Source organism: Sphingosinicella sp. BN140058 (assembly GCF_004135585.1).
Taxonomy (GTDB): domain Bacteria; phylum Pseudomonadota; class Alphaproteobacteria; order Sphingomonadales; family Sphingomonadaceae; genus Allosphingosinicella.
This window is the reverse complement of record NZ_CP035501.1, coordinates 2,400,527-2,454,764: the sequence shown is the minus strand read 5'-3', so window position 1 is coordinate 2,454,764 and position 54,238 is coordinate 2,400,527. Positions and strand designations below refer to the sequence as shown.

Below are 54,238 nucleotides of genomic sequence, written 5' to 3'. Positions count from 1 at the left end.
AGTCCAGCCAGTCGTCGATCGTCTCGGCAAGCTCGCGCAGCAGGCCTGGGCGATAGTGGCTGACGTCGGCCATCTCCGTGCAGTCGGCCTGCGAAAGATCGACGATGTCGATCCCGTTCCACTCCGCCGCCGCTGACCGCCATTCGCCGTTGAAGCGCTGCGTCCGCTCGCGCGTGTGATTCATTTGCGGCCGGTACATTGCCTCCGGAGCATTGTCGGGCGGCAGCACGATCAGAGCGCGAATGCCCTGCTCGACGAAGAAGCCGCACAGCCGCCGCACGCAGTCGCGATAGAGGCCATGGTCGATCCACTGCGCCAAACCCGGCCAGCGCGGATCGGAATAGTCGATGCCTGCGCCGTAGACGACGACTGGCGGAAAGCTCTGCTCCAGATGGCTCTGGTCGTGCACCGAACGGAGTGCGAACAATCGGGGGTTGTTGTCGAACTCTATGCGGCGGCGATGGCGGCTGAAGTGGGCGATCCCGCCAGACTGGCAGTCGAACATGACGCGCAGAACCGGGCTTTGGGCGAGACCGTCGACCTGAGCGGCGACAAGTCGGGTCCGGACCTCCGAATCATGGAATGAGCAATCCTCGATCCAGACCGGATCGGTGGCGCTGAACCGTCCCTCCCAGCGGGAGATGTCGATTTCGGGCCATTTCTCGCGCACCTTGTTCAGCGCATAGGCTTCTAGCCCCATGTGCATCGCGCGGCAGGAGAATACGAAGTGACCGAATTCCTGGGTTCGGCGATCGACCATGACGAAGCCGACCAGCCCGTAATCGCCGTAGCGGTCCCAGGCGAAGATCGACCAGCTGTCATAGCCGACGACATCGATGATACAGGCTTCGAGCTCGGCCGGGTCCACCCGGGAACGAGTATAGTTGAGCTGGTTCGAGCGGTTGATCAGCTCGGCAATTCGGCCGGCGAAATCGAGATTGTCCATCAGGAATGGCGCACACGCCTTGATCTCACACGAATGCAGGAAGTGCTCGGTCCCCCCTGTCGTCAGCGCACGATCCTGCTTCTTGCGCTCCAGGATCCGGTATTCGGCAATTCGGTTGCGGGACGCCGGCTGCGCCTGCAGGATCCCGGCCAAACGGCTGTCGGCAGCGGGCTCACGAATGTCAACGACTTCGACTTCGGGTAGTTCGAAGCGCACCTCGTTCAAGTTGATCGGATTGTCGTCCACGAACAGCACGTCGCAGGCGCGCAGCTGCATATCACCGATGATCGCTGCGACGGCCGCCGCTTTCGGCGTGAACGCGATATGGGGAAAGACGAACTCGTCCCACAGGCCGTGTTCGACGAGTTTGGCCTTGGCCTTGCCGTAATCGTTCTTCGAGCAGATCGAGGACAGCACGCCGTGTGCGTTTAGAGCGCGGACCAGGCCGGCACGATACGCGTCAACGGCGATCTCATCGCCGTCGGCCAGTGTTCCCGACCACAAGGTGTCGTCGAGATCCCAGATTACCAGCTTGACCATCTTGCTCGGCCTCAACGGATCAGGTGACGAAAGAAGGCACGATTTTCATCGATCGCCGGGCGCAAGCGCTCCGGGACGTCGGCAAGTGCGAATCTGTGGATCGAAGGAGTCCGGTGTGAGGGTGAAAGCGAGACCAGCAGAGTGAGGATCGCCCTCCGCCGTTGCGGCGGCGTGCCCCGGTGAAGCGCGAATGTATTGACGAAATAGACGTCACCGGGTTCGGCGTAGACCTTCCCGGCCCCCCGCTCGATCTTGACCTGCTCAAGTTCCGGATCGGAGAAGCGGCGGACGTCGTAGAATTCGCGCAGCCCCGAGGTGCCCGGTATGAGCTCGGTCGGGCCATCATCCGGCGTCTCGATCGGCTGCAGAGGGACGAATACGCGGATGAAGTTCAGTGGTTCGGCGCAGTCGCGGTGCCAATTCTGGTTCTGATAGGCATCCGTGGTAGGCTGGCTGATCCAGGACCATGCCCAGCTCAAGGCCGCACGCGGGCCGAGGACTTCGCGGCAGAAATGGATCAACCGTCGCGACGAACAGATTTCGAGGAAGTTGGCATTCTCGAACAAGGCTTGCGAGCCCATGTACAGAAATGGATGACGGCTGTCATCGGGACTGCCGACGTGGCGGAACGTATCGACATAGGGATCGTGGTATACGCCGTGATTGAACAGATCGGCGGCGAAGCCCTGAACCAGGTCCGGCTTCAGCATCTGTGTTTCGAAGTGGAAGTCGGAGGCGAGGAACTGCTCTGCGCGCTCACTGAGTGGCCCAAGGGAGGCGAGCGGCTGGCGCAGCTTGCGTTCCCACCTGCCGAGGCGACGGACATAGGCCGGATCGTTGGACCGCGTGCGGAGCCACCAGATGTAATTGTAGGCGACGTTGGCATCGGCCAGGTAGCGCATGCGCGTGAGCGGGCCGTCGCGTCGAGTTCCTTCCGCGACCTGGGTGCGGTAGGACTTGATACCGGCTTCTGGCGTGTCGCTGAGCCCGATGAAGCGGGCACGGCCGAATTGCGACATGAGCGACTCCTCTGCACGATTAACCATTCCATTCTAGAACGGCTTTGCCGAGAGGGAGCGGAAGGCGCGATTTTTACATCCTGCCGAGGAGCACTTGTTACCGCGGCATGGCCGGGATGCCGAGGTGACCGGGCCAGCGACTCGGATCATGCGGGCGATCGACCCGGGCGAGCAGACCGTCCAGTCCGGTCTCGGCCGGGGTGAAGGCGTTGTTGGCATAATGATAGGCGTACCAGAGCCTCGCCTCCGCTGGGTCCGCAGCGGCGGCGTCTCCGGATCGCAAAGCGTCGCCGAACTTCGCCGCCTCTCGGTAGGCGTTCACCCACTCAGCGGTTTCAAAGCGCGCTATGCGAAGGATGGGCTTGCCGTGCAGCGCCCCGATCGAAATCGATTTCGATTCTTCGACAACGAGGCCGGCACAATGGCGGATCAACAATTCGGTCGTCTCACCGCGATGACGTTCGCCGGACGAGTCGACGATCCGAACCCGGCGGGGATCCATAGCCCGGATACGCGCGATTGCGGCTTCCGTGCCCTGTCGGACATCCATCGGATGAACGGTAATCGCGAGAGGATAATCGTCGCCGAGCACCGCGGCAAGGTGAGCGACCTGTTCGTCGGCCGGAAGCGAATTGCCATGGACCCGTCCGAAGAAATTGTTCTCTCCTTGATATTGAAGCGGGAAAACCACGAACGGGCGGCCCGGCGGGAGACCTTGCGCGGCGAGACGCCCGTGCTCCGCTTCGGCGTCGAAACCGCTGGTGAAAGCCGACCATGCCGTGTCGGCGCCATCCCGAAGCCACGATCTTTGATCATCGGTTAAAGGAGGAACGGAGCCGAAGGCGAAATAATCGGGACCGCTGACGACGATCCGTCCACCTTTCGGCACCGGTCCGAACAAGGTGGGCGCGAACTCACCTTCCATCAGAAAGGTCACCTTGCCCGAAAAGCGCTGAGGCGTGACAACGTCAGCGGAACGGCAGAACACATAATCCGGGTCGATCTGGCGAACGAATGCGACAAGCTCGTCCACGGAGCCGGGTGAAATCCGGTAGGTCGGATGATCGTCGCCGCTTAAGATGTGCCAGTTTACGTTGGGCAGATCGGCGAGAGGCGCCAGTTGGGCCTCGGTGACGCCGGTTCCGCGCCAAAGAACCGGGACGATGACGTGGACTTCGGCCTGCGCCGCAGAGACACGGATCAGAGGTGCGATCGCATCGTCGAACCAACTGAGCGTAACAGCGGGAAGATAGAATAGGATTCGCAACATGGTTCTCCCGGCGGTGGCCCTCTCCTCTTATAGAGCGGCCCCGCTCCGGTGCGCCCCAATGGTTGAGTATCCGAGCTTTTCGTGATTCGGAAACGAACGCCGCTTCCGCATCGGCCTAGAATGACAAAGGCCGGCGCGAAATTCCCGTAGCAAGGCCCGACAGGAGCGAACATGACCGACACCAAGGATATTCTGAGCGCGTTGTCGGTGCAGATCGAACCCGGCGTAAGGATCGGCTATCCCGATCCGCGCGAAGCCTTGATCGAGCCGCCGGTGCTAATCCGCCCGGGCACGTATGATATCGATTTCATCGGCGCTTTCACGTTCATGGGAGGGCGGCAGACGGAGCTGCGCCATGTTTGGATGATCGGCCGCTTCTGCTCGATCGCGTACAATATCATGGCGGGCGTGGAGGAGCATCCGACCGATTTCCTGTCGCCGAGTCCAATGTTCCAGGGCGCATTCGATTGGAAGCAGGCGGAGCGATTTCGCACCGACAACCGCGACATCCTCTCGCACTCCTCGCATAAATGGTGGAGCCGCCGGGATACGGAATTCGGCAAGATCCGCATCGGCAGCGACGTCTGGATCGGCGAGGGCGCGTTGATCCGTCGTGGCATCACGATCGGGGACGGCGCGGTGATCGCGTCACGCGCGGTGGTCACGAAGGACGTACCGCCTTACGCAATCGTCGGCGGGACCCCGGCCCGGATCCTGCGCTATCGTTTCGAGCCAGCGGTCATCGATGCCCTACTTCGGCTGAGCTGGTGGAGCTACGGCTTGAGCGCTCTCGCCGGCGTTGACATGTCGGACATCCACCAGGCGATCGATCGCATCGATCAGAACATCGCGACGGGCAATGCCAAGGTCTATCAAACGCCGCTCGTGCAGATCGATGCAGCAGGCGGCGTGGGCCTGCTCCGCCATGATGCCGCAGGCTTCGTCCCGATTACGCTCGAACAGTGGCTTGATGATCCGGCCAGCCGTTGACCTTTGCCCTGCTCGGAACTCTGATCTAGATCAGTACGTTGTGACCCGCCGTACCCAAGCGCAATGGCGAGGTGACGCGTGTCCCGTTTCTTCTTCCATCTCCGCGGCGGAGGGTTGTCGCTGAAGGACGAGATCGGCACCGAGTGCCGTGACGCCGAAGAAGCGCGCAGCTTTGCCTTGCAGGTGGTGGAGGATCTGCGCAGCGACGAGAGCACGTGCCTGACCTATCCGATCAGCGCGCGGCTCGATGTCGAGGACGAGGCGGAACAGCCGATCTTCATCCTTCCGGTGCGGCCGACCGTCTCGGAGCGCTGATCAGGGCTCGACCTGGTCGGGTGCCGCCTCCGCTGGGGCGACGCAGGCAGCCCATCGTGCATCGAAGTCTTCGGCCAGCGCCGCGAGCGTGACCGCCTGAAGGCGGTTCAGCAACAGCGCTTCCGCAGCGCGCAGGCTTTCGGCAAGGGCCGCGTTGACGCTTTGTTCGACCAGGCATTGCGGATTGTCGCTCTCGTTGCCGATCGCGAACAGGGTCGGGCCGCCGACCGCGCGATGGACATCGAGCAGCGTGACCGCCTCCGGGTCGCAGGCCAGCGACCAGCCGCCGCCATGGCCGCGCTCGGAACGGACATAGCCGGCCTGCCGGAGGCCGGCCATCGTCCGGCGCACGACGACCGGGTTGGTCCGCAGCATCGTGCCGATCATCTCGGAGGTCAGCGGCGCCGTCGTGCGGGCCATGTGCAACAGCACGTGCAGCATCCGGGACAATCGACTGTCGGGTCTCATTCGCGCAGCATTCTGCTCAACATCGATCCTGCACAAGCGTCAGCAGATTCGACACACCATAAGTTACATGATATCGGCGCATCGGAAAGGAAATCCCAATGCGCCATGACGAGATGAACGACCCCGACCGGTGGGACCGGATGATCGCCAATTACGAGGAACAGGCGGATCCGTTCACCCGGCGGTTTGCCGAAGCCGCGGTTGCCCGCCTTCCGATCGGCCCCGACACGCGGGTGCTGGATATCGCCACGGGCGTCGGCGCTGCGGCATTCGCGGCTGCCGCGCGCGGTGCCCAGGTGCTCGCGACGGATTTCGCGCCCGGGCTGATCGCCCGCCTCGCCGCCAAGGCGGGCGGTACGATCGAGACGCGCGTGATGGACGGCCAGGCCCTCGCGCTTCCCGATGCCGCATTCGACGTCACCATGTCGATGTTCGGGATCATGCTCTTTCCCGACTGGCGCAAGGGCTTGCTGGAAATGGCGCGGGTCACGCGCCCGGGTGGTACGGGCGTGCTCGGCACCTGGAAGCACCCGGCGGGCGCCGCCACCAATCTGTTGCTCACCGAGATTCTCTGCGAACGCTTCCCCGAACTAGAACTTCCGGCGATGCCGGAGGGCATGGGAGCATTGCGCGACCCCGCGCGCCTCGCGCGCGCGATGGAGGCGGCGGGTTTCGAAACGCCCGACATCATCGAGGTCACCCACGATTTCGAGCTCCGCCTCAGCACGTTCGACGACCCGGACCGGATATTGGGTCTGATGCCGCACTGGACCATGCTCACCGCCGATCAAAAGCTGGAGGCGGTCGCGGAAATCAGGCGTCGGGCAGCAGTCTCGGCGGTTGGAGACGTTCTTCCGATCCCGTCCACCGCCCTGATCGCGATCGCACGCCGGTGAGCAACCGCACCCGACGCGTCTGGGGCCTTCTGCGCCTCAGCGTGGTCGGGCCGGGTTGCCGACCACCGTCGCGCCGGCAGCGACGTCGCGGGTGACGACGCTGCCGGCGCCGATCACGGCATCGTCCCCGATCATCACGCCGGGGAGGATGATAGCGCCGCCGCCGATCCAGACGTTGCGGCCGATCGCGATCGGCCTGCCCCATTCGGCGCCGGTGGCGCGCTCGGCCGGATCGCGGGGATGGTCAGCGGTCAGGATCTGGACTCCGGGTCCGATCTGGGTGCCGTCGCCGATCGTCACCGCGACGACGTCCAGGATCACGCAATTGTAGTTGAGGAAGACGTTGCGGCCGAGGTGGATGTTGTAGCCATAGTCGCAATGAAAGGGCGGGCGGATCACGGCCCCCTCGCCCACCGAGCCCAAACCCTCCGCAAGCAGTGCCGCGCGTTCCGCGCGCGGCAAGATCCGCGACGGGTTGAACCGCGCCATCCAGGCGGCGGCGCGGGCCTGATCGGCGACGAGCTCCGCGTCGCCGGCATGGTAGGGTTCACCGGCCAGCATCTTCTGCTTCTCGGAATATTCGGTCATCTTCGTCCTTCCTGGGTGCCGCCGATCGCACCCGCCGTTCGGCACGGCAAGAGGGGGCGCCGGACTGGCCGCCGGACCTCCGCCTCATTAAGGCTGCGCGCCTGGAACTTTTCCCTGGCCTGCGGCGGATTGCGACATGGATGGACTGACGATCGTTCGGCACCCGCTGGTGCAGCACAAATTGCGAATCCTGCGCGACCGCACCAGTTCGATCCAGCTGTTCCGCACCGTGATGCGCGAGACGGCGACCCTGCTCTGCTACGAAGTCACCAGGGATCTGCCAACCACGAGCGTCCGCATCGAGACTCCGGTGGCCGAGACCGAGGCGTTGGAGCTTGCCGGCAAGAAGCTGGTCTTCGCCCCGATTCTGCGCGCGGGGCTTGCCATGGCCGAGGGCATGCTCGATCTGGTCCCGTCCGCCCGCGTCGCTCATGTCGGCCTCTACCGCGATCCGGTGTCGCTCGACGCCGTCGAATATTATTTCAAGGCACCCGAGGACATTGCCGATCGGCTGGTCATCGTCGTCGATCCGATGCTGGCGACCGGTCATAGCGCGATCGCGGCGATCGACCGCCTGAAGGCGGCCGGCGTGGCCGATCTGCGCTTCGTCTGCCTGCTGGCGGCGCGCCCGGGTGCCGAAGCGCTTCACGCCGCCCACCCCGACGTCCCGATCTGGACTGCGGCCATGGACGAGCAGCTCAACGACCATGGCTACATCGTTCCCGGACTTGGCGATGCAGGCGACAGGACGTTCGGGACACGGTGAGGCTCCGCTTCGATTAACCATTTTGTGCCATTGGCGGGTCGGAGACACCGAATTGGAGCAGGCCAAGGTGACAGGTTCGGACATCGAGGGAGACACGGAAGCTGGCGACAAGGCACTGCGCCGCGCCTGCCTTTCGATCGCCGCCGCCCTGCTCACTGCGTCGCTCCTGATCACGGTGGCCAGCCCGGGCGGGCTCGCCGCATTCCTGTACCAGAGCCAGGATAAGCCCGTTATCCTGGTCTATGCCCTGGTACTGGCCAGCCTGGCCCTGCTGTCTGCGCGCATTGCTGCTTTTCCCGCTGTTCGCCTGGGTCGGTGGAGCGTGGCAGTGCTGGCTCTTCTGCTCGCTCTGTGCCTCTGGGCGGGGACCTACCTGATCTTCGGAAACTATGCGCTCAGCCGGGATGAGCACATGGTGCTGTTCGATGGGCTCGTCTATCAAAACGGACGCCTTGCGCAGCCGGTATCGCAACTCTGGCGCCCCTTCACTGATGCGCTGACTCCGGATTTCCTCCTGCCCATTTCGGACAGTTCGGTCTGGATCTCTTCCTATCTACCCGGGCACGCCGCATTGCGCGCCTTCTGGGGGATGGTTCTGGATCCGGCATTGCTCAACCCCGTCCTGGCCGGAGCAGGCGCCTGTGCCTTGTGGGGGGTCACCGGGCGGCTGTTCGGTGTCGACGATCGCGGCACCCGCGCCGTCAGCGTGTTGCTCTATCTCACCTCGGTGCAGATGCTGGTAACAGCGATGACGCCCTATGCGATGACCGCGCATCTGGCGCTCAATCTCATGTGGCTGGCGCTGTTCCTCCGCGGCGACGTGCCCGGCTATGCCGGCGCGCTGCTCCTCGGCTTCGTCGGGACCGGCCTGCACCAGGTGGTATTCCACCCCTTGTTCGCGTTTCCGTTCATGATCCTGTTGTGGGCGCGCAACGAGCGGCGCACGGCGGCCCTCTTCATCTGCGCCTATGCAGCCTTCGGCCTGTTCTGGATTTCGTATCCGAAGCTCGTATCCTACGCCTTCGCTTTACCCGCAGCACCCGGCGGCGCAGGGCTCGTCGGCTTCGTCGAAGCGCGCGTGTTGCCGCTCCTGCACCAGTGGGACTGGAGCGGGCTTTCGGTCATGCTGCTTAACCTGCTCAGATTTGCGGCCTGGCAAAACCTCGCCCTGCTGCCGCTGGTACTGCTGGCATGGCGGGCAGTGCGACGGGGCGACGGGGTCGCCGCAGCGCTGATCGCCGGGATCGGGCTGACCCTTGCGACGATGCTGGTCATCCTTCCCTATCAGGGTCTCGGATGGGGGTATCGCTATCTCCACGGGCTCCTCGGGAGCTTCGCCATCCTCGGCGGCTACGGCTGGCGCGAATTGGCCGGCGACCGCATCCGCGCACGCTTCTTCCTGGCGGCTACCACGGCGATCACTGTGCTTCTCGCCATCCCATTGCAACTCTGGCACGCACGTGCCTTCGAACAACCGTACCGGAGGCTCGATGCCACGGTGCAGCGCATTGATGCTGAATTCGCGATCCTCGACGATTCGGCCAGCACCTTCGTCGTGGACGTCGTCCGCAATCGACCGGATCTTTCCAATCGCCCGCTTCGGTTCGCCAGTCGCGGCCTCGACCGTCTTGATGTGATCACCTTATGCAGCCGCGGCCGAATTGCCTTCGTCGGTCGCGAGGAGGTAGATCGCGCCGGAATCACGTTGGCGCCTCCGGCGGTTCACTTCGAAGCGCTTCGTCAGGCTGTCGCTGACAGGCCCTGCTCGCTCGAAATGCGCATAGACTGAAGCAAAGCCGCCCATTCCTCGATGGAGCCGGCTCTCGACTCGCTATCAGCTGCGTCAGCGACGCAACCGCGTCTAATGCGAGCAGGAGACTCGCGCGGAACGAGGCAGATGCGGCCGGCGAAGAATCAGCACCATGGCCACGGCACCGATCAGCAGCGAAACTTGCGTGTTCCAGAGTCGGTTGGCGAACGCCCAGGAAACGGCCTGTGGCAGCGGGGTACCAAAAGTGGTCATCGTCGTGACGTAGCTCCACTCGCTGGCGCCGAGACCGCCGGGCAGCATCGTCAGCACCGACCCCAAAACGACTACAGGAAGGCCGATCGCGAATGCGAGCGACGGCGCGGGCCATTCGAGCATCCAGTTGAGTGCAAGGCACATCGCCCAAAGCGTCACGAAACGGCACAGTGACAGCAAATACAACCGCATGGATAGGGTTCGATCGAGCAGATTTGACTCGCCGAGCGTGTCGGCAGCCCGTCGAACGAACGCCAGCGGAACACTCCGTACAAGTTGCAAGCAGCGACTGGCGAGCGTGACAAGGATGCCACCGAGGATCAAGGCCGGGATACCAAGCGCAGCGAACAAGGACGCCGAGCCGGTGATCAACGCAAACACCGAAGCCGGAAGCAAAAGGGTCATCACGCCGAGATCAAACAACTGTTCCCAGACGGACGCAATTGCACCGCTGCGGGCGCTGGCTTCGCCAACAAGTCGATTACCAAGGGCGCGCGAGGCCGCACTCGCCACGGGGATCGGCAGCAATTGGCCGAGTGCGGTGCCGATGGCGCTGAATGCGAAAGCCTCCCGCCGCCCCGGCAGCCGCAACTCCAGGCGGGCCTGGACGAGACGCCATTTCTCGGCGGCAAGAAGGATATGCAGGCTCGTGGCAATCCCGAACAGGAGCAGCGGCAGGGGACGCACCTGGAACAGCAGCGATGTGAAATCAGACGCCGTGAAGCCGGCCGACCGCACCATGGCCGCGATCAGCGCGGTTGCGATCGACGCTGCCAGGATCGACAGAAGCCATGAACGGAGGCGCATCAGGCGGTGCCTATCGAGCTTTCCCGTCCTAGGCCGGTCACGCGGCTCAGAGCGCGAACGATCCGATCGTAGGTGCCGCCGGTTGAGTCCCACGAATAATGATTGCGCGCGAACCTGCTCCGCCGCCCGTCACGAGGCTCCGAAAGCAAGGGATCGAGCTTCGCGACAAAGCGCGCGGCGGTGCCGCCGGGATCGCCGAGATCGACAGATTCGCTGGCGAGAAGGGAGGCCGCCGCAGCGTGGGCCGTGGCCGTCTCGGACCCGCACAGAATTGGAAGATCGGATGCCAGAGCTTCCTGGACGACCAGGGGAAAGCCTTCCCCAACGCTCGGCAGCATCAAGGCATCCGCGGCTCGGTACAAGGCTGCCAGATCCTCTCCGGCCAAACCACCGAACACGCGAACGTTGGGGAGCGCCCACGTGCACGGATCGATCGGGCCCCAGCCGGCGAGCGCGAAACCGAGGTCGGGCCGCGCCAAGGCGATTTCGCGAAGCACCGCCAGCCCCTTCTTCTCGACGAAGCGGCCGACGAACAAGAGCACTGGCTCATCTGGCGAGAAGCCGAAACGGGCACGCGCCGCCGCCCGTTCATCGACATGCGCCGGCGCGAAGCGGTCCGTGTCGACGCCGTTGAAGGCGAGTATCGGCGGCCGGCGGAAGCGGACTTGCCGATATTGTCCCGCGATGGTCTCGCTGATGAAGACGACCTGCTCCGCCGCGGCAAGCATCGGCCGGGTCGCAACGCGGTCCGCAATCTGCATCAACGTGGCGAGGAAACGGCTGGAAAACGGGATCCTTCCAATATGCTGGGTGATCACGACCGGCCGGCCCTTCAGCTTGGCGATGAGCAGCGCCGCAATCGACGTCGCATAAAGTGCGTCATGAACGATGACGACCTCGGACTCCGTGACGGCGCGGGCCAACCGACGTAGCGCACCCGGGCTGGGTATCGGCATCGGCAGTCCGCTCAGGCGCTCGATGAGGTTGAATGTCCGCAGCGGCACGGCGGCCGCGACCTCGGGACCGGGAGGCGTATCGACGTCCGCGGCCGCCCACGTCACCGAGTGACCGCGGCGCATGAGTTCGCGTGCCAGCTTGCCGGCGACGATTTCGATGCCGCCGCGATGGCTCTCGAAAAAGTGCGTGACCATCAGCAATCTCATGGGAACCGGCTCACGCGACGATTTCCTGGTTGTCGATGATCGCATGCTGAAGCTTCAGGACGTCGAGACCTGCGGCCGCCGAGATCGGCTCCAGCGCCGACGGTTCGCCGGTCGCCGCGCGGGCAAAGCGATCGAACACCTGATCGTTTCCGTAGAGCAGGCGCCCGGTGAGATGCGGAATGCCGCTGGTGACGTGCTGGATCCAATGCTGCGCGCTTGCGGCAACGCTGGTCCGCAATACGGTGCGCGTGTCATGGTTTCCGTCGTTTGGAAGGGACAGATAGATGTCCCGAAAGACATCAACGATGGCCAGCCGCTTCTCGCCGAAAACGAGCAGATGCCATTCGGACACGGGGCTTTCGAAGTTACAGCTGAGCGTGATCGGATACGCTGCGTCGGGGGCTCGGAACCACGCATCGATCCGCGCTGGTGTGTTGAGGCCACGCGTGCTTGGCACCGTCACCGCCTTTGCCAGCGAGAGCCCTCCGGCAAGCCGCCGAAGAAGGTAAAGCAGGTGCGGACTCTCGTCGTAGAACAGCCCGAGCGGGAGCTCTTCATACCAGGTCGGCAGACGCCGTCCGGGATTGCCGAGCTGGATTGCACTCAGCCCCATCACCGCCCCAAGCCGCCCGGATTCGAGCTCTGCAAGCAGCCTTCGCGTCGATCGAGCAAACTGAAAGTTGTGAACGACAGCGAGCTGACGGTCGTTCTGCTCCGCCACACGAACCATCCCTTCGCCCTCCGCGACGCTCGCCGCGAATGGCTTTTCAGTGATCACATGCTTGCCGAGGCGCAGTGCCTGGCACACGACGTCATGATGGGTCATCGGCGCGGTGCCGACCGTGATCGCATCCACCTGGTCGAGCCAGGAGACTGCCGAAAGGTCGCCGGTTTCGGCATGATTTGGGCAGCCGAGCTTGCTCGCCAGTGCCTTGGCGCGGCCCGGCGCACGGTCGACGACACCGATCAGTTCGTACCGCGGATTGCGCCGCATTGCCGGGATGTGTCGCGCCTGGGTAACCCATCCTAGGCCGACTGCGGCGGTTCTAAGCGGCGCGGTCACGCAGGATCTCCAGCTTGGTAGGGAGCACGGCTGGCTCCGGCTTCAGGAAAGCGGCTTCGTTGCCGCCGACCACCGCGAGCAGGAACCCGCCGAGGATCGTCTGACAGCCGATCACGAGGGAGACTACTGCGAGTACCAGAGGCAGGGTGTTGTCGAGAGGCGTGAAGCCCTCTGCGCTCCAAAGTGCGGCGATGCTTCCCAGACCGATTGCGCCAAGCAAGGCGAGCGCGGCTCCGGTGATCAGCATCGTCTCGAGATTGAGGACGTTCGCCGCCCGCGTGAGAAAGGGCCGGCGGCGACGAAACCCCGAACGGACCCCGTGAATATGGCTGGCGAGCGCCATGATGAGGCCGAGGTGTCCCAATCCCAGGAGCCCCCCGGCAAGCATTGTCCAGGCCGAGCCGAACAACAACGGAATCGCTCCAGATTGGCCGAGCGCCGCTCCGCCAAGCACGATCGCGGCAATTACGACGGCAAGGATCGCAGGCGCCGCAAACAGCCAGGTGGGGCTCAGCATGAACAGGTAGCGCAGGTGCCGCCAGCCGTCGCGCCAGGGCCGCAGATGCGGCGCACGGCTGCGTTTGTCGACGAGCAGCTTCGCCGGCACCTCGTCGATCCGAAGGCCGAGCAGGGCGGCCTTGATCACCATTTCACTGGCGAATTCCATGCCGGTGCCGGTCAGCTTCAGCGCCAGGAACGACTCCTTGCGGATCGCCCTCAATCCACAATGCGCGTCGCCGATGCCCGAACGGAACAGGATATTGAGCAACCCGGTCAGCACCGGATTGCCGATGTGGCGGTTCTTCCACGGCATCGCGCCCGGCGCGATGCCACCGCGGAAGCGCGAGCCCATGCAGAGATCGGCGCCGGCGTGAAGACAGCCGATCATCGCCACGCCATCGGTGAAATCGTAGCTCCCGTCGGCATCCCCCATCAAAATATAGCGGCCGAACGCAGCTTCGGCGCCGCCGATCAGGGCCGCGCCATAGCCGCGCGCGGCAACCGCCACGACTCGCGCGCCAAGCCTTGTCGCCAGCGCCTGGCTGCCGTCGGTGGAGCCATTATCGGCGATCACGATCTCGCCGGCGAGGCCAAAGCGCCTGTCGATCTCGGCCAAAGCGGCCCGTGCATTGAGGATACAATGCTCCAGGCACTCCGATTCGTTGAGGCACGGCATGACGATGGACACCTGGAGCACGCGCCCCTCCGCGACCATGGTCTTGATTTCCGGTGTCGAAAGCTCGCGCATCTGATCCCCGCCTGTGACGGAGCAGGGCTAAACGTGCTTGGTTAACAACAGATTTAAGATTGCCTGGGGATCTTCTCCGAGCATAGCCGATGAAAGCTGCATCGACGCCATCAGCGCAACCGTGCCACTGCCTCCGCCAGGACACCGTCGATCCTGCGATCGTCCATCTGGGAGATGTTGAAGCGCATGAAGTCGGCGGCGCCGCCGCCGACGCTGAACGCATTTCCCGGTGCCAGTACGACGTCTTCGGCGAGCGCAATGCGCGCGACGTCTGCGGAGTCGCAGCCCGGGGGCAGTCGACACCACAGGAACATGCCGGCGCTGGGCACGTGCCAGGCGTCGATGCCGAGCGCGCCAAGACGATCGAGCACCGGTCCGCGGCGGCGCGCCAGCTGCGCGCGGACGCGCTCGACATGGCGGCGATAGCTTCCGTCCGTCAGGACGGAGACCAGCAAGGCGGCGGCGAGCGGGCTCGACGCCATGCCGGTCGCGAGCCGCAAATCGGTGAGCCCGGCGATCCAGTCGCTCCGCGCCGCGATATGACCGCAGCGCACCGAGGCAGACAGGGTCTTCGAAAAGCTGCCGATGCGGATCACCCGGTCGAGCCCATCGAAGGCGGCGAGACGGGGTGCCGGCTCGGCTTCGAAATCGCCGAAGATGTCGTCCTCGACGACGACCATGTCGTGCGCTTCGGCGATCTTGAGGATGCGATGCGCGGCCGCCGCCGAGAGGGTGGCCCCGGTGGGGTTATGAAGCGCTGCATTGGTGATGTAGAGCCGGGGCCGCTGTGCCTCGACCGCGGTCCGGAACGCCGTCAGATCGGGTCCGGTGGGCGTATAGGGCACGCCGACAACCTTCGCACGATGCGCGCGCAAAACGGTGTGGAAGTTGAAATAGCAGGGATCGTCGACCAGCACGGTGTCGCCGCTTTCCAGCAGGAAGCGGCAGATCAAATCGATCGCGTGCGACCCGGAATCGGTCAACAACACCTGATCCGGCCCAGCCTCGACGCCCTGGTCCGCCATGCGGCGGGCGATCAGCGTGCGCAGCGTCTCGTCGCCCTGTGGCGAGCCATATTCCAGCAAGGTCGCGGCCCTGCCGTCACGCGCGAGCGTGCGCAGGGCCCGCCGCAGCGCATCTTCCGGCATCCAGCTTTCGGGAAGCCAGCCGCAGCCCGGACGCAGCCCGGTTCCGGACGGCCGCAAGGACTGCCGCATCGTCCACAAGGGATCGACCGTCGGGTCGGTCTGCGAATCGGCCGGCAACAGCCTCAACGGTGCGAGCGGCGCGGCGACGTAGAAGCCCGATCCCGGCCGCCCCTCGACCAGCCCTTCGGCCGCGAGCCGATCATAGGCTTCCACCACGGTCGATTTGGAAACGGTCAGAGTCTCGGCCATCGCGCGCACGGAGGGGATGCGGGCGCCGGGCGTGAGCTGGCGGCGCTCCACCCGGTGGCGGATGACGTCCATCACCTGCGCGACCTTGCTCGTCGTGCGTACCGGAGTTCTGACCATGACAGTTCAGCTCTATCGTACTGGATCGTGTCTGGCCAGCGGGCGGTCCTTCCCAGACACCGCCCTTCATGACACGGCAACAACACGGCATGGCGCTCGGCCTCATCGGCATCCTGATCTTCAGCGGATCCCTTCCCGCGACGCGCGCGGCGGTGGCGGGTTTCGAGCCGATCTTCCTGACGGCGGCGCGCGCGCTGCTGGCAACGCTCGCCGCGATCGTGCTGCTGCTCGCGGGTGAGCGGCAGCGGCTGACCTGGCCCAAGGTCCGCAGTCTGTGCCTGGTCGCGACGTGCGTGGTGCTCGCCTTCCCCTTGTTCTCGGCGCTCGCGCTGACTCACATGCCTTCGGCGCGTGCCATTCTGTTCACCGGCCTGCTGCCGATCGCCACGGCCGGCGGCGCGATTCTTCGCGGCGGCGAGCGCCCCCGTCTCCCGTTCTGGCTGTTCGCCGTGGCCGGGGCCGCCGTGGTCGGCAGCTTCGCGCTGCTGAACGGGGCGGCGGCGGGTGGCGATCATTCCGGCGACTGGCTGATGCTTGCCGCGATCCTCCTGTGCGGGCTCGGTTATGCCGAAGGTGCGGCGCTCGCTCGTGACCTGGGCGGCGTTCAGGTTATCTGCTGGGCACTGGTGCTTTCGTCGCCGGCGATGTTGCTGGTCGCACTCTGGCTGTGGCCGGCGACTCTCTCCGGCATAGCTCCCTCCGCATGGATCGGCCTTGGCTACGTCTCCCTCTTCTCGATGCTGATCGGCTTCGTCTTCTGGTATCGCGGGCTTGCGCTCGGCGGGACGACCAAGGTCGGCCAATTGCAATTGCTGCAGCCGCTGGCGGGCTTCACCTTGAGCGCGCTGCTGCTGCGGGAGGCGATCGGCTGGCCGACCTTGCTGGCCGCCCTCGCAATCCTTCCCTGCGTCGCCGGCGCCCGCCGCTTCGCCTGACCCGTTTGATCAAGGACCGGCATGAGCATCTCTGAACGCGTACGGATACACGACGTCACCCTGCTGTCCGACAATTGGTACATCTTGAAGAAGAGCCGCTTCTCGTTCCTGCGTTCGGATGGGAGGTGGCAAGAGCAGACTCGAGAGACCTATGATCGCGGCAACGGCGCGGTCATCCTGCTGTTCGATCCGGCGAGACGGACGATCCTCCTGGTGCGGCAGTTCCGCTTCCCTGCCTTCGTCAACGGCTATGACGATCTGTTGATCGAGGCGCCGGCCGGACTGCTCGATGCGCGCGATCCCGCCGAGGCGATCCGGGCCGAGGTGGCGGAAGAGACCGGCTTCGCGATCGGTGCCGTCCGGCAAGTCTTCGAAGCTTATATGAGCCCCGGCTCGGTGACCGAGAAGCTCTATTTCTTCGTCGCCGAATATGCGCCCAAGGACCGGGTGAGCGCAGGCGGCGGCAGCGCCGCCGAAGGCGAGGACATCGATGTCCTCGAAGTGGACATCGACGAGGCGCTGGCGATGGTCGACGATGGCCGCATATGCGACGGCAAGACGATCATGCTGGTCCAGCATGCCGCACTGACGCTATTCCGCGACTGAGGGAAGGCGCGGGAACGCCAATCACCGGGAAGGAGATCGTAGGTGGCACTGGAACTGAGACCCAATTGCGAACGCTGCGACGGCGATCTGCCGCCCGACGCAACCAACGCCTTCATCTGCACCTACGAATGCACGTACTGCGAAGCGTGCGTCGCGGCGATCGACAATGTCTGTCCGAATTGCGGGGGCGGCTTCGCGCCGCGTCCGATCAGGCCGGCCCGCGAATGGCGCCCCGGCATCTCGCGGCACCATCAGCCGCCGTCCGAGAAGCGCCGCAGCCTCGCTTTCTCCGCGGAAGATGTCGCCGCCTTCAGCGCGCGCATTTGCGAGATCCCACCCGAGCGCAGATGATCGCCGTGCGCTGGAATCGGTCCGCGCCTTTCGCCATATCCGGCGTGAAAGGACGATCATGAAATATCTGCACACGATGATCCGCGTTTCCGATCCGGAGGCGACGATCCGCTTTTTCGAGCTGCTCGGGCTCCGGCAGATCCGCCGGATGGACAATGAGAAAGGCCGGTTCAGCCTGATCTTCCTCGCCGCGCCGGGCGACGAACAGGCGCAGGTCGAGCTCACCCACAATTGGGACGAGAAAGGATATGGCGAAGGCCGCAACTTCGGCCACCTCGCCTACCGCGTCGACGATATCTACGAGACCTGCCAGCGGCTCATCGACAATGGCGTGGTGATCAACCGTCCGCCGCGGGACGGCCACATGGCGTTCGTCCGCACGCCCGACAATATCTCGATCGAGCTCCTCCAGGCCGGCGATCCGAAGCCGCCGGAGGAACCCTGGGCATCGATGCCGAACACCGGCCACTGGTAAGGCAAGCGAAACAAGGCCGAGCCGTCAAGGGGCGCTCTCCTCGTCGGCAGCAGCGAAGATGCAGGCCAGCATCTTCGTCTGCAAGGCGCTTCGAAGCTCAGGCCGGCCGAAAATCGCAGCGGAAAAATCGATCGTCAGGCGCTGCGCCGCAGGATTGTGTGCCGTGGTGCCGCCGCCGACACAGGTCCAGACGACGTCGTTTCCGCCAGCGCTTTGGGCAAGGATCAGAACCGGCTGGTTGCCGGCGGCGGCGCGGGCCAGTGCTGCGCGGAGGCACGCATTGTCCGACAATCCACACGCGCGAAGCTCGGCAGCGCTGATGGGAATCTCGCGCCGGAAGAAATTGTCGTAAGCGCTCAGCATCTCGACGGCAGCCCGAGAGAGCGCCTCGACTCGCCGATCTTCGGAGACGATCTTGATCGGCAAGGCAGGAGGGATCGAGGCAACAGCTTCGCTCGCCAACATTGCCGAGAGAGCAGCGGCGCACTGCGCCTGTCTGCTGAAAATCGTCACCGCGTCGCCCCCAATCTCGGCTGGACCAAGGTGCCGACCGGACGATCGAGGGTCAAGTGCGACACTGTTGCCGACCTTTCGGAAGTACGTGATCCGTTCGGCTGCTTTCGATAAGAAGACCCCATGATCGAGATCGTCCGCATCCCTGCTCTCTCCGACAATTACATCTGGCTGCTCCACGACCCGCAGTCCGCCGAGACGGTGGTGATCGATCCGGCCGAGGCCGCGCCGGTCCTCGCCGCCGCCGAGGCGCGGGGATGGCGGATCACGCAGATCTGGAACACGCATTGGCATCCCGATCATACCGGCGGCAATGCGGCTCTGAAGGAAGCGACCGGATGCACGGTGGCAGGCCCCGCCGGGGAGGCTGCGCGAATCCCGACGCTCGATCGCGAGGTGCGCGAAGGCGATCGGGTGCGGATCGGTGCGATCGAAGCCGACGTGATGGAGGTGCCGGCGCACACCGCCGGGCACATTGCCTACCATCTTCCCTCGGCGCAGGCGGCCTTCGTCGGCGACACCCTGTTCGCGATGGGCTGCGGCCGGTTGTTCGAGGGAACAGCCGCACAGATGCACGCCAATCTCCAGCGGCTCAGCAAGCTGCCCGCCGAGACCCGGGTCTATTGCGCGCACGAATATACGCTCTCCAACGGTCGCTTCGCACTCGTCGTGGAGCCCAACAATCAGGCGCTTCGCGATCGTATGGTGCGGGTGGAGGCGGCGCGCGCCGTCAATGAACCGACGGTACCGACGACGATCGCGCTCGAACGCGCGACCAACCCGTTCATGCGGGCACGATCGGCGGAGGAGCTCGCCGAAAGGCGGCTGGCCAAGGACGCTTTCCGGGGTTGAATCCGTCTGATCTGGATCAAGGGGTGCGTCCGAACGCCCGCCATGGCGTTCTCGCCTGCGAGGAGAATGACGATGAAGCGGATCCTGTTCCTGCCCCTGGCGGCCCTGGCCGGCTGCACCACCCAGCCGGCAGAGCGCGCGCCGGCGGGGGCGAGCCAGGCGGATCAGGCGCAGCTTGCGACCGAACTCGCCAATTACCGTCAGGCCGGCCCGCCGGTGAGCTGCGTTCCGACCCGCACTCTGCGCGGTAACCGGAGCGCCGGCGAGGCGGCGATCATATTCGAGGGCACGGGAAGGCGGATCTGGGTCAATCGTCCTGCCGCAGGCTGCCCGGCCCTGACCAGCAGCCGGGCGCTGCGGACGAAGACCACCACGTCGCAGCTCTGCCGCGGCGACATCGTCGACGTCTTCGATCCGGTGGCGGGCTTCCAATATGGCGGCTGCAGCCTCGGCGATTTCACGCCGTACGATCGCAATCCTAGGTAACGCGGCGCGCGCAGCGCGGCAGCTCTATTTCTTGTACAGCGCGTCCAGTCGCTCGTCGTAGATCTTGCGGATGACGTGGCGGCGGATCTTGATCGAAGGGGTGAGCTGCTCGTTCTCTACCGTGAACGCTTCATCGGCGAGGATGAAACGGCGCACCTTCTCGATCACCGAGAGATCCTTGTTGACCTGATCGACGGCGGCGCTGATTGCACGGACGTAATCGGGATCGCGGCGAAGCGCCTCGGGATCACGCTTCTTGCCCTGCGCCTTGGTCCACTCCGCCGTCCATTCGGGATCGGGGACGATGACCGCGACCAGATAGGGCCGCCGGTCGCCGACCACCATCGCCTGCAGAATCGGTTCCTGGAGGGTCAGCATGCCCTCCACTTTCTGAGGCGCGACATTGTCGCCCTTGTCGTTGACGATCAGATCCTTCTTCCGATCGGTGATCACCAGCCGGCCTTTCTCGTCGAGATGGCCGATGTCGCCGGTGTGCAGCCATCCGCCCTCCAGCGCCTGCTCGGTCTGAGACGGGTTGCGCCAATAGCCCTTCATGACCAGCTCGCCGCGGACCAGGATCTCGCCATCGTCGGCGATCCGGACTTCGGTATTCTTGAGCGGCGGTCCCACCGTGTCCATCTTGATCCCGGCGCTCGGCCGGTTGCAGCTGATTACCGGCGCCGCCTCGGTCTGGCCGTAGCCCTGGAGCAGGGTCAGACCGATCGAATGGAAGAAGATGCCGACGTCGGGGTTGAGCGGCGCGCCGCCCGAAACCAGGGCCTTGATCCGGCCGCCGAACCGGGCGCTGATCTTCGGCCGCAGGGTGCGTGAGAGCAGCAGGTCCATCGGCCGATCCCAGATCGGCACCGCACCGGCATAATCCTTCGCACCGATCTCGAGCGCCCGCTTCATCAGATAGTTGGTCACAGCGCCCTGCTTCTCGACGCTCTTGAGGATGCGCTGGCGCAGCACCTCGAACAGACGCGGGACCACCACCATGATCGTCGGCCGCACCTCCTCGATGTTGGAGGCGAGCTTCTCCAGACCTTCCGAATAATAGATCTGGCCGCCGATCCCGATCGGGAAGAACTGGCCGCCGCTATGCTCGTAGGCGTGGCTGGCGGGCAGGAACGACAGGAAGACCTCGTCGTCCCACCCGAAATCCTCGGCGATGACGGTGACGCAGCCTTCGACATTGTGGAGGATGGCGCCGTGATGCTGCATCACGCCGCGCGGCGCGCCCCCGGTCCCCGACGTATAGATCAGGCAGGCGAGGTCCTCGCGGCGGACGCGGTCCGCCTCGGCGGCAACGCCCGCGACGTCTGTCGGTGCGCCTTCGATCATCTCGTACCAGTCGTGAAAGGCGACATTGCCGGCCTGCCCACCCGGCAGCGGCTCCATCCCGATCACATGCTCGCAGCTGTTCGATCGGATCGCCGCCGGCAGCAGCGGCCGGGCCAGCTTGGCGGTCGATACGATCACCGCACGGGCGCCGCTGTCGCTCAGGATGTGGTTGTGATCGCGTTCCGTGTTGGTGATGTAGGTCGGCACGGTGACGCAGCCCGCGGCCATGATCGCGAGATCGGAGATGCACCATTCCGGCCGGTTCTCCGAGACCAGCATCACCCTGTCCCCCGACGCGAGACCGATCTTGCGCAGCGCCGCGGCGAGGGAGGCTACGCGCTCAGCGGCCTCGCGCCAGCTGATCGACCGCCATTCTCCCTCGGATTTCGACCACAGGAAGGGCCCATCGCCCTTTTCCGCGGCACGACTGAAGAACATCGTCACCAGATTAGGAAAGTGTTCGAACGCGCGCATGTCCCCTCCCAGGGTTTGTTCAATCGGCCGGTGCCCATGCTTGGGCTTCCCGGTGAATCACTGGCCGAGAGCGACGCCCTCGCTGCGGGGATCGGCGGCGCCGGCCCAATGCCCGTCGATCCGCTCGATCGCATTGGCCTTGAAGCCCGGGCTGACGACGGCGACCTGGTGCCCCATTGCACGCAGGGCCGGCGCCATCGCCTCGAGCGTGCCGCCGCGTTCCAGCCGCAACTGGTCTTCGAGGCCGATCATCACCGGCAGCGCGATCGCGTCCTGGGCGCTCATGTTCCAGTCGAGCACCGCGATCAGCGCCTTGGCGACCTGGGCGATGATCGTCACGCCGCCGGCCGCTCCGATCGCGATCCGGACCTCTCCGTCGGGACCATAAACGATGGTCGGCGCCATCGAGCTGCGCGGCCGCTTGCCGGGCTCGACCCGATTGGCGGTGGCGACGCCGTTCAGGTCGGGCACGATGTTGAAGTCGGTGAGCTCGTTGTTCAGGAAATAGCCGTTGGCCATCAGCCCGGAGCCGAACGGACCTTCGATCGTCGAGGTCATGTTGGCGACGTTGCCGGCACCATCGACGGCGACGAAGTGGGTGGTCGCCGGCACTTCGCCGTCCCGCACGGAGGCGACCTTGGGCGCCCCCCGCGGCGTTCCCGCGGTGACGTGCGCCAACGCCTTACCCGGCTGGATCAGCGCCGATCGCGCCTTCAGATAGGCGGGATCGATCATCCCTTCGACCGGCACCCGAACATTGTCGGGGTCGCCGACATAGGCCTCGCGGTCGGCATAAGCGAGGCGCATCGAGTCGCCGATCAGATGCCACGCTTCCGGGTCGTTGGGCCCGAGCTTGGCAATGTCGAACCGCTCGAGCTGCTTCAGGATCGCGAACACGGTGGTGCCGCCGGATGAGGGCGGACCCATTCCGCAGATGCGGTACTGCCGATAGGTGCCGCAGACCGGATCGCGCGCCTTCGCCTCATAGGACGCGATGTCGCCGACCTTCATCTGCGAAGGATTGCGTGCCGCACCATTGACGGCGCTGACGATCGCCTGGGCGTTCGGGCCCGTGTAGAACCATTCGGGGCCCCGGCTTGCAAGCTCGGTGAGGAAGCGGGCGAGCTCGGGATTGCGGACCGTTGTCCCGGCCGGCTTGGCGGTCCCGTCGGCATCGTAGAAGAGCCCGCGGCCGCTCGGCGTCGAGGCGGCGAGATCGGCGTTGGCCGCAAGCGTGCGCGCGAATCGCGGCGTGATCACGAAGCCGTCGCGCGCGAGGCGGATCGCCGGCTCGAACAGTTTCGCCCAGGGGAGCTTGCCATGCGCCTCGTGCGCGCGGGCCATCAGCCGGATATTGCCGGGCACGCCGACGCTGCGGCCGCCCGGGATGGCCTGGCGATACGGCAGAGGCTGGCCGGCCGCGGTGTAGAACCAGTTCGAACCGGCAGCCGCCGGCGCTTCTTCGCGGCCGTCGATCGTCGACATCCCACCGCTCGTTTCGTCATGGTAGACGAAGAAGCCGCCGCCGCCGATTCCCGACGATTGCGGCTCGACGACGGTGAGCGCCAGCATCATCGCCAGCGCAGCGTCGGCGGCGCTGCCACCTGCATTGAGGATCTCGCGTCCCGCCTCCGCCGCCCGCGGATCGGCGGCCGAAACCATGCCGGGGCGGGGCGCCACGGGAACAGTGGCGGCGGCGGACGCCGGAACGGCCCCGCTGTCGACGGCGGGCACCGCGGCGCAGGAAGCGAGAAGCGCCGAGAACGGCAGGATAAAATGGCGAAGCATGGCGGGACACTAGCTTTCCCGCGGGCTGCGGCAAGGCTTAAGAGGCAAGCCTCCGCGACCGCGCCTGTCCCACCAGGCGCTGCAGGCCGAACGGCAGCTCGCGCTTCCAGGCTTTCTCGTGAAAGAAGAAGGCGACGGCGTTGATGCCCGGCTCGATCAGGGCGATGCCTCCCGCGACGCTCCAGGATCCGGTGAACCAATAGGCGACGCTGAACCCTATCGTCAGGTGGATCGAGAGATAGGTGAGGGTCTTCAAGAGATCTGTCGGCATGGCTGCAATCCTGTCCACGCGCTTGTCGCGCGTCGGACGATGTCTGGCCAATGCAATGATGCGATCACTCTGATCGAGCTTGCGCCGGTTCGCTTCCGACCGCTTCGGCAACGCCGGCAAAGCCCTCGCGCGCGAGGAGCCGCTTGAGATCGGCCGCGATCCGCTTCGCCAAACCGGGCCCTTCATACACCAAGGCGCTGTACAGCTGCACCAGGCTCGCCCCGGCGCGAATTCGCGCCAGCGCATCGCTGCCGCTTTCGACGCCGCCGGCAGCGATCAGCGGGATCGCGCCGCCGGTTGCGCTCCGGAAGTTGCGGAGCCGTGCCAGTGCCAGCGCCTTGAGCGGCGCACCGGACAAGCCGCCGGCCTGATCACGATGCCGCGAACGCAGCACCGGCCGGCTGATCGTGGTGTTGGAGACGATCAGTGCATCGATCCGGCCGATCGACACCGCGGCGATGTCGTCGATGTCGGCGCGCTCGAGATCGGGCGCTAGCTTGAGGAAGATCGGCGGCGCGGCGGCGGACGCCGCCCGCGCCTCGACCACTGCCGAGAGCAGGTCCGCGAGCGCCGCCCGATCCTGCAGCGCGCGCAGGCCGGGCGTGTTGGGCGAGGAGATGTTGACGGTGAGATAATCGGCAAGCGGCGCCATTTCGGCGACACCGCGCGCATAATCGGCGACGCGATCGACGCTGTCCTTGTTCGCGCCGATGTTGACGCCGACGATCCCCACGCGGCTATCGCGCTTGGCAAGCCGGGCCTTAGCGGTCGCCAGCCCGCCATTGTTGAAACCCATGCGATTGATCACCGCACGATCCTCGGCCAGGCGAAACAGACGCGGCTTGGGATTGCCCGCCTGGGGCAGCGGCGTCACCGTGCCGACCTCCGCAAATCCGAAACCAAGGGCCAGCATTTGCCGATGAACTTCGGCGTCCTTGTCGAAGCCGGCGGCCAGCCCGATCGGGTTTGGAAAAGAGAGCCCGGCAACGTCCATCCGCAGCACCGGGTCGGACGTTTGGACCGGTGCCGCTACCGGCAGAACCTTGAGCGCTGCAATCGTCAAGCGATGTGCTCGCTCCGCATCCAGATTGAAGACGAGCGGGCGAAGCAGAGGATAGAGGGCCATGATCGCGCCTATGGCACAGCTCTCCCCACCGATCGAGCATGCGGAGAGCATTCCGGAATCGGGGCCGGGATGATCCCCGGCCCCTTCGCAGGATCAGCGGTTCGACAGCGCGACCGTCTCGCCCTTCGGCGCCGGCGGAGCGAGTTCCTCTTTGCCGGGCAGATCCCAACGGTCCATCGTGATCGCCGAACAGCCATAGGTCGCGCGGTTCCTGATCACGGCCGGCTGCAACGATGCGGCGAGCTCCGGCTGCTTTTCGGCAAGCACCTTGCGCGCATCGTCGAAATGCTCCGCATGGGCCAGGCCGAAGAATTTGCTCCCGGTCGAGAGTTTGACGTCCATGAAGGGGATGAAGTCTCCAAGATAGACGACCTCGCCGGCGCGAACCTGAAAGGTCGGAGCACCGAAACAATTGCTGGTAACGATCACGCCTTTGCCGACGGACGTGCCGGTGACGACGTAATCGCCGGCGGTCAGCCTGATCACGTGCACCTCCAGCGGCGCCTTGCGGTCGGAGCTTGCAACGAAGGTCGAATAGGTGGTCTTGTCGCCCTTCTTCTTCCAGTCCCGCGGCTGATAGACGAGGTCGCGTCCCTCGACGTCGTAGCGGGCCAGCGACAGCGAGGCCGATCGGCCGGCGCTGCCTTCGTCCGGACGACGGAATGCCAGCACCACGGCGCCTTCGCCGGGCGCCAGCGCGAACGAGGCCGCCGGATCGATCTTCTTGCCGAGGAAAACCGATCCCGGGCCTGCCGTCCCGTCAAGGTTCAGCGCCGGATCGGGCTGCAGCGCAAACGTCGTCCGCTCGGTAATTTCGCCCTGCACGTTTTCAGCGCCGACGACCGCGTTGAAATAGGCGTCACGCTGCGCGTCATCCATCGCAGCGACCTTGGCCGACGTTGCGGCGGAAGGCTCGACCAGGCGCCACCCCTTGATCATCAGGCAAGTGCGCCGATTAGCGCGTCGCTGCTGCCCTTCGGCAATCGCACCCGCGATGAGACCGCCGATGCCGGCCCCGATGCCGGCGGCGAGGGGGGAGATCACGGCCGGATTGTAATAATATGGCACGGTGCCGGTCGGCGTCTGCGAACCGCGCGCGATCAGCCGGCACTCCTGCCAGTCGGCGTCATATTGCGCACGGGTTGCTCCCGGTTTGTTGTAGAACCGGCTGTCCTTGAGATCGCGCGCCGCGTCCTTCGCGATGTCTTCGGCACTGTCGTCGGTCGGTGCCGGTGCGGTCTGAGCTGCGACCGCGGACAGCGGCAGCGACGTCGCGACGATCGCCGCGACGAACGATTGGAAACGCATTGATTTACCCCCTCAACTCCACGGAAAATGATCACCGGCTCCCCTGTGGGCGCGGCCGGATACGACCTCTATCGGGGCAAGCGGCAAAGGGTTGATTAACGCGGCGATCGGCGCCACATGCGCAATCGGACAGATTCGATCCGATTGGAACCATGCGCCTCACCTCCCTTGCGGACTATGCCGTCGTGATGATGGCCGCGGCCGCCCGCCGTCCGGCCGGTGCGCGGCTGTCGGCGACGGCGCTTTCCGAGGAAACCGGGGTGCCGCTGCCGACTGCGCAGAAACTGATGGGGCGGTTGGCCGGATCGGGCCTGCTCGTGTCGGCGCGGGGCACCGGCGGCGGCTTCACGCTGGCGCGCTCCGCGCCGCAGATCAGTCTGGCGGACATCGTCGAGGCGGTCGAAGGCCCGATCGCGATGACGACCTGCGCGGACGAGGCGCGCAGCGATTGCGTGCTCGAGGGCAATTGCCAGGTGAAGCCGCATCTTCTCGCCGTCAACGGCGCCATCCGCGGCGCCCTGCAGAATGTCAGCCTCGAAAGTCTCGCCGATGCCGCGATGCCGGCACCGCCCCGCGCCGCCGCCGCTGCCGAGCCCCAGTTACAAGGTGAAATGAAGTGAGTGACGTCAGGAACCGGGAAGCCCACGATGCCGCCGAGCGCGCGGCCACTTACGAATGGGGCTTCACCTCCGACATCGAGCAGGATTTCGCGCCCAAGGGCCTGTCGGAAGACACCGTCCGCTTCATCTCGGCCAAGAAGAACGAGCCGGAGTGGATGCTGGACTGGCGCTTGAAGGCCTATCGGAAATGGCTGGAGATGCAGTCGCCGGACTGGGCCAAGATGAAAGTGCCGCCGATCGATTATCAGGACGCTTTTTATTATGCGGCGCCGAAGGTGAAGCCCGAGCTCAAGTCGCTGGACGAGCTCGATCCTGAAATCCGCCGCACCTACGAGAAGCTCGGCATCCCGATCGAGGAGCAGAAGGTGCTCGCCGGCGTCGAGGGCGCGCGCAAGGTCGCGGTCGACGCGGTGTTCGACAGCGTCTCGGTCGCGACCACCTTTCGCGAGGAGCTGAAGCGGGCGGGGGTCATCTTCCTGTCCATCTCGGAAGCGATCCGCGAATATCCCGAGCTGGTGAAGAAGTGGCTCGGCAAGGTCGTGCCGATGCACGACAATTACTTCGCCACCTTGAACAGCGCGGTCTTCTCCGACGGCACCTTCGTCTACATTCCGGAAGGCGTCCGCTGCCCGATGGAGCTGTCCACCTATTTCCGGATCAACGCCGCCAATACGGGCCAGTTCGAACGAACGCTGATCGTCGCCGACAAGGGTTCCTACGTCTCCTATCTGGAGGGTTGCACGGCACCGATGCGCGATGAGAACCAGCTTCACGCCGCCGTGGTCGAGCTGGTCGCACTCGACGATGCCGAGATCAAATATTCGACCGTCCAGAACTGGTATCCGGGCGACGCCGAGGGCAAGGGCGGGATCTACAATTTCGTCACCAAGCGCGCGCTCTGTCAGGGCCGCAATTCCAAGGTGAGCTGGACCCAGGTCGAAACCGGATCGGCGATCACCTGGAAATATCCGTCCTGCGTGCTGGCAGGCGAGAATAGCGTCGGCGAATTCTACTCGGTCGCGCTCACCAACAATCGCCAGCAGGCCGACACCGGCACCAAGATGATCCACCTCGGCAAGAACAGCCGCTCGACGATCGTTTCCAAGGGGATCAGCGCCGGCCGCTCCGACAACACCTATCGCGGGCTCGTCCGGGTCGGCCCGACCGCCGAGAATGTCCGCAATTTCACCCAGTGCGATTCGCTGCTGCTCGGCGATCAGTGCGGCGCCCACACCGTGCCCTATATCGAAGTGCGCAACCCGACTGCGCAGATCGAGCATGAGGCGACGACCTCCAAGATCAGCGAGGACCAGCTTTTCTATGCGATGAGCCGCGGCCTCAACCAGGAAGATGCGGTGGCGCTGATCGTCAACGGCTTCGCCCGCGAGGTGCTGCAGCAATTGCCGATGGAGTTCGCGGTCGAGGCGCAAAAGCTGCTCGGCATCAGCCTCGAGGGGAGTGTGGGATAACCCATCGCGCCGCGCGCTCCGACCCATTCTGACGAAAGACGATGATGCTCAAGATTGACAACCTCCACGCCAACGTTGCCGAAAAGCCGATCCTCAAGGGCATCGATCTCGCCGTGAATGCCGGCGAGATCCACGCGATCATGGGGCCGAATGGCGCCGGCAAGTCGACCCTGGGCTATGTGCTCGGCGGCCGCGACGGCTATGAAGTGACGCAAGGCTCCGTCACCTTCGACGGCAAGGATCTGCTCGATATGGGCGCCGACGAGCGCGCTGCCGCCGGGCTGTTTCTCGGCTTCCAATATCCGGTCGAGATCCCGGGCGTTTCCAACGTACAATTCCTGCGCACCGCCCTCAATGCCCAGCGCCGTGCACGAGGCGAGGAGGAGATGTCGGCAGGCGATTTCCTGCGCCTGTCGCGCGCCCAGGCCGATGCGCTCGGCATATCGATGGACTTGATGAAGCGGCCGGTGAACGTCGGCTTCTCGGGCGGCGAGAAGAAGCGCAACGAGATGGTGCAGATGGGCATCCTCGATCCGAAGCTCGCCGTGCTCGACGAAACCGATTCCGGCCTCGACATCGATGCGCTGCGGGTGGTCGGCGAGGGGATCAATCGGATCATGCGCAAGCCGGACAAAGCGGTGCTGCTGATCACCCACTATCAGCGACTGCTCGACATCGTGCAGCCGGACTTCGTCCACGTTCTCGCGGCCGGGCGGATCGTCCGGTCCGGTGGCCCCGAACTCGCGCTGGAGCTCGAGCGCGAAGGCTATGGAGCGATGGCCGCATGAGCCTGCTCGAACTTCCGTCTCCGCGCGAGGAGGCGTGGCGCTGGAGCGATCTCTCGGCGTTGCCCGAGATCGCGGCGCGCGCACCGACCGGACAGATGCCCGCGCAGCTGCCGTGGCTCGACTGCGCAACGCCGGGTCCGCGCCTGCTGTTCGTCGATGGCAGACTGGATGCGGCGAACAGCGTGCTCGGCCCGATCACGATCGGACCTCTCGACACGCCCCTCGGCAGCCATGCGCTGGCACGGCTGATCGGCGGGGAGGGATGGACCCTGCGGCTCGCCGGCGGCCATGCGCCGCTCGGGCTCGTACAGGTCATTCATGTTTCCACCGGCGCGGCGGATCATCTTCCGGCCCGCATCGAGCTCGACGTCGACTCGCAGGCATCTGTGGTCGAGACCTTTCTCGGCGACGGCTGGGCCAATCGCCTCACGCACGTGACCCTCTACAGGGGCGCAAGGCTGATGCTGTCCCGGCGCATTCTGACAGCATCCGGCTATGTCAGCCTTGCCGACCGGGTCGTCGTCGGTGAAGGCGCCAGCTTCGTCCTGACGACGCTCGCGGCCGGGGCTGCCGACACCCGTCTCGACGGCGAGGTCCGGCTTGCCGGCGATGCCGGCTTCGCCGAAGTCGGTGGCGCCTTGCTGGCGAGAGGCCGCCAGCGTCATGACGCCAATCTCGTCATCCGCCACGAGCAGCCGAACGGCCAGAGCCGGCAGGTGTGGCGCTCGGTCGCCGACGATCAGGCGACCTGCTCGGTGGCTGCGCGAGTAGAGGTAGCGCGCGGCGCCCAGAAGACCGACGGCGAACAGTCCCTCAAGGGATTGCTGCTGTCGCGGACGGGCACGATCAATTCCAAGCCGGAGCTCGAGATCTTCGCCGACGACGTCAAGTGCGCGCACGGCGCAACGGTCGGCGAACTCAACCGCGATGCGCTTTTCTATCTTGCCAGCCGCGGCATCCCGCGGGCCGAGGCGAAGGCGCTGCTCACCGCCTCCTTCGTCGCCGACTCGATCGAGCGGATCGGCGAAGAAGACGTGCGCACCGCCTTCCTGGACGAGGCGAATGCCTGGCTCGGGCGGGAGGAGGATGCGTGATGGACGTGCTCTCGCCAACCCGGCCCCTCGACCACGTTGCCGATTTCCCCGCGATTCCGAATGGCTGGTCCTATCTCGACACTGCAGCGACCGCGCAGAAGCCGCAGCCGGTCATCGACGCGATCGCACGTGGCTATTCCGAGACCTATGCGACGGTCCACCGCGGCGTCTACCAGCGTTCGTCGGAGATGACCTTGGCGTTCGAAGCGGCGCGGCGTCGGGTGGCGCGGTTCATCGGCGCGCCGTCGAGCGATGAGGTGATCTTCGTGCGCGGTGCCACGGAAGGGATCAACCTGGTCGCGCAGAGCTGGGGAGGCGCCAATCTGAAGCCTGGCGACCGCATCATGCTGTCGATGCTCGAACACCATTCGAACATCGTACCCTGGCAGCTGGTCGCGGAACGCACCGGCGCTGCGATCGACGTCGCGCCGCTCACCGAAGACGGCCGCATCGATCTGGATGCGATGGCGCGCATGCTGACGCCGCAGCACAAGATCGTCGCGCTCGCCCACGTCTCGAACGTGCTCGGATCGGTGCTCGACGCGAAGCGGGCGGCCAAGCTTGCCCACGGCGTCGGCGCGCTGCTGCTGCTCGACGGGTGTCAAGCGGTGCCACGCCTGCCCGTCGATGTCGCCGATCTCGACTGCGATTTCTACGTCTTTTCCGGCCACAAGCTCTACGGCCCGACCGGGATCGGCGTGCTTTGGGGCCGCACGCATCTGCTCGGCGCGATGCCGCCCTGGCAGGGCGGCGGCGCGATGATCGACAGGGTGAGCTTCGAGGGGACCACCTATGCGCCGCCGCCGGCGCGCTTCGAGGCGGGGACGCCGCACGTCGTCGGCGTACTCGGGCTCGAGGCAGCGATCGACTATGTCGAGGCCATCGGGCTCGACGCGATCAGTGCGCACGAGAATGCCCTGGTGCGCGAGGCACGCGACGCCTTGTCGTCGATCAATAGCCTCCGCGTATTCGGGCCGGACGACAGTGCCGGCATCGTCAGCTTTGCGCTCGAAGGGGTGCATCCGCACGACATCGGCACCATATTGGACGAGAGCCGGGTGGCGATCCGTGCCGGGCACCATTGCGCCCAGCCGCTGATGCGCCATCTGGGAGTCGATGCGACGGCGCGGGCCAGCTTCGGCGTTTATAATGGGCCACGCGACATCGACGCGCTGGTCCGCGGGATCGAACGGGTGACGAGAATCTTCGGATGAACCAGGAACGCAAGATAGAGATCGAGGAAGTGACCGAAGCGCCTGCGCCTCCGAAGGCGCGGGTCAGCGACGTGGTCGAGACGTTCGAGCGCAAGCGCGACTATCTCGATGGCTTCCTGTCGCAACAGGCCGGGCCGGCGGAGCCGTCCGCGGGTGCGCCGGGCGGCGACCTCTACGAGGCGGTGATCGACGCGCTCAAGGAGATTTACGACCCCGAAATCCCGGTCAACATCTACGATCTCGGCCTCATCTACAATGTCGAGATCACGCCCGAGCATCACGCCCGGGTGCAGATGACGCTCACCACGCCTCATTGTCCGGTCGCGGAGTCGATGCCCGGCGAGGTCGAACTCCGCGTCGGAGCGGTGCCGGGGATCGGCGACGCTCAGGTCGAACTCGTCTGGGATCCGCCTTGGGATCCGCAGAAGATGTCGGACGAAGCCAAGCTCGAACTTGGCATGTTGTGAGGACGAGATGACGGACACTCTGACCAAGACCCACCGTCCGCGTCCGGCGGCACTGATCCTCACGCCCAGTGCGGAAGCGCGAATTGCGACGCTGATGGCGAAGGCGCCCGAAGGCACGATCGGCGTCAAGCTGTCGACGCCCCGCCGCGGCTGCTCCGGCCTTGCCTATTCGGTCGACTATGTCACCGAAGCCAAGCCGCTCGACGAACGGATCGAAACGCCGGCCGGTCCCTTCTTCGTCGATGGATCGTCGATCCTGTATCTGATCGGATCGACGATGGACTGGAAGGAGGACGATTTCACCGCCGGCTTCGTCTTCACCAATCCCAATGCCAAGGGCACCTGCGGCTGCGGCGAGAGCTTCACCGTCTAAGTCGTTCGTCGCCGACCATAAAGCCAAGCGCCGTCGGAGTCGTCCGGCGGCGTTTTCGTTTGCACGCCGGCCCCGGAACGACTCCCCGGCTTGCTCGTATTATCCGCCCCGCCTGCCGGCGTCGGGAAGGAGAGTGCGACGGGATTCGAGAGGCGAGCCATGGTGTGCGTATCGTTAACGCATTCGGATCATGATGACGTTCGTTCCACACCCGCATCGGGGAGGGCGAATTGAGCAACGACCGCGATTTCATCCGCCAGGTTCAAGGCTATGGCCTGATGACTGCCGAGATCAGCTACTACATGCCGGACCATCCCGATCTCATCCAATTGTTCGTCTGGCAGGACTATGATCTGGCGCCACGCTTTCCGATCCTCCACCGCTTCCTCGACCACTGGCGCACCGATATCGACGCGGCGATCCACTCGGTCCGGATCGCCCATCAGCATCTCATCCGCCCTGCCGAGTGGCGGGCAGTGGATGGCGTGATCACGATCAACTAGAGCGCGTTCTCCACGGGGGGAACGATGACCAGGATTGTGCAATACATGGCAGCCGTTGCAGCCGTCTGCCTCGCTGCGACGGCGCTCGCCAACGACAGCACCGCCGAGACCGCCGCCGGCGGGCTCGTGCTGACGCGCACGGACGCGATCGACATGGTCTCCGAAGATCTGTTCGTATCGGCGGAGAAGGTGCGGGTGCGCTATGTCTTCCGCAACCGCACCGGCAAGGATGTCAGGACGACGGTCGCCTTTCCGATGCCCGACGACGAACTGGCCAACCGCGAATATGGCGATATCGCCTTTCCGCACGATTTCACCACCAAGGTTGATGGGAAGCCGGTCGGAATGTCGGTCGAGCGCAAGGCGATGCTCGGCGGCGAGGACCACACTGCTTTGCTCGCCGCGTTGAGCGTGCCGCTGTCGGACGATCCGGGTGCGCGGCTCGATCGGCTCGCGAAGGCCGAGCAGGATCGATTGCTCGCCCTCGGGCTCGTTCAAGCGGACGAATCTGATGCCGGCGCAGGCGCAGAGCGCCACCTCGCGCCGCTCTGGACGGTTCGCGAGACCCATTATTGGGAGCAGGTCTTTCCGGCGGGCCGCGATCTCCTCGTTGAGCATGAATATGTCCCGGGAACGGGGGGAAGCGTCGGAACGCCTCTGGTACTGCCAGGCTTCAGGGACTCGCCGGAAGGCAAGGCGCTGATCGCCGAATATTGCATCGATCCCGCTTTCCTGGGCGGCGTCGACCGGCTCGCCCGCCAGATGAGTGGTGAGACCGCTTCTCTTCCGGATCGCACCGTCAGCTACGTGCTCAAGACCGGCGCCAACTGGCGGTCGCCGATCGGCAGCTTCCGGCTCGTCGTCGACAAGGGCGCGCCCGAGAATCTCGTCAGCTTCTGCGCCGACGGGGTACGCAAGATCGGGCCGACCCAGTTCGAAGTGCGGCACCAAAACTGGCGGCCGGCTGCCGATCTGCACGTGCTGATCATCAGCCCGCGAGGCCGGTGATCGCCGGCGAGGCCGTCAGAACCCCAGGGTGAAGCGAATCGCGCCGCCAAGATCGGATTCGGCACCGGAGATGTGGCCCGGCTGGCGGCGCGCAAAAGCGTTGGCACTGACATAGCCGCTCCACATGCCGACGCCATAGGCCGCCTCGAAGTCTATCTCGCGCCCCGTCGGCGCAAGGTTGAAGACGCGGCGTTCGTAGCCGACGCTGCCGTCTGCATAATCGTAGGAAACGGGCAGGTTGATGTCGTAGCCGCCGGAACGGACGCGCAACGGCTGCATCAGCCGGATCGCCAGCATGTCGCCTGTACGGAAGGCGTTCCGCCTGGCAAGGTCCATCGCCCAGGCATCGCTCGTCAGCCTGCCGCCGGTGGCCAGCAGACCCGACGACAGCGTGGTGGTGCCCCGGCGGTAGCTTGCATACGCGCTCCAACCGTCGCCCAGCGAAACATCCGCGGCGGCATCCGCGAACCAGCTGGTTGCGCCGCCGTTGCTGAAGCTCGAGGCGAGGCGTCCGCCAAGGATCGTCTCCCGCTCGTCGAGCCGAGTCGCGCCAAGGCTGAGCCTGGCCGAACCGATGCGCCGGTCGAAGGTGACCGCGCCGACCGTATAGCCGGGAAGAGCGGCTCGGCGGGCGCGCTGCACGCCATCTTGATAAACGTCGCCGCGCTCGCCGGTGACGGTCAACCCGACGGCGCCGAGATCGTGCCGGAGGCCGATGCTGGCGCTGTTGCTGCCGTAAAAACCCATTTTCCCGCTGGGATCGCGAGCGACGAGGAAGGCAGTGCCATATTGGCCGCTCAGGCGCTGCTGGAGTGCCCGGCCACTCTCCGAGAAACCGAGCGCCAGGGCGGTGTTCGGGCTGATTCGGCTGACCATCATTCCGGAGAGGACGCGCGCTCGGCGTCCATCTTCGTAGGTGAGGCCAAGCTGGGCGAGACCGACCTGCGGCTGTGTGCCTTGGCGCCGGTCGAGGGTGAGCGAGACCGCGACCATCCTGTTCTGGACGGTGGCGCTGCGCTGGTCGCCGACCAAGCCGCGGGCGAGCGGACGCTCCTGCGGCGCCTGAAGGAGGCGGGTGGTGAGATCGGCAACGAAGGCGCGCGAATAGCCGTCGAGAACGATCGCACCCTTCATCGTGCCCGCCGAGCTGGCATCGCCCATCGCTCCGGAGCCGGAGCCGGCGATGGCCGGGACCGGCGCGGCGCTGCCGGCCATGGTAATTGCGCCTTGCGGCTGGAATGCGCGCTGCAGGTTGAGGATGCCCCGGCCGAATTCCGCGTCGGTGCCGGCGGCGCCGGCATCGTCCGCAGTGGTGAGCAGCAACTCGACGATCTGGTGCCCCGTGAGATTGGGAAAGGCCTGCGCGAGCAGGGCAGCGGCCCCGGTGACCACCGGCGCCGAGAAGGACGTACCGCTCCACAAGGTGCCGGTGCCGTTCTCGTCGATGGTGCGGACTCGGACGCCGAGTGCGGTGAGGTAATAGCCGGAACCGCTGCCGGCTTTGTTCGAGAAATCCGCCAACGCCCGCGCACTGTCATGGGCACCTGCGATGATGACGAGGCCATTGCTCTGACGCGCCGCCCCGACCGCGAAGGCGCTCGGATCGGCGGCCGAATCGTTACCCGCCGAAATCACCATGACCACGCCGGCTGCGCTCGCCCGCCGGACCGCGCTCAGCATCGTCGAGCCGATGCCGTCGCCGCCGAGCGAGATGTTGATCACACGGGCTCCGTTCGCGACCGCGATGTCGATCCCCTGCGCGATGTCGTTGTCGTTGTGCTTGCAGCCGTCTTCGTCGTCGCAATCGTTCGGATTGGAGCTGTTCAGCGAAATGATCGTCGATTCAAAGGCGAGCCCGACATTCTGAGTGCCGTTGCGCGCAGCCGCGATCACACCGGACACGGCCGTGCCGTGGCCCTCGCTGTCCGCGACCCCGCGATTGGCGACCAGGTCGCGGCTCGCCGGGTCGATTCGGCCGGCGAACTCCGCCAAACTGGAATTCAGACCCGTGTCGATCACCCCGACCTTGATGCCGCGCCCGGTCGCCCCCGCATTCCAGGCGGTAATCGCCCCGGCCGAGACCGCACCGTTGGAGCGCTGATATTCGGCATCATTGAAGTTCACTGCCGTGGGTGCCGGCGGAGGTGGCGGAGGCGGTGGCGGTGGCGGCGGTGGAGCGGGAGGGGGCGGCACCGGGGGTGGCGCGATCGGCGCGGGAGAAGGACGCGCCCCGCCGCCGCCACCGCCGCAACCGGCTACCGCAAGCGCGAATGCGCAGGTCGACAGGATCAGAATGTGCTTGTCCCAACGCCGTTCCATCGCCACTCCCACGGTGCTAACCGCCCGAAAAGTTTAGGAAATCCTAACCATCTTATAGAGGCCACCTGCTTTCATTTTGATGAAGACACCGTCTGTTGTACGGCCGCGCGATGCTGCCTGCGCTTCGCCACATCGACTGCTGGATCTTCGACCTCGACAACAGCCTGTATCCCGCCTCGACGAACCTCTTCGAACTTATCGACATTCGGATGGGGCGTTTCATCCAGGAACTGCTCGGATGCGATGCGGAGGAGGCCAGGCGGGTTCAGAAGGGCTATTTCCATGAGCATGGTACGACCCTGGCAGGTCTGATGAAGGCGCACGGTACCGATCCACGCACCTTCCTCGACTATGTTCACGATATCGATCTTGCCCGGATCACGGCCGATCCGCGCGTCGTCGATGCGCTCGATCGTCTGCCGGGACGCAAGTTCGTGTTCACCAATGGTGACGAGCGCTATGCCGGCCGCGTTCTCGATAGGCTCGGCCTAGCCAATGCCTTCGACGGGCTGCACGACATCCATGCGATGGACTATGTGCCCAAACCCGATCCGCGTGCTTACGCTGCGATGTGCGCCCGCTTCGAGATCGTGCCGACCTCCGCCTTGTTCGTGGAGGACATGGCGCGAAACCTGATCCCGGCCAAGGCGCTCGGCATGTGCACGGTGTGGGTGGACAATGGCTCCGAACAGGCCGGGCGCGAGGCCCATCCGGCCTTTATCGATTACCGAACCGCCGATATCGGCGAGTGGCTCACCGATATCGTGAAAGAGGAACATCCATGACCGACGCCGCCCTTCAGCAGACCATCGAGGCCGCGTGGGACCGGCGTGACTCCCTCGGCGCCGACGACACGGAGGTTCGCGACGCCATCGAGGCCGCGCTGGCCGCGCTGGACAAAGGCGATGCCCGCGTAGCGGAGAAGGGCGCCGACGGATGGACGGTCAATCAGTGGCTCAAGAAGGCGGTCCTCCTCTCGTTCCGGCTCACCCCTATGGAGACGATCGCCGGCGGGCCGGGCGGTGCACATTGGTGGGACAAGGTGCCGTCCAAATTCGCCGCAATGGGCGAGGCCGAGTTCGGCGCCGCAGGCTTTCGCGCGGTGCCGGGGGCGATCGTGCGCCGCGGTGCGTTCATCGGCAAGGGCGCCGTGCTGATGCCGAGCTTCGTTAACATCGGCGCCTATGTGGGCGAAGGGACGATGGTCGACACCTGGGCGACCGTCGGCAGCTGTGCACAGATCGGCAAGAACGTCCATATTTCGGGCGGCACGGGGATCGGCGGCGTGCTCGAGCCGCTTCAGGCCGGTCCGGTGATCATCGAGGACAATTGCTTCATCGGCGCCCGTTCCGAAGTCGCCGAAGGCGTGATCGTCGAAGAGGGCGCGGTGTTGTCGATGGGCGTGTTCCTGGGCGCGTCGACCAAGATCGTCGACCGCGATTCGGGCGAAACCTTCGTCGGCCGGGTGCCCGCTTATTCGGTGGTCGTCCCCGGCACCTTGCCGTCCCGGAACGGTGGCCCGAGTCTCGCCTGTGCGGTGATCGTCAAGCGCGTCGACGCGCAGACGCGCTCGAAGACCAGCATCAACGAACTGCTGCGCGACTGATCTATCGGGGCGGAACGGCTGCGCCTACCGCCTCGCCTCATCGAGCAGCCGCGCCGCGTCCTTGCCGGCCCAATCCTCGTCGCCGACGAAGCGCCAGACTTCCTTCCCTTGCGCGTCGTAGAGGATCGTGGTCGGCAGAGTGGCGATGCCGAGCGCGGCCATCATTTTCATCTCGGGATCGAGCCAACCCTCGAGCTGGCTGAACTTGCCGGCTTCAAGGAAAGTGTCGACCTTGTTGCGGCCCTCCATGTCCTGACTGAGCGTCACGACCTGGAGCCGGTCGCCTTCCCGCGCCGCCAGCGCATCGAGGGTGGGCATTTCCTTGATGCAGGGCGCGCACCATGTCGCCCACAGGTTGAGCAGCAGCGGTCTGCCGCGGAAATCGGCGAGAGTCGCCGGTTCGCCGTCCGGATCCTGGAAAGCGACATCGGGGGCGGCGGCACCGGCATGGCTGCGGTCGAGACCGCCCAGCGCGCGGGGCGACGACGTCGAGGGCGCCGTGAGGGCGCTGTTTTGCGGCGGCTCCGGCTGCGTCCCGGCGGGTCCGCATCCACCGGCACAAAGAACAAGAAGAAGGGGGAACCACCGCATGTCCACGCGGTTACGACCCCCGGCGCACGCGGGCAACCGCTGCGTCACCTCGTTCTTTTTCAATCGACCCTCCCGCACTCCCGGTTTATGCCTCTCCAGATGAGAAAAGCCCTTCTGCTCGCCCTGTTGCCGCTTGCCGCCTGCGGCCAGGTCGAGCCGCTTCAGCCTGCCGTCGGATCGCGCCCTCCGGTCGCCCCGGCGCAGTCCGCCCGGGCGCCGACCACGGAAGAGATGCTGACGGCCCCGCCGATCGCCCGGCCTGTGCGTCAGGAGGACACGCTGCGCCGATCCGAAGAGCGCGAGGACGATCCCTTCGACCTGCCGCCACGCTAGAGCCGATCAGCTGGCGACGTTCACATCCGGAGTTCCAATGAAGAAAGTCAAAAAGGCCGTGTTCCCGGTCGCCGGGCTCGGCACGCGCTTCCTCCCTGCAACCAAGGCCATGCCCAAGGAAATGCTCACCGTCGTCGACCGTCCGCTGATCCAATATGCGGTCGAGGAGGCGCTGGAAGCGGGCATCGAGCAGATGATCTTCGTCACCGGCCGCAACAAGACCGCGTTGGACGATCAGTTCGACATCGGCTTCGAACTGGAAGCGACGATGCGATCCCGCGGCAAGTCGCTGGCCGTGCTCGATTCGACCCGGCTTGCCCCCGGCACCATCGCATCGGTGCGCCAGCAGGAGCCGCTCGGCTTGGGGCATGCCGTCTGGTGCGCACGGCACCTCGTCGGCGACGAACCCTTCGCGGTGCTGCTTCCGGACGATCTGATGGTTGGCCGGCCAGGCTGCCTCGCCCAGATGATCGCAGCCTATGAACAGGTCGGCGGCAATATCGTCTGCGTCGAGGAGGTGCCGCACGAGCGCACGGCAAGCTACGGGATCCTCAGCCCCGGCGCTCGCGACGGCAAGCTGACCGAGGTCAAGGGCCTGGTCGAGAAACCCAAGCCGGAAGAGGCACCGTCGAATTTGGGTGTGGTCGGCCGCTACATTCTCCAGCCGGAGGTTATGGCGATCCTGGAAAACAAGGAAACGGGCGCCGGCGGCGAAATCCAGCTCACCGACGCAATGGCGAAGCTGATCGGCCGCCAGCCCTTTCATGGGGTGACGGTGGATGCCGAGCGCCACGATTGCGGGGACAAGATCGGCTTCGTCAAAGCCAATATTGCGCTGGCTCTTGGCCGGGACGATGTCGGGCCGGCGATCCGCGACTATCTCGCCGGCCGCGGATGAGCTGTGCGGCGATCCTCGTCGCCGACGGCAAGGTCAGCCTGCTGACGCCGGAGCAGGCTGCCGTCTATGAGGGCAGCGGGTTCGTCTGGATCCATCTGGAGGGCACCGAGCACGAGGATCTCGCCATCCTCGGCAGCCAGGGCATACCCGACATCGCCGTCAATGCCCTGGTCGCCACCGAGACCCGGCCACGCTGCGATAGGATCGAGGATGGCGCACTCGTCAATTTGCGCGGCCCCGCAGCGGACGAGAGCGCCGGCTCGGACCGCCTCGTGTCGATCCGTCTTTGGGCCAGGCACGGCAAGGTCAATTCGGTGACCCGCTTCCCGCTCGCCGTGACGGCGCAGGTGACCGCGCAAATGGAAGCGGGGCAAATTCTCGATCCCGGCGACCTCGTCGCCGCTTTCGCGCGTGCGATCTCGAAGCAGCTCGATCCGCAGGTGGCCGATCTCGGCGACCAGCTCGACGATTGCGAGAGCAGCATGGAAGCCGGCAACGTCTACCGGTTGCGAAGCACGATCGCCGAGATTCGCTCGGAGGCGATCGCCTTCCGTCGCTTCGTCGCGCCGGACCGTGATGCGTTGCAAACCCTGGCGGGGCTGGACATGGACTGGCTCGCCGAGGAAGACCGGCTTCACATCCGCGAGGCAGCCGACCGCTTCGCCCGCATGGCGGAGGAGTTGGAAGCGGTGCGGGAGCGCGCCGCTTTGCTCCACGAGCAGCTCACCGATTTGCGTGGCGAGCTGATGGAATCGCGATCGCTCCTCATCTCGATCGTCGCCTTCATCTTCCTGCCGCTGACCTTCATCACCGGCCTGCTCGGCATGAACGTCAAGGGTATCCCGTTCGCCGAAGCGCCCTGGGCCTTCTGGGGCGTGGTCGGCTTCTGCTTCGTGATCGGTGCTGGCGTGCTCGCCTGGTTCCTGGCGCGGCATTGGCTGCGCCATTAGACGTAGGCGCTTGAGAGCGCCTACGCGAACCGCTCCTTCAATGCCAGCATGGCAATCGCCGCCTTGGCCGCTTCGCCGCCTTTGTCCTTTTCCGTGCGCCGGGCGCGAGCGAGGGCCTGCGCCTCGTTCTCGACGGTGAGGATGCCATTGCCGATGGCGAGCCCGTCGAGGGTCAGCGCCATGATCCCACGCGCGCTTTCGTTCGAGACCACTTCGAAGTGATAGGTCTCGCCGCGGATGACCACGCCGAGCGCGACGAAGCCGTCGTAACGGCCGGTGTCGGCGGCAAGCGCGATCGCTGCCGGGACTTCGAGAGCGCCTGGGACGGTGACGGTCTCGTGGCCGTGCCCCGCGTCCTCGAGCGCCGTCCGGGCGCCGTCGAGCAGCATGTCGTTGAGATGGTCGTAGAAGCGGGCTTCGACGATGAGGAAGCGGGCCATTCAGCTCTCCAGGGGGATTGGGCGCTCGCCGACGATCTTGAGGCCGTAGCCTTCGAGCGCGATCGGCGTGTGGTGGGTGTTGGTCAGCAGCACCATGTCGTGGATGCCGAGCGCGGACAGGATCTGCGCACCGCCACCATAGTCGCGAAGCTGCTCCATGTCGCGTTCGCCGCTCTTGCCGGCTCGGGCGTCGAGCAATGCGGAGATCGGCACCTGGCGCGTGAGCGCGACCAGAACTCCCGAGCCTTCCTGCTCGATCGCGCGCATCGCACCGGCAAGCAGGCCACTGCGCTTGCTGGCATCGGCGAACACGTCCTCGAACAGGCTCAGCTGATGCATGCGCACGAGCGTCGGCCGGGCGGGATCGATCTCGCCCTTGATCAACACCAGCGTCTCCGTGCCGAGCGCCTTGTTGAGGAAGGATTTGGCCGTCCAGCGGCCGCCCCAATGGCTCTCGAACGGCGCTTCCGCGGTCTGTTCGACGAGATGGTCCTTCTTGAGGCGGTAAGCGATCAGATCGCGAATGGTGCCGATCTTGAGGGCGTGGAGCTGGGCGAAGGCGACGAGATCGTCCATCCGCGCCATCGTCCCGTCTTCCTTCATGATCTCGCAGATCACGCCGGAGGGGTTGAGGCCGGCCAGGCGGGCAATGTCGACCGCCGCCTCGGTGTGGCCGGCCCGGATCAGCACGCCGCCGTCCCGCGCCACGAGCGGGAAGACATGGCCGGGCGTGACGATATGGTCCGGACCCTTCGAGGCATCGATCGCAACCGAGATGGTTCGCGCGCGATCGGCCGCGGAGATTCCGGTGGTCACGCCTTCCTTGGCCTCGATGGAGGTGGTGAAGGCGGTTTCGTGGCGGGTGCCGTTGTGACGGCTCATCAGGCCGAGGCCGAGCTGATCCACCCGGGACTTGGCCAGAGCGAGGCAGATCAGGCCGCGCCCATGCTTGGCCATGAAGTTGATCGCGTCGGGTGTGGCCATCTGCGCGGGAATGACGAGATCGCCCTCATTCTCCCGGTCCTCGTCGTCGACGAGGATGAACATTCGGCCGTTGCGGGCTTCGTCGATCAATTCCTCGGGGGAGGAGAGAAAACCCCGTTCCATCAGCGCCTCAGTTCCATCATGCGCCCGATGTAGCGAGCGAGGATATCGATTTCGATGTTGACCGGCCGGCCGGGCGCAAGATCGCGCAGCGTGGTCTGCTCGGCGGTATGCGGGATGATGTTGATCGCGAAACGGACACCATCGCTGATCGGTTCGACTTCGTTCACGGTCAGCGACACGCCATCGAGGGCGATCGAGCCCTTGGCCGCGATATAGTGCTCGATTTCGGCGGGGGCCACGATGGTCACCCGGGTGGAATCGCCAACCACCGCAGCGCCTTCGACGCGGCCGATACCGTCGACGTGGCCGGTGACGATATGGCCGCCAAGCTCATCGCCGACGCGCAGCGAGCGCTCGAGGTTGAGACGTGCCCCTTCCTGCCAGAGGCCGCCGGCGGTGCGGGAGAGCGTTTCGGCGGACAGATCGACCGCGAACCAATCCTCCCCCTTGTCGACCACGGTAAGACAGACGCCCGAGCAGGCGATGGAGGCGCCGAGATCGACTGTGGCAAGGTCATAGCCGCAGGCGATGACGAGGCGAAGGTCGCCACGCTGCTCGGCCGAGCGGACCTGTCCGACGTCGGTGATGATTCCGGTGAACATGCGGTTCCGATCACTGTCGTGCGCCGCGCTTGCGATGTGCGCCCGATGGAGGCGCAGGCCGGAAGGGGAGCACAGAAGGTTAGAGTCTGTCGCGCTCGTAGACTTCCAGCCGGTCGATTCCAAGCATCCGCGAATCGGCGAGCCGCCAACGGCGATGGGCTTCGGCGATGCTGGTGAGGCCGATATAGCCGAGCGACTGCTTGCCCTCCCCGATCAGGATCGGCGCCCGATAGAGGAGCATGCGGTCGACGAGATCGGCCTTCAGAAAGGCCGAGGCGGCACCGGAGCCGCCCTCGACAAACAGATCGTTGACGTCCTTGAGCGCATGGATCTCCTCGGGGCTGCCGAGCCGGTGCCATTCCGGGACCCCGTCGCCGCGAGTCAGCAGCGCGCGGCGTGGGGACCAGGGTTCCAGCCCGGGGAGCCGGACGTCAAGCTTCGGCCGGTCCGAGTCATAGGTGCCTCGGCCGACCAGGATCATGTCGGCACGCGCGCGCTCGCCATGAACGTGTGCCCGCGAATCCTCGCCGGTGATCCAGCGGCTCTCGCCCGAGGGCAGGGCGATCTTGCCGTCGAGCGACATGGCGAGCTTCAGGGTGACATACGGACGGCCAAGCCGGATGCGGGCGAGAAACCCTGCGAGCGAGCGCTCGGCTTCGGCGGCACGGGGGCCCGATGTCACGGCGATGCCGGCCTCCGCAAGTCGGGCAAGGCCCGCCCCATTGGTGCGGGGATCGGGGTCCCCGATCGCGACCACCACCCGCGCGACCCCGGCCTGGATGAGGAGATCGGCGCAGGCGGGCCCGCGAGGACTGGAGTGTGCGCACGGCTCGAGCGTCACATAGGCGACCGCGCCGCGCGCCTCTGCTCCGGCGTCGGCGATCGCCATGGCTTCGCCATGCGGACGGCCACCCGGCTGGGTCCAGCCGCGGCCGACGATCCGATCATCCTTGACGAGAACGCATCCCACCGACGGGTTCGGCGCGGTACGGCCGCGGCCCCGCTCGCCGAGCGCGAGAGCAGCGCCCATCCAGCGCAGGTCGTCAGTCAAATGCCGAGCTTTTCCATTTTCTGCTCGAGCCGCTTGAACTGCTGCTGCCGCTCCTTGATCGCGGCCTCGCGCCTTGCCTGATCTCTTTTCTGATCGGCGATGATCTCCGCGTCCGTGCGCTCGGCGCTCCAGCTCTCCGCGTAGATGATCTTGGGCCCCGGACGAATATTGGTGTCGCCATCGATGATGAACAGGATGATGATCGCGGTCGGCATGATGATCGCGGTTGCCAGCGCCCCCCATTGCACGGCGCTGCGCTGCTGCGCAAAGGCGCGGATGTCGGCGATCAACGCGCGTGGGGACGAAGGTTTCGGATAATAGCCCATGAGCGGAAGATAGGCCTTCGCCGCGCCTGCCGCCAGTCCCTCCTCCCGCCACGGGACACGGGAGGAGGGCGGCCTTCTGGATTATTCGGGAAGAATCCAGCGGATAGCGTTGGAGACGGTGTCGCCGACCGGGTTGCCGGCGGTGTCGCGTGCCGGCGTGAAGCGCGCCCGCTTCTGCATGATGCTGCATGTCTTGGCGTCGAGCGCCGAGGATCCGCTCGATGCGGTGACGGTGCAGCTCGCAACCTTGCCGTCCGCGCCCACGGCAAGGCGGAAGCGCGTCGTGCCCTGTTCTTCCGCACGGATGGCTGCCGCCGGATAATCGGAATCGGTCACGTAGCTCGCAAGGTTCGCCTTCGCCCGCGCGGGTTCGACCGTCTTGGGCAGCGGCGGCGGCGGCGGCATGGCGGCGCCCTGCGGCAAATCGGGAAGCGAGACGCCGGCGGTCGGGGTCAAGTCGACGTCCCGGATGTGAGTCGGCTCGGCGACCGGCGCGTCGAAGATCGGCGGGAGGTCGATCTCGGGCGTGGGCGCGGTTATGGGAGGCGTGGTCCTCGGCTCCACGACCTTTTCGGTTGGCGGCGGCGGGTTCTCGGGTGGGATCGCCTCTGGCGCGACGCGGATGATCTTGGTCCGATCCGGCTTGATCCTGATCACGTCCATCTTCGACAAAGCGACGGCGGTGAGGGCGGTCGCGTGCAACAGAATCACCACGGTCAGCGCGGTGCCGTTGCTCTTGGTTGGTTGCAGGAATGCTCCTTGGGCCATGGTTGCTCTCCTTGTTGCGTCGTCTGCTGCGACTCATGAGACATTATTACGTATCATGATGTTACAACATTACACAATAGAGGATCTGCAGAATTGTTCCTTCGGTTGCAATCCGAGCGAAGGAGGTCAGGCGCCGGCCGCGGCGCTCAGGCGCGCGATGGTCTCGTCTCGACCGATCAGGGGCAGCAGAGCCGCCATTTCAGGCCCGCTGTCGCGTCCGGTCAGCGCACGGCGGAGGGGCAGGAACAGCGTCTTGCCGGTGCGCCCGGTCTCCGCCTTGAGCGCGGCGACGAGTTGCGGCCACGGCGCCTCCGCCCAGTCGAGGGCACCGGCCGCCACGGCGGCCGCCTGCAGGAAGGGCCGCTCCTGCTCCTCCGCGATCGCCTCGACATGGCCGTGGAGGATCGACCACCAGTCGGCCGCCTCGGCGATGCTCTTGAGGTTGGGGCGGATCGCGGCCCAATCCTCTTCGCCCATTCCCTCCGGCAGCCGGTCGGCAATTGCCGCGAACGGCAGCAGGTGGATGATCCGCGCGTTGAGCGCCTTCAATTCATCGAGATCGAAACGCGCAGGCGCGCGGCCGAAGGTGGCGAAGTCGAAGGTCTCGATCAGCGGCGCCGGATCGACGATTGCCTCGACCGGAAGCGACGTGCCGAGCCGCGCCAGTTTGGCGAGGATCGCGGCCGATTCGATACCGTCCTCGCGCATGGCATCTACACCGAGCGAGCCCAGGCGCTTCGACAATTTGCCCTCCGATCCCACGAGCAGAGCTTCGTGAGCGAAGTCCGGCGGAGTCGCGCCCAGGGCCTCGAACATCTGGATCTGGAGCGCCGTATTGGTGACATGATCCTCGCCGCGGACGACATGCGTCACGTCCATGTCGATATCATCGATGGTGCTCGGCAGCATGTAGAGCCAGCTGCCGTCCTCGCGCCGGATCACCGGGTCCGAAAGCAGGGCCGGATCGAAATGCTGCGGACCACGGATCATGTCGGTCCACGCAATCGGCGCGCCATGGTCGAGGCGGAAGCGCCAATGCGGACGACGGCCCTCGGCTTCGAGACGCGCACGCTCCTCCTCCGTCAGCGACAATGCGGCGCGATCGTAAACCGGCGGCTTGCCGCGGCTCAGTTGCACTTTTCGCTTGAGATCGAGTTCCTGCGCCGTCTCGTAAGCCGGATAGACGCGGCCGGCCGCCCGCAATTGCTCGAGTGCCGCGTCGTAGCGATCGAAGCGCGCGCTCTGGCGGTGCTCTTCGTCCGGCTGCAGCCCCAGCCAGGCGAGGTCAGCCCGAATGGCGTGGACGGAGTCCTCGGTCGAGCGTTCCCGATCGGTGTCGTCGAAGCGCAGCAGGAATCGTCCCTGATGCTTTCGTGCCCAGAGCCAATTATGGATTGCGGTCCGGATGTTTCCGACGTGGAGACGGCCGGTCGGCGCGGGCGCGAAGCGAGTGACGACGTTCATGCCCGCGCTGTAGGGATGGGACAGACGCGCGGCAACAGACCTTGCCTTCCGGCGCGGCGCGCTTATGGGCTTCGAGCCAGCACATTCGGGGATCATTTCATGAAGTTGATGGCCGGCAATTCGAACCAGGCGCTGGTGAAGAACATCGCCTCCTATCTCGAGCTGCCGATCACCGAGGCCAGCGTCCGACGCTTCGCGGATGAAGAGATCTTCGTCGAGATTCTGGAGAACGTGCGTGGCGAGGACGTGTTCGTCGTCCAGTCGACGAGCTATCCGGCCAACGACAATTTGATGGAGCTGCTGATCTGCATCGACGCGCTGCGGCGCGCGTCGGCTGCGCGGATCACCGCCGTGCTCCCCTATTTCGGCTATGCGCGGCAGGATCGCAAACCCGGTCCCCGCACCCCGATCTCGGCGAAGCTGGTCGCCAATCTGATCACCGTCGCAGGCGCCAACCGGGTGCTCTCGGTCGATCTGCATGCGGGTCAGATCCAGGGCTTCTTCGATATCCCGACCGACAATCTCTATGCGGCGCCGGTCATGTCTGCCGACATCCTCGCCCGCTTCGCCGGCCGCAACATCACGGTGGTGTCGCCCGACGTCGGCGGTGTGGTTCGCGCCCGGGCGCTCGCCAAGCGACTGGACAACGCGCCGCTGGCGATCGTCGACAAACGCCGCGAGCGCCCCGGCGAATCGGAGGTGATGAACATCATCGGCGACGTCGCCGGCCGCTTCTGCATCCTGATCGATGACATCGTCGATTCGGCCGGCACCCTGTGCAACGCGGCCGCGGCGCTGCTCGAAGCGGGAGCGGAAGGGGTGGTCGCCTATTGCACGCATGGCGTACTGTCCGGAGGTGCTGTGGCACGGGTCGAAAAGAGCGCGCTCACCGAGCTGGTGATCACCGATTCGATCTATTCGGAAGCGGCCGCGGCGGCAGCCAAGGTGCGCATCCTCACCATCGCGCCGCTGCTCGGCGAGGCGATCAAGCGGATCGCCGACGAGAGCAGCGTCTCCAGCCTGTTCGACTGAGCCCCCGCGCCATTCACTCTGCCTTGCCTTTGGAGCCATGTGTCTCTATAGGCGCCGCTTCTTTCCGACTTCTGGAAGAAATCGAACGGCCCGGCCATCAGGGCTGCCGTGGCCGTTCTTAATCGTCCGCATCGCGGTCAAGGAGACGAAAATGCCCAAGCTTAAGACGAAGAGCGGCGTGAAGAAGCGCTTCAAGCTCACCGCGACCGGCAAGATCAAGCACGGCGTGGCGGGCAAGCGCCACCGGCTGATCAGCCACAACGCGAAGTATATCCGCCAGAATCGCGGTACCGAGGTCCTCGCAGCTGCCGACACGGCGCGCGTGAAGGCCTGGGCCCCGTACGGCCTGAAGTAAGGAGAACCCGACATGGCACGCGTCAAGCGGGGTACCACCACCAAGGCCCGTCACAAGAGGATCCTGGAACAGGCGAAGGGCTATTATGGCCGTCGCAAGAACACGATCCGTATCGCTCGTCAGGCCGTCGAGAAGGCCGGACAATATGCCTATCGCGACCGCAAGGTTAAGAAGCGGAGCTTCCGCGCCCTCTGGATCCAGCGCATCAACGCCGCGGTCCGCGCCGAGGGCCTGACCTACGGTCAGTTCATGCATGGCCTGAAGCTCGCCGGTGTCGATCTCGACCGGAAGGTCCTCGCCGACATTGCGATGCACGAAGGTGCAGCGTTCAGCGCGATCATCGCCCAGGCCCGCGCGGCACTTCCGGCCCAGGCCTGAACGCCTCAGCGCTGCTGAAACAGGAAAGGCGCGGAAGGAGCAATCCTTCCGCGCCTTTTTTTCATTCCCTCTCCCCTTCAGGGGAGAGGGTAGGGAGAGGGGAGACCCGTTCTAGAGCGCCGGCGCGGGAGAAGGGGCACTGCCCCTCTCCCAGCCTTTCCCCTAAAGGGGAGAGGCGTCTCACAGCTTTTCGGTCAGCTCCGGCACCAGTTTGAACAGGTCGCCGACCAGGCCGATGTCGGCGACCTGGAAGATCGGTGCGTCTTCGTCCTTGTTGATCGCGACGATCGTCTTGGACTCCTTCATGCCGGCGAGATGCTGGATCGCACCCGAAATGCCGACCGCGACATAGAGTTCGGGGGCGACGATCTTGCCGGTCTGGCCGACCTGATAATCGTTGGGCGCATAGCCGGCATCGACTGCGGCGCGGGACGCGCCGACGGCGGCGCCGAGCTTGTCCGCCAGCGGATCGATGACCTGATGGAAGGCTTCGCCCGAGCCGAGCGCGCGCCCGCCGGAGACGATGATCTTGGCGCTAGTCAGCTCCGGACGCTCCGAGGCGGCAATCTCCGCACCGACGAAGCTCGACAGGCCGGCATCGCTGCCGCCCGAGACCGCCTCGATCGTGCCGGAGCCGCCCTCGCGCGGCGCCTTGTCGAAGGCGGTGCCGCGGACGGTCAGCACCTTCTTGGCGTCGGCCGACTTCACCGTCGCGATCGCATTACCGGCGTAAATCGGCCGCACAAAGGTGTCGGCGTCGACCACCTCGATCACGTCAGAGACCTGCATCACGTCGAGCAGAGCGGCGACCCGCGGCGCGACATTCTTGCCGGTGGTCGTCGCCGGCGCGACGAAGGCGTCATGGTGGCCCATGAGCTCTGCGATGAGCGGCGCCACATTCTCCGCCAGCTGATGCGCGTAAGCGGCATCGTCGGCGACGTGGACCTTGCCGACGCCGGCGATCTTCGCGGCCGCCTCGGCGACGGCGGAGACGCCCTCGCCGGCGACGAGGAGATGGACCTCGCCAAGCTTGGCGGCGGCGGTGACTGCCGCCAGAGTGGCGTCCTTGAGATCGCCGGCTTCGTGTTCGACGAGAACGAGACTCTTCATCCGATGACTCCCACGGTGCGGAGGCGGTCGATCAGTTCGTCGACCGAGGCGACCTTGATGCCGGCTTCGCGCTTGGACGGCTCGCGCACCGACAATGTGGTCAGCCGCGGCGCGGTGTCGACGCCGTAATCGGCCGGCGCCTTGGTCGCGAGCGGCTTCGACTTTGCCTTCATGATGTTGGGCAGCGACGCATAACGCGGCTCGTTGAGGCGCAGATCGGTGGTGACGATCGCCGGCAGCTTCAGCCGCAGCGTCTCGAGGCCGCCGTCCACCTCACGCGTGACGTCGACGCTCTCGCCCGACAGCTCGACCTTGGAGGCGAAGGTGCCCTGCGCCCAGCCGAGCAAGGCGGCGAGCATCTGGCCGGTCTGGTTCGAATCGTCGTCGATCGCCTGCTTGCCGAGGATGATCAGCCCCGGCTGCTCCTCGGCCGCGACCTTGGCCAGGATCTTGGCGACGGCGAGCGGCTCGACGGCATCGTCGGTCTGGACCAGGATCGCACGATCCGCACCCATCGCCAGAGCGGTCCGCAAGGTCTCCTGCGCCTTGGCCGGGCCGATCGAGACCACGACGATCTCGGTTGCCCCACCCTTCTCCTTCAGCCGGATCGCCTCTTCGACCGCAATCTCGTCGAACGGGTTCATGCTCATCTTGACGTTGGCGAGATCGACCCCGCTCCCGTCCGCCTTCACCCGCGGCTTCACATTGTAATCGATCACCCGCTTCACGGGCACGAGCAGCTTCATCACGAATCTCCCCACAAACTTCCCCTCTCTCCGCAAGAGCACATCAGAGCATGCGCTCGATGGCTCGCCGCCGAGAGAGGGGCGGAATGTGGGCTGCGTAGCTTGCCCTTTACGTTAACGTCAAGCGACGTCCTTGACCGCCGCGACGATCTTCTGGGCCGCATCGCCGAGATCGTTGGCAGGAACGATGGCGAGGCCCGAGTCGGCGAGAATGCGCTTGCCTTCCTCGACGTTGGTGCCTTCGAGTCGCACCACCAGCGGCACCTTGAGATCGACTTCCCGCGCGGCTGCAACGATGCCGTCGGCGATGATGTCGCAGCGCATGATGCCGCCGAAGATGTTGACCAGAATGCCCTTCACGGCAGGATCGGAGAGAATGATCTTGAACGCCGCGGTCACCTTCTCCTTCGAAGCGCCGCCGCCGACGTCCAGGAAGTTGGCCGGGAAGGCGCCGTTGAGCTTGATGATGTCCATCGTCGCCATGGCAAGGCCGGCGCCGTTGACCATGCATCCGATATCGCCGTCGAGCTTGATATAGGCGAGATCATATTTTGACGCTTCGACCTCGGCCGGGTCCTCCTCGGTTTCGTCGCGCAGCGCCTCGACATCGGGATGGCGGAACATCGCGTTCGAATCGAAGCTCATCTTGGCGTCGAGCACGAGCAGCTGACCGTCCTTGCTCTCGACCAGGGGATTGATCTCGAGCATCGCGCAATCGAGCGCCATGAAGGCGTCGTAGAGCTTCCTGCCGAGCGCCTGGGCCTGCTTGTTGAGCTCGCCGCCGAGCTTCAGGGCGAAAGCGAGCGCGCGCCCGTGATGGGCCTGGAAGCCCTGAACCGGATCGATCGTGATCGTGGTGATACGGTCCGGCGTGTCATGCGCGACCTGTTCGATGTCCATGCCGCCCTCGGTCGACACAACCATGGCGACTCGGCCGGTGGCGCGATCGACGAGCAGAGCCAGGTAATATTCCTTGGCGATGTCGACTCCGTCGGTGACGTACAGGCGGTTGACCTGCTTGCCTTCGACGCCGGTCTGGATCGTCACCAACGTCTTGCCGAGCATTTCCTCGGCATTGGCGCGAACTTCGTCGACGCTCTTGGCGAGACGAACGCCGCCCTTGGCCTCCTGGCCGAGTTCCTGGAACTTGCCCTTGCCGCGACCGCCTGCATGGATCTGCGCCTTGACCACGTAGAGCGGCCCGGGCAGCTTGCCGGCGCCGGCGACGGCCTCTTCGACCGAGAGAGCGGCGTGGCCGGCCGGGACGGGGATGCCGTGCTTGGCGAGGAGTTCCTTCGCCTGATATTCGTGAATGTTCATGGGGAGGGGAGCTTCCTTGATCGGTGGAAGGGTTTGGCGGCCCTAAAGCACAGCGGCGGCGCGAAGCCAAGGGCACGCACCCCTGGGCGGACGCAGCCGCCCTACCGCATTGCTGCCGCGGCCTCCGATCCGCCATGTCTCAGCCGGACGCGCATCGCCCGCGATCCTGAGGCGGCGGATCACGCAGTCAGCGCACAGCTGACGCCGGCGCGCGTCATCACCGCATAGACCTCGGGATCGAGCGCGCCGCGATAATGATGAAGGAACTCGGCAAGGTTCATCTTCGTCTTGGTGCGCTCCTCGCTGAGCCGCCCGAGGCTGCGAAGCTGGTCCCATGACAATCTGTCGACCATCCTCTCGGCGATGCACTCCGACACCTTTTCGGAAAGTCCGGCGTCGGTCAGAGCCGAGCTGATCCGATTTTCCGCGACGGTGGAGCAGGAGGCAAGAAGCAGTGCCAGTGCGGGAAGCAGGATACGCATGGTTCCTCCGAGGTTCAGACCATGCCCTACATCGTGTCCGCGGCGGAACAACGCCAGTCCCCGCCGATTGGACCCGCAATGTCCATGCGCTTCCTCGAGCGGCTGCTCCGAACCGTAATGCTGGCGCTGGCCGGATTGGTCACCCTGTCGATCTTCGCATCGATCGCAGCGATTACTCAAGGAGACGGGGGCGGCGTGCCGCCTGCTGGAAGGGGGTCCGAAACCGTCGAACAGACTGCGGCGGCCTCGGTCAGCGATGAAGGAGCGTCGGGGGCGAACGCGGAGAGACCTGACGCGCGGGCAGCTCTCGGACCCGTGCAGGATGCGGAGGCGATCGCCGAGGCCGCGCAGGCTGCACGTCGGAGCGACGAACGATGGCCCGAAGCCATCGCTTACGCGCTTCTGAGCGTCGCCGGACTGCTCGCCCTTGGGCTGATTGCGCTTGTGCTCGCCGTGCGTCAGCTTCGCCGGATTGCCGATGCCCTGGGGGCCGGGCGGACCGGGGCCAGCTCTCTCCCTTAGGGAGATCTCCGATGCAGCGCGAAACCGTAGCGAAAACCTGGGCGGCGTAACTTTTCGCCTTGCTGACAGTTATCACCTCGATCTACGTTCCCAGATGGGAACCGGATGGTTCCTCGAGGCTTAAACAGGTTAGTCACTGGAGCCTGGCATGAAGAGAGGATGTACCGGGCTCGCGACGCTCATCATGTGCCTGGTCGCGACCGCGCCTGCTGAGGCCGGGCGTCGCCAGGATCCGGATGGCAGCGAGCAGAAAATTCGAGCTGCGCGCAAGGGGCAGATCGCCGATGTCACGCGACTGTCGGATACGGTGATCCTGAGCGGCATCGTTCGCGCGCCACGGTCGGGGGACACGGGCAAGATGCTGCGCCGTGACCGCCGGGTGCAAATGGCCGGAGATCCGCTGCTCGGGCTGGACGGACTGCCGGTGATGACCAACGGCATGGTAGGTCGTTTGCCGATTCTCGACCGGGTGGATGTGGGTCTCGGCCTTTTCACCGTGACCGGAGCGTCGACGCGTGAGCGCGAACTCAGGAAAACGGACCCGATTCGGGACGTTGCGCCGCGCACCAGCCGCCTTGCCGGCGCCGGGCTGCGGGTGAACTTCTAACGATCGACGGTCTGTAGGATCGCCCCTTGTGGGGACATCTGCTCGGCCAGAAACGACAAACCGCACGCTGTCAGAAGTCCTGTCAGCGTGCGGCCGTAAATCGAAACGATCCGAATACCTTAGGGGGTAACGGGCGTCTCTTCATCATCGTCGTCGTCGCCGGTCAAAAGAATGACCGCAGCAACCACTGCGACAAGCGCCACGAGCGGAAGAATGAACCCGCCACGGAGTTGATTGTTGCCGTCGATGCTTTCGCTGGCCGGCGCTACTTCAGTCGGTGCCGAGCTTTGCGCGGCAGCGACCGTCGGAGCAACGACCAGGCTGGCGGCGATTACCGCAGCACTGATTTTCCTGAACACGATAGTCTCCCTCTTCGGAGATCACTCGCTGACTTGCATCCGCGATTCTTTCAAGCCCCTTCGGCGCCATTCGGCCTGTTGCGGTGCAAAAAAGTGACGAGATGCGCGAACTGTTGTAGCTTTGCACCGCTGGTGGATAGCAATTATCAGGCCTTTCAAGGCTCTGCGACGCGTCTTATAGGCACAAAGCGTGAACGCCATCCGAAAGATCATCCACGTCGACATGGACGCCTTCTATGCGTCCGTCGAACAGCGCGATCACCCCGAGCTTCGCGGCAAGCCGATCGCAGTCGGCGGTGGGGTTCGCGGCGTTGTCGCGGCCGCCAGTTACGAGGCGCGAACCTTCGGCGTGCGCTCCGCGATGCCCGCGGTCACCGCGAAACGGCGCTGCCCGGACCTGATCTTCGTCAAGCCTCGCTTCGATGCCTATCGAGCGGTGTCGCACCAGATTCGCGCCATCTTTCTCGATTATACGCCGCATGTCGAACCGCTCAGCCTTGACGAGGCCTATCTCGACGTCACCGAAGACCTTAAGAACATCGGTGTCGCCACCACCATCGCGCAGGAAATCCGGGCTCGCATACAGCAGGAGACCGGCCTGACCGCCTCCGCGGGTGTGTCGTACAACAAGTTCCTGGCCAAGATCGCGTCCGATCAGAACAAGCCGGACGGTCTGTGCGTGGTCACGCCTGGCCGCGGACCTGCATTCGTCGAAGGACTGCCGGTCGCCCGCTTCCACGGTGTCGGTCCAAAAACGGCGGCCAAGATGGCACGGCTCGGCATCGAAACCGGCGCAGATCTCAAGGCACGAAGCCTCGAATGGCTGGCGGCCCATTTCGGAAGTTCGGCGCGTTACTATCACGATCTCGCCCGCGGCATCTGCCACCGCCAGGTCAAGGCCGATCGCCCCTACAAATCGGTGAGCGCCGAAGACACGTTCCTGACCGACGTTTCCGATCCCGCAGCGCTGATCGCCGAGCTCGATCGAATCGGGCGCCATGTCTGGACCCGGATCGAAAGCAAGCGGATCAGCGGCAGGACGGTGAACCTGAAGGTCAAATATGCCGACTTCCAGATCATCACGCGAGCACGATCTCTCGACCGGGCGGTCGCCGACGTGGAAGAGTTCGTTGCGATCGGGAAGGCTCTGCTCGGTCTGCTGCTGCCGCCAGTGAAGAGCATTCGCCTGC

General features: G+C 65.4%; 60 protein-coding genes and 1 pseudogene (2 of these 61 cut by a window edge). 31 read left to right on the top strand and 30 right to left on the bottom strand.

Annotated elements, in window-relative coordinates; genetic code table 11:
• The 3 genes from ETR14_RS11150 to ETR14_RS11140 all read right to left on the bottom strand — a co-directional run.
• A protein-coding gene (locus ETR14_RS11150; RefSeq protein WP_129384671.1) for a hypothetical protein crosses the window boundary here: on the bottom strand, positions 1-1,486 show its 5' portion. The gene continues 35 nt to the left of window position 1, outside the view; 1,486 of the gene's 1,521 nt are visible here — the first part of the coding sequence; it begins with the start codon at positions 1,484-1,486; its stop codon lies off the left edge, out of view.
• 11 nt (positions 1,487-1,497) lie between these two features.
• Positions 1,498-2,505, bottom strand: a complete 1,008-nt coding sequence (locus tag ETR14_RS11145) for a hypothetical protein (RefSeq protein ID WP_129384670.1) — start codon at positions 2,503-2,505, stop codon at positions 1,498-1,500.
• 97 nt (positions 2,506-2,602) lie between these two features.
• On the bottom strand, positions 2,603-3,775 hold the full coding sequence (locus tag ETR14_RS11140) for a hypothetical protein (protein ID WP_129384669.1): 1,173 nt from the start codon (positions 3,773-3,775) through the stop codon (positions 2,603-2,605).
• 564 nt (positions 3,776-4,339) lie between these two features.
• On the opposite strand from ETR14_RS11140, the pseudogene ETR14_RS29720 reads away from it, so the two are divergent.
• Both ETR14_RS29720 and ETR14_RS11130 read left to right on the top strand, forming a co-directional pair.
• Positions 4,340-4,484: pseudogene (locus ETR14_RS29720) on the top strand (DapH/DapD/GlmU-related protein); the annotation flags it as partial.
• Between the two features lie 359 nt (positions 4,485-4,843).
• Positions 4,844-5,080 carry a hypothetical protein gene (locus ETR14_RS11130; protein ID WP_129384667.1) on the top strand — a complete coding sequence of 79 codons (237 nt, stop codon included), beginning with the start codon at positions 4,844-4,846 and terminating at the stop codon, positions 5,078-5,080.
• Here ETR14_RS11130 and ETR14_RS11125 read toward each other — a convergent pair whose 3' ends face one another.
• Positions 5,081-5,548: an Rrf2 family transcriptional regulator gene (locus tag ETR14_RS11125; protein WP_129384666.1), complete on the bottom strand. Its 468-nt coding sequence runs from the start codon at positions 5,546-5,548 to the stop codon at positions 5,081-5,083. It abuts the gene before it with no gap.
• A gap of 98 nt (positions 5,549-5,646) precedes the next feature.
• On the opposite strand from ETR14_RS11125, the gene ETR14_RS11120 reads away from it, so the two are divergent.
• Complete coding sequence (locus tag ETR14_RS11120) at positions 5,647-6,444, top strand: class I SAM-dependent methyltransferase (protein ID WP_129384665.1); 798 nt, start codon at positions 5,647-5,649, stop codon at positions 6,442-6,444.
• 36 nt (positions 6,445-6,480) lie between these two features.
• On the opposite strand, the gene ETR14_RS11115 is transcribed toward ETR14_RS11120, so the two are convergent.
• Entirely contained in the window at positions 6,481-7,032 is a 552-nt protein-coding gene (locus ETR14_RS11115; protein ID WP_129384664.1) for a sugar O-acetyltransferase, read from the bottom strand.
• A gap of 136 nt (positions 7,033-7,168) precedes the next feature.
• On the opposite strand from ETR14_RS11115, the gene upp reads away from it, so the two are divergent.
• Both upp and ETR14_RS11105 read left to right on the top strand, forming a co-directional pair.
• Positions 7,169-7,798: a uracil phosphoribosyltransferase gene (gene upp, locus ETR14_RS11110; RefSeq protein ID WP_129384663.1), complete on the top strand. Its 630-nt coding sequence runs from the start codon at positions 7,169-7,171 to the stop codon at positions 7,796-7,798.
• Positions 7,799-7,850: 52 nt separating this feature from the next.
• The gene (locus ETR14_RS11105; RefSeq protein ID WP_129384662.1) at positions 7,851-9,587 is read left to right on the top strand and encodes a hypothetical protein; all 1,737 of its coding nucleotides are present in this window, start codon (positions 7,851-7,853) and stop codon (positions 9,585-9,587) included.
• Between the two features lie 72 nt (positions 9,588-9,659).
• Here the strand turns inward: ETR14_RS11105 and ETR14_RS11100 are convergent, their stop codons facing one another.
• The 5 genes from ETR14_RS11100 to ETR14_RS11080 form a co-directional block, all read right to left on the bottom strand.
• A complete protein-coding gene (locus tag ETR14_RS11100) occupies positions 9,660-10,628 on the bottom strand; it encodes a lysylphosphatidylglycerol synthase domain-containing protein (protein WP_129384661.1) in 969 nt (322 codons plus the stop codon).
• Positions 10,628-11,791, bottom strand: coding sequence for a glycosyltransferase family 4 protein (locus tag ETR14_RS11095; protein ID WP_165356405.1), 1,164 nt, complete (start codon positions 11,789-11,791; stop codon positions 10,628-10,630). Before ETR14_RS11095 ends, ETR14_RS11100 begins: the two co-directional genes overlap by 1 nt.
• Before the next feature lie 10 nt (positions 11,792-11,801).
• Positions 11,802-12,854 (bottom strand): Gfo/Idh/MocA family protein, encoded by a 1,053-nt coding sequence (locus ETR14_RS11090; protein ID WP_129384659.1) that lies wholly within the window; start codon positions 12,852-12,854, stop codon positions 11,802-11,804.
• The gene (locus ETR14_RS11085; RefSeq protein ID WP_129384658.1) at positions 12,838-14,103 is read right to left on the bottom strand and encodes a glycosyltransferase family 2 protein; all 1,266 of its coding nucleotides are present in this window, start codon (positions 14,101-14,103) and stop codon (positions 12,838-12,840) included. The genes ETR14_RS11090 and ETR14_RS11085 overlap by 17 nt, the downstream gene beginning before the upstream one ends.
• Positions 14,104-14,213: 110 nt before the next feature.
• Positions 14,214-15,617 carry a PLP-dependent aminotransferase family protein gene (locus tag ETR14_RS11080; RefSeq protein ID WP_129384657.1) on the bottom strand — a complete coding sequence of 468 codons (1,404 nt, stop codon included), beginning with the start codon at positions 15,615-15,617 and terminating at the stop codon, positions 14,214-14,216.
• Positions 15,618-15,685: 68 nt separating this feature from the next.
• Between ETR14_RS11080 and ETR14_RS11075 the strand changes: the two genes are divergently transcribed.
• Genes ETR14_RS11075 through ETR14_RS11060 form a run of 4 tightly spaced genes read left to right on the top strand, consistent with a single transcriptional unit; the run spans position 15,686 to position 17,984 of the window.
• Positions 15,686-16,552, top strand: coding sequence for a DMT family transporter (locus ETR14_RS11075; protein ID WP_129384656.1), 867 nt, complete (start codon positions 15,686-15,688; stop codon positions 16,550-16,552).
• A 21-nt stretch (positions 16,553-16,573) separates the two neighbouring features.
• Positions 16,574-17,158 carry an NUDIX domain-containing protein gene (locus tag ETR14_RS11070; RefSeq protein WP_129384655.1) on the top strand — a complete coding sequence of 195 codons (585 nt, stop codon included), beginning with the start codon at positions 16,574-16,576 and terminating at the stop codon, positions 17,156-17,158.
• A gap of 42 nt (positions 17,159-17,200) precedes the next feature.
• Positions 17,201-17,509: a DUF1272 domain-containing protein gene (locus ETR14_RS29715; RefSeq protein ID WP_129384654.1), complete on the top strand. Its 309-nt coding sequence runs from the start codon at positions 17,201-17,203 to the stop codon at positions 17,507-17,509.
• Positions 17,510-17,567: 58 nt separating this feature from the next.
• Positions 17,568-17,984 carry a VOC family protein gene (locus ETR14_RS11060; protein ID WP_129384653.1) on the top strand — a complete coding sequence of 139 codons (417 nt, stop codon included), beginning with the start codon at positions 17,568-17,570 and terminating at the stop codon, positions 17,982-17,984.
• A 24-nt stretch (positions 17,985-18,008) separates the two neighbouring features.
• Here the strand turns inward: ETR14_RS11060 and ETR14_RS11055 are convergent, their stop codons facing one another.
• A complete protein-coding gene (locus ETR14_RS11055) occupies positions 18,009-18,410 on the bottom strand; it encodes a hypothetical protein (protein ID WP_129384652.1) in 402 nt (133 codons plus the stop codon).
• 210 nt (positions 18,411-18,620) lie between these two features.
• Here ETR14_RS11055 and gloB point away from each other — a divergent pair, with 210 nt between their 5' ends.
• Both gloB and ETR14_RS11045 read left to right on the top strand, forming a co-directional pair.
• A complete protein-coding gene (gene gloB / locus ETR14_RS11050; RefSeq protein ID WP_129384651.1) occupies positions 18,621-19,349 on the top strand; it encodes a hydroxyacylglutathione hydrolase in 729 nt (242 codons plus the stop codon).
• A 72-nt stretch (positions 19,350-19,421) separates the two neighbouring features.
• Positions 19,422-19,835: a hypothetical protein gene (locus ETR14_RS11045; RefSeq protein ID WP_129384650.1), complete on the top strand. Its 414-nt coding sequence runs from the start codon at positions 19,422-19,424 to the stop codon at positions 19,833-19,835.
• A 24-nt stretch (positions 19,836-19,859) separates the two neighbouring features.
• Here ETR14_RS11045 and ETR14_RS11040 read toward each other — a convergent pair whose 3' ends face one another.
• The 5 genes from ETR14_RS11040 to ETR14_RS11020 form a co-directional block, all read right to left on the bottom strand.
• Complete coding sequence (locus ETR14_RS11040) at positions 19,860-21,653, bottom strand: long-chain fatty acid--CoA ligase (RefSeq protein WP_129384649.1); 1,794 nt, start codon at positions 21,651-21,653, stop codon at positions 19,860-19,862.
• Positions 21,654-21,710: 57 nt separating this feature from the next.
• On the bottom strand, positions 21,711-23,441 hold the full coding sequence (gene ggt, locus ETR14_RS11035) for a gamma-glutamyltransferase (protein WP_129384648.1): 1,731 nt from the start codon (positions 23,439-23,441) through the stop codon (positions 21,711-21,713).
• A gap of 37 nt (positions 23,442-23,478) precedes the next feature.
• Positions 23,479-23,712, bottom strand: a complete 234-nt coding sequence (locus ETR14_RS11030; RefSeq protein WP_129384647.1) for a DUF2061 domain-containing protein — start codon at positions 23,710-23,712, stop codon at positions 23,479-23,481.
• A gap of 64 nt (positions 23,713-23,776) precedes the next feature.
• The gene (locus ETR14_RS11025; protein WP_129384646.1) at positions 23,777-24,838 is read right to left on the bottom strand and encodes a quinone-dependent dihydroorotate dehydrogenase; all 1,062 of its coding nucleotides are present in this window, start codon (positions 24,836-24,838) and stop codon (positions 23,777-23,779) included.
• Positions 24,839-24,931: 93 nt separating this feature from the next.
• On the bottom strand, positions 24,932-26,146 hold the full coding sequence (locus ETR14_RS11020; RefSeq protein ID WP_129384645.1) for a hypothetical protein: 1,215 nt from the start codon (positions 26,144-26,146) through the stop codon (positions 24,932-24,934).
• A gap of 152 nt (positions 26,147-26,298) precedes the next feature.
• Between ETR14_RS11020 and ETR14_RS11015 the strand changes: the two genes are divergently transcribed.
• The 9 genes from ETR14_RS11015 (at position 26,299) to ETR14_RS10975 (ending at position 33,682) form a co-directional block, all read left to right on the top strand.
• A complete protein-coding gene (locus ETR14_RS11015) occupies positions 26,299-26,766 on the top strand; it encodes an Rrf2 family transcriptional regulator (protein WP_129384644.1) in 468 nt (155 codons plus the stop codon).
• Complete coding sequence (gene sufB / locus ETR14_RS11010; protein WP_129384643.1) at positions 26,763-28,235, top strand: Fe-S cluster assembly protein SufB; 1,473 nt, start codon at positions 26,763-26,765, stop codon at positions 28,233-28,235. The genes ETR14_RS11015 and sufB overlap by 4 nt, the downstream gene beginning before the upstream one ends.
• Positions 28,236-28,279: 44 nt before the next feature.
• Entirely contained in the window at positions 28,280-29,023 is a 744-nt protein-coding gene (gene sufC, locus ETR14_RS11005; protein ID WP_129391707.1) for a Fe-S cluster assembly ATPase SufC, read from the top strand.
• Positions 29,020-30,117 (top strand): SufD family Fe-S cluster assembly protein, encoded by a 1,098-nt coding sequence (locus ETR14_RS11000; RefSeq protein ID WP_129384642.1) that lies wholly within the window; start codon positions 29,020-29,022, stop codon positions 30,115-30,117. The genes sufC and ETR14_RS11000 overlap by 4 nt, the downstream gene beginning before the upstream one ends.
• Complete coding sequence (locus ETR14_RS10995) at positions 30,117-31,331, top strand: cysteine desulfurase (protein ID WP_129384641.1); 1,215 nt, start codon at positions 30,117-30,119, stop codon at positions 31,329-31,331. The genes ETR14_RS11000 and ETR14_RS10995 overlap by 1 nt, the downstream gene beginning before the upstream one ends.
• Complete coding sequence (locus ETR14_RS10990; protein WP_129384640.1) at positions 31,328-31,798, top strand: SUF system Fe-S cluster assembly protein; 471 nt, start codon at positions 31,328-31,330, stop codon at positions 31,796-31,798. The genes ETR14_RS10995 and ETR14_RS10990 overlap by 4 nt, the downstream gene beginning before the upstream one ends.
• Positions 31,799-31,805: 7 nt before the next feature.
• Positions 31,806-32,171, top strand: coding sequence for an iron-sulfur cluster assembly accessory protein (locus tag ETR14_RS10985; RefSeq protein ID WP_129384639.1), 366 nt, complete (start codon positions 31,806-31,808; stop codon positions 32,169-32,171).
• A 278-nt stretch (positions 32,172-32,449) separates the two neighbouring features.
• The gene (locus ETR14_RS10980) at positions 32,450-32,674 is read left to right on the top strand and encodes an usg protein (protein WP_129391704.1); all 225 of its coding nucleotides are present in this window, start codon (positions 32,450-32,452) and stop codon (positions 32,672-32,674) included.
• Between the two features lie 24 nt (positions 32,675-32,698).
• Positions 32,699-33,682: a DUF4424 domain-containing protein gene (locus tag ETR14_RS10975; protein ID WP_129384638.1), complete on the top strand. Its 984-nt coding sequence runs from the start codon at positions 32,699-32,701 to the stop codon at positions 33,680-33,682.
• Positions 33,683-33,697: 15 nt separating this feature from the next.
• Here the strand turns inward: ETR14_RS10975 and ETR14_RS10970 are convergent, their stop codons facing one another.
• Entirely contained in the window at positions 33,698-35,806 is a 2,109-nt protein-coding gene (locus ETR14_RS10970) for a S8 family peptidase (protein ID WP_165356404.1), read from the bottom strand.
• Positions 35,807-36,111: 305 nt separating this feature from the next.
• On the opposite strand from ETR14_RS10970, the gene ETR14_RS10965 reads away from it, so the two are divergent.
• Positions 36,112-36,786, top strand: coding sequence for a pyrimidine 5'-nucleotidase (locus ETR14_RS10965; protein ID WP_129384636.1), 675 nt, complete (start codon positions 36,112-36,114; stop codon positions 36,784-36,786).
• Positions 36,783-37,607: a 2,3,4,5-tetrahydropyridine-2,6-dicarboxylate N-succinyltransferase gene (gene dapD, locus ETR14_RS10960; RefSeq protein WP_129384635.1), complete on the top strand. Its 825-nt coding sequence runs from the start codon at positions 36,783-36,785 to the stop codon at positions 37,605-37,607. The genes ETR14_RS10965 and dapD overlap by 4 nt, the downstream gene beginning before the upstream one ends.
• Before the next feature lie 24 nt (positions 37,608-37,631).
• Here the strand turns inward: dapD and ETR14_RS10955 are convergent, their stop codons facing one another.
• Positions 37,632-38,198: a TlpA disulfide reductase family protein gene (locus ETR14_RS10955; protein WP_129384634.1), complete on the bottom strand. Its 567-nt coding sequence runs from the start codon at positions 38,196-38,198 to the stop codon at positions 37,632-37,634.
• Between the two features lie 99 nt (positions 38,199-38,297).
• On the opposite strand from ETR14_RS10955, the gene ETR14_RS10950 reads away from it, so the two are divergent.
• The 3 genes from ETR14_RS10950 to ETR14_RS10940 are packed head-to-tail and all read left to right on the top strand — an operon-like array spanning position 38,298 to position 40,379.
• Positions 38,298-38,531: a hypothetical protein gene (locus ETR14_RS10950; RefSeq protein ID WP_129384633.1), complete on the top strand. Its 234-nt coding sequence runs from the start codon at positions 38,298-38,300 to the stop codon at positions 38,529-38,531.
• A gap of 37 nt (positions 38,532-38,568) precedes the next feature.
• A complete protein-coding gene (gene galU / locus ETR14_RS10945) occupies positions 38,569-39,429 on the top strand; it encodes a UTP--glucose-1-phosphate uridylyltransferase GalU (RefSeq protein WP_129384632.1) in 861 nt (286 codons plus the stop codon).
• Entirely contained in the window at positions 39,426-40,379 is a 954-nt protein-coding gene (locus tag ETR14_RS10940; protein ID WP_129384631.1) for a zinc transporter ZntB, read from the top strand. The genes galU and ETR14_RS10940 overlap by 4 nt, the downstream gene beginning before the upstream one ends.
• Positions 40,380-40,399: 20 nt before the next feature.
• On the opposite strand, the gene ribH is transcribed toward ETR14_RS10940, so the two are convergent.
• From ribH to gltX, 7 genes are all read right to left on the bottom strand, one after another.
• Positions 40,400-40,819, bottom strand: coding sequence for a 6,7-dimethyl-8-ribityllumazine synthase (gene ribH / locus ETR14_RS10935; protein WP_129384630.1), 420 nt, complete (start codon positions 40,817-40,819; stop codon positions 40,400-40,402).
• Complete coding sequence (gene ribB, locus ETR14_RS10930) at positions 40,820-41,926, bottom strand: 3,4-dihydroxy-2-butanone-4-phosphate synthase (RefSeq protein ID WP_129384629.1); 1,107 nt, start codon at positions 41,924-41,926, stop codon at positions 40,820-40,822.
• On the bottom strand, positions 41,926-42,528 hold the full coding sequence (locus tag ETR14_RS10925) for a riboflavin synthase (RefSeq protein WP_129384628.1): 603 nt from the start codon (positions 42,526-42,528) through the stop codon (positions 41,926-41,928). The genes ribB and ETR14_RS10925 overlap by 1 nt, the downstream gene beginning before the upstream one ends.
• A gap of 79 nt (positions 42,529-42,607) precedes the next feature.
• Entirely contained in the window at positions 42,608-43,558 is a 951-nt protein-coding gene (ribD, locus tag ETR14_RS10920) for a bifunctional diaminohydroxyphosphoribosylaminopyrimidine deaminase/5-amino-6-(5-phosphoribosylamino)uracil reductase RibD (protein WP_129391701.1), read from the bottom strand.
• A gap of 17 nt (positions 43,559-43,575) precedes the next feature.
• Positions 43,576-43,905 (bottom strand): hypothetical protein, encoded by a 330-nt coding sequence (locus tag ETR14_RS10915; RefSeq protein ID WP_129384627.1) that lies wholly within the window; start codon positions 43,903-43,905, stop codon positions 43,576-43,578.
• 81 nt (positions 43,906-43,986) lie between these two features.
• The gene (locus ETR14_RS10910; RefSeq protein WP_129384626.1) at positions 43,987-44,673 is read right to left on the bottom strand and encodes an energy transducer TonB; all 687 of its coding nucleotides are present in this window, start codon (positions 44,671-44,673) and stop codon (positions 43,987-43,989) included.
• Between the two features lie 126 nt (positions 44,674-44,799).
• Positions 44,800-46,137 (bottom strand): glutamate--tRNA ligase, encoded by a 1,338-nt coding sequence (gltX, locus tag ETR14_RS10905; protein ID WP_129384625.1) that lies wholly within the window; start codon positions 46,135-46,137, stop codon positions 44,800-44,802.
• Positions 46,138-46,236: 99 nt separating this feature from the next.
• Here gltX and ETR14_RS10900 point away from each other — a divergent pair, with 99 nt between their 5' ends.
• From ETR14_RS10900 to rplT, 3 genes are all read left to right on the top strand, one after another.
• The gene (locus tag ETR14_RS10900; protein WP_129384624.1) at positions 46,237-47,169 is read left to right on the top strand and encodes a ribose-phosphate pyrophosphokinase; all 933 of its coding nucleotides are present in this window, start codon (positions 46,237-46,239) and stop codon (positions 47,167-47,169) included.
• A gap of 151 nt (positions 47,170-47,320) precedes the next feature.
• On the top strand, positions 47,321-47,524 hold the full coding sequence (gene rpmI / locus ETR14_RS10895) for a 50S ribosomal protein L35 (protein WP_129384623.1): 204 nt from the start codon (positions 47,321-47,323) through the stop codon (positions 47,522-47,524).
• Between the two features lie 12 nt (positions 47,525-47,536).
• A complete protein-coding gene (rplT, locus tag ETR14_RS10890) occupies positions 47,537-47,902 on the top strand; it encodes a 50S ribosomal protein L20 (protein WP_106511797.1) in 366 nt (121 codons plus the stop codon).
• A 180-nt stretch (positions 47,903-48,082) separates the two neighbouring features.
• Here rplT and ETR14_RS10885 read toward each other — a convergent pair whose 3' ends face one another.
• The 4 genes from ETR14_RS10885 to ETR14_RS10870 form a co-directional block, all read right to left on the bottom strand.
• Complete coding sequence (locus ETR14_RS10885; RefSeq protein WP_129384622.1) at positions 48,083-49,012, bottom strand: electron transfer flavoprotein subunit alpha/FixB family protein; 930 nt, start codon at positions 49,010-49,012, stop codon at positions 48,083-48,085.
• The gene (locus ETR14_RS10880) at positions 49,009-49,758 is read right to left on the bottom strand and encodes an electron transfer flavoprotein subunit beta/FixA family protein (protein WP_129384621.1); all 750 of its coding nucleotides are present in this window, start codon (positions 49,756-49,758) and stop codon (positions 49,009-49,011) included. Before ETR14_RS10880 ends, ETR14_RS10885 begins: the two co-directional genes overlap by 4 nt.
• Positions 49,759-49,878: 120 nt before the next feature.
• The gene (gene sucC / locus ETR14_RS10875) at positions 49,879-51,078 is read right to left on the bottom strand and encodes an ADP-forming succinate--CoA ligase subunit beta (protein WP_129384620.1); all 1,200 of its coding nucleotides are present in this window, start codon (positions 51,076-51,078) and stop codon (positions 49,879-49,881) included.
• Positions 51,079-51,257: 179 nt separating this feature from the next.
• A complete protein-coding gene (locus tag ETR14_RS10870) occupies positions 51,258-51,560 on the bottom strand; it encodes a hypothetical protein (RefSeq protein WP_129384619.1) in 303 nt (100 codons plus the stop codon).
• Between the two features lie 78 nt (positions 51,561-51,638).
• Here ETR14_RS10870 and ETR14_RS10865 point away from each other — a divergent pair, with 78 nt between their 5' ends.
• Both ETR14_RS10865 and ETR14_RS10860 read left to right on the top strand, forming a co-directional pair.
• Positions 51,639-52,082: a hypothetical protein gene (locus ETR14_RS10865; RefSeq protein WP_129384618.1), complete on the top strand. Its 444-nt coding sequence runs from the start codon at positions 51,639-51,641 to the stop codon at positions 52,080-52,082.
• Between the two features lie 184 nt (positions 52,083-52,266).
• Positions 52,267-52,689 carry a hypothetical protein gene (locus ETR14_RS10860; RefSeq protein WP_129384617.1) on the top strand — a complete coding sequence of 141 codons (423 nt, stop codon included), beginning with the start codon at positions 52,267-52,269 and terminating at the stop codon, positions 52,687-52,689.
• A 119-nt stretch (positions 52,690-52,808) separates the two neighbouring features.
• On the opposite strand, the gene ETR14_RS10855 is transcribed toward ETR14_RS10860, so the two are convergent.
• A complete protein-coding gene (locus tag ETR14_RS10855) occupies positions 52,809-53,048 on the bottom strand; it encodes a hypothetical protein (RefSeq protein ID WP_129384616.1) in 240 nt (79 codons plus the stop codon).
• A gap of 223 nt (positions 53,049-53,271) precedes the next feature.
• On the opposite strand from ETR14_RS10855, the gene dinB reads away from it, so the two are divergent.
• Positions 53,272-54,238, top strand: the 5' portion of a protein-coding gene (gene dinB, locus ETR14_RS10850) for a DNA polymerase IV (protein ID WP_129391698.1). 77 nt of this gene lie beyond the right edge of the window; only the first 967 of its 1,044 coding nucleotides appear in the window; the start codon lies at positions 53,272-53,274; the stop codon falls past the right edge of the window.

Excerpts from the sequence above, each read along its gene's own strand:
- ETR14_RS11100 (WP_129384661.1), bottom strand. The coding sequence starts at position 10,628 with ATGCGCCTCCGTTCATGGCTTCTGTCGATCCTGGCAGCGTCGATCGCA.
- ETR14_RS10910 (WP_129384626.1), bottom strand. The coding sequence starts at position 44,673 with ATGGCCCAAGGAGCATTCCTGCAACCAACCAAGAGCAACGGCACCGCG.
- ggt (WP_129384648.1), bottom strand. The coding sequence starts at position 23,441 with ATGCTTCGCCATTTTATCCTGCCGTTCTCGGCGCTTCTCGCTTCCTGC.
- ETR14_RS11015 (WP_129384644.1), top strand. The coding sequence starts at position 26,299 with ATGCGCCTCACCTCCCTTGCGGACTATGCCGTCGTGATGATGGCCGCG.
- ETR14_RS11085 (WP_129384658.1), bottom strand. The coding sequence starts at position 14,103 with ATGCGCGAGCTTTCGACACCGGAAATCAAGACCATGGTCGCGGAGGGG.
- ETR14_RS10955 (WP_129384634.1), bottom strand. The coding sequence starts at position 38,198 with ATGCGGTGGTTCCCCCTTCTTCTTGTTCTTTGTGCCGGTGGATGCGGA.
- ETR14_RS10995 (WP_129384641.1), top strand. The coding sequence starts at position 30,117 with ATGGACGTGCTCTCGCCAACCCGGCCCCTCGACCACGTTGCCGATTTC.
- ETR14_RS11145 (WP_129384670.1), bottom strand. The coding sequence starts at position 2,505 with ATGTCGCAATTCGGCCGTGCCCGCTTCATCGGGCTCAGCGACACGCCA.
- ETR14_RS11025 (WP_129384646.1), bottom strand. The coding sequence starts at position 24,838 with ATGGCCCTCTATCCTCTGCTTCGCCCGCTCGTCTTCAATCTGGATGCG.
- ETR14_RS10915 (WP_129384627.1), bottom strand. The coding sequence starts at position 43,905 with ATGGGCTATTATCCGAAACCTTCGTCCCCACGCGCGTTGATCGCCGAC.
- ETR14_RS11140 (WP_129384669.1), bottom strand. The coding sequence starts at position 3,775 with ATGTTGCGAATCCTATTCTATCTTCCCGCTGTTACGCTCAGTTGGTTC.
- ETR14_RS11070 (WP_129384655.1), top strand. The coding sequence starts at position 16,574 with ATGAGCATCTCTGAACGCGTACGGATACACGACGTCACCCTGCTGTCC.
- galU (WP_129384632.1), top strand. The coding sequence starts at position 38,569 with ATGAAGAAAGTCAAAAAGGCCGTGTTCCCGGTCGCCGGGCTCGGCACG.
- gltX (WP_129384625.1), bottom strand. The coding sequence starts at position 46,137 with ATGAACGTCGTCACTCGCTTCGCGCCCGCGCCGACCGGCCGTCTCCAC.
- ETR14_RS11000 (WP_129384642.1), top strand. The coding sequence starts at position 29,020 with ATGAGCCTGCTCGAACTTCCGTCTCCGCGCGAGGAGGCGTGGCGCTGG.
- ETR14_RS10990 (WP_129384640.1), top strand. The coding sequence starts at position 31,328 with ATGAACCAGGAACGCAAGATAGAGATCGAGGAAGTGACCGAAGCGCCT.
- ETR14_RS11120 (WP_129384665.1), top strand. The coding sequence starts at position 5,647 with ATGCGCCATGACGAGATGAACGACCCCGACCGGTGGGACCGGATGATC.
- ETR14_RS10940 (WP_129384631.1), top strand. The coding sequence starts at position 39,426 with ATGAGCTGTGCGGCGATCCTCGTCGCCGACGGCAAGGTCAGCCTGCTG.
- ETR14_RS11075 (WP_129384656.1), top strand. The coding sequence starts at position 15,686 with ATGACACGGCAACAACACGGCATGGCGCTCGGCCTCATCGGCATCCTG.
- ETR14_RS11095 (WP_165356405.1), bottom strand. The coding sequence starts at position 11,791 with ATGAGATTGCTGATGGTCACGCACTTTTTCGAGAGCCATCGCGGCGGC.
- ETR14_RS11060 (WP_129384653.1), top strand. The coding sequence starts at position 17,568 with ATGAAATATCTGCACACGATGATCCGCGTTTCCGATCCGGAGGCGACG.
- rpmI (WP_129384623.1), top strand. The coding sequence starts at position 47,321 with ATGCCCAAGCTTAAGACGAAGAGCGGCGTGAAGAAGCGCTTCAAGCTC.
- upp (WP_129384663.1), top strand. The coding sequence starts at position 7,169 with ATGGATGGACTGACGATCGTTCGGCACCCGCTGGTGCAGCACAAATTG.
- ETR14_RS11080 (WP_129384657.1), bottom strand. The coding sequence starts at position 15,617 with ATGGTCAGAACTCCGGTACGCACGACGAGCAAGGTCGCGCAGGTGATG.
- ETR14_RS10900 (WP_129384624.1), top strand. The coding sequence starts at position 46,237 with ATGAAGTTGATGGCCGGCAATTCGAACCAGGCGCTGGTGAAGAACATC.
- dapD (WP_129384635.1), top strand. The coding sequence starts at position 36,783 with ATGACCGACGCCGCCCTTCAGCAGACCATCGAGGCCGCGTGGGACCGG.
- ETR14_RS10975 (WP_129384638.1), top strand. The coding sequence starts at position 32,699 with ATGACCAGGATTGTGCAATACATGGCAGCCGTTGCAGCCGTCTGCCTC.
- ETR14_RS10985 (WP_129384639.1), top strand. The coding sequence starts at position 31,806 with ATGACGGACACTCTGACCAAGACCCACCGTCCGCGTCCGGCGGCACTG.
- ETR14_RS11125 (WP_129384666.1), bottom strand. The coding sequence starts at position 5,548 with ATGAGACCCGACAGTCGATTGTCCCGGATGCTGCACGTGCTGTTGCAC.
- ribB (WP_129384629.1), bottom strand. The coding sequence starts at position 41,926 with ATGGAACGGGGTTTTCTCTCCTCCCCCGAGGAATTGATCGACGAAGCC.
- ETR14_RS10870 (WP_129384619.1), bottom strand. The coding sequence starts at position 51,560 with ATGCGTATCCTGCTTCCCGCACTGGCACTGCTTCTTGCCTCCTGCTCC.
- ETR14_RS11040 (WP_129384649.1), bottom strand. The coding sequence starts at position 21,653 with ATGCGCGCGTTCGAACACTTTCCTAATCTGGTGACGATGTTCTTCAGT.
- ETR14_RS10980 (WP_129391704.1), top strand. The coding sequence starts at position 32,450 with ATGACTGCCGAGATCAGCTACTACATGCCGGACCATCCCGATCTCATC.
- gloB (WP_129384651.1), top strand. The coding sequence starts at position 18,621 with ATGATCGAGATCGTCCGCATCCCTGCTCTCTCCGACAATTACATCTGG.
- ETR14_RS10860 (WP_129384617.1), top strand. The coding sequence starts at position 52,267 with ATGTGCCTGGTCGCGACCGCGCCTGCTGAGGCCGGGCGTCGCCAGGAT.
- ETR14_RS10880 (WP_129384621.1), bottom strand. The coding sequence starts at position 49,758 with ATGAAGCTGCTCGTGCCCGTGAAGCGGGTGATCGATTACAATGTGAAG.
- ETR14_RS11115 (WP_129384664.1), bottom strand. The coding sequence starts at position 7,032 with ATGACCGAATATTCCGAGAAGCAGAAGATGCTGGCCGGTGAACCCTAC.
- ETR14_RS10885 (WP_129384622.1), bottom strand. The coding sequence starts at position 49,012 with ATGAAGAGTCTCGTTCTCGTCGAACACGAAGCCGGCGATCTCAAGGAC.
- ribH (WP_129384630.1), bottom strand. The coding sequence starts at position 40,819 with ATGGCCCGCTTCCTCATCGTCGAAGCCCGCTTCTACGACCATCTCAAC.
- ETR14_RS11020 (WP_129384645.1), bottom strand. The coding sequence starts at position 26,146 with ATGCGTTTCCAATCGTTCGTCGCGGCGATCGTCGCGACGTCGCTGCCG.
- sucC (WP_129384620.1), bottom strand. The coding sequence starts at position 51,078 with ATGAACATTCACGAATATCAGGCGAAGGAACTCCTCGCCAAGCACGGC.
- sufC (WP_129391707.1), top strand. The coding sequence starts at position 28,280 with ATGCTCAAGATTGACAACCTCCACGCCAACGTTGCCGAAAAGCCGATC.
- ETR14_RS10965 (WP_129384636.1), top strand. The coding sequence starts at position 36,112 with ATGCTGCCTGCGCTTCGCCACATCGACTGCTGGATCTTCGACCTCGAC.
- rplT (WP_106511797.1), top strand. The coding sequence starts at position 47,537 with ATGGCACGCGTCAAGCGGGGTACCACCACCAAGGCCCGTCACAAGAGG.
- ribD (WP_129391701.1), bottom strand. The coding sequence starts at position 43,558 with ATGGGCGCTGCTCTCGCGCTCGGCGAGCGGGGCCGCGGCCGTACCGCG.
- ETR14_RS10925 (WP_129384628.1), bottom strand. The coding sequence starts at position 42,528 with ATGTTCACCGGAATCATCACCGACGTCGGACAGGTCCGCTCGGCCGAG.
- ETR14_RS10865 (WP_129384618.1), top strand. The coding sequence starts at position 51,639 with ATGTCCATGCGCTTCCTCGAGCGGCTGCTCCGAACCGTAATGCTGGCG.
- ETR14_RS10950 (WP_129384633.1), top strand. The coding sequence starts at position 38,298 with ATGAGAAAAGCCCTTCTGCTCGCCCTGTTGCCGCTTGCCGCCTGCGGC.
- ETR14_RS11030 (WP_129384647.1), bottom strand. The coding sequence starts at position 23,712 with ATGCCGACAGATCTCTTGAAGACCCTCACCTATCTCTCGATCCACCTG.
- ETR14_RS11045 (WP_129384650.1), top strand. The coding sequence starts at position 19,422 with ATGAAGCGGATCCTGTTCCTGCCCCTGGCGGCCCTGGCCGGCTGCACC.